63 protein-coding genes and 4 pseudogenes (2 of these 67 only partly in view) are annotated in these 55,382 nt (G+C 51.1%); 22 read left to right on the plus strand and 45 right to left on the minus strand.

The window, feature by feature from the left end; genetic code table 11:
- Positions 1-370: the end of a saccharopine dehydrogenase family protein gene (locus IE054_RS05285; protein WP_189404093.1), read on the plus strand. Its footprint begins 800 nt before the window's first position; only the last 370 of its 1,170 coding nucleotides appear in the window; the start codon falls outside the window, past its left edge; the stop codon is at positions 368-370.
- A gap of 20 nt (positions 371-390) precedes the next feature.
- Here the strand turns inward: IE054_RS05285 and IE054_RS05290 are convergent, their stop codons facing one another.
- The 7 genes from IE054_RS05290 to IE054_RS05320 form a co-directional block, all read right to left on the minus strand.
- Complete coding sequence (locus tag IE054_RS05290; RefSeq protein WP_189404095.1) at positions 391-789, minus strand: DUF3224 domain-containing protein; 399 nt, start codon at positions 787-789, stop codon at positions 391-393.
- A gap of 43 nt (positions 790-832) precedes the next feature.
- Positions 833-1,078: a DUF6868 family protein gene (locus IE054_RS05295; protein ID WP_189404097.1), complete on the minus strand. Its 246-nt coding sequence runs from the start codon at positions 1,076-1,078 to the stop codon at positions 833-835.
- Between the two features lie 10 nt (positions 1,079-1,088).
- A complete protein-coding gene (locus tag IE054_RS05300; protein ID WP_189404098.1) occupies positions 1,089-1,289 on the minus strand; it encodes a hypothetical protein in 201 nt (66 codons plus the stop codon).
- Between the two features lie 30 nt (positions 1,290-1,319).
- Entirely contained in the window at positions 1,320-1,694 is a 375-nt protein-coding gene (locus IE054_RS05305) for a SpoIIAA family protein (RefSeq protein WP_189404099.1), read from the minus strand.
- Between the two features lie 73 nt (positions 1,695-1,767).
- Positions 1,768-2,220, minus strand: a complete 453-nt coding sequence (locus IE054_RS05310) for a YaiI/YqxD family protein (protein WP_189404100.1) — start codon at positions 2,218-2,220, stop codon at positions 1,768-1,770.
- A gap of 205 nt (positions 2,221-2,425) precedes the next feature.
- A complete protein-coding gene (locus IE054_RS05315; protein WP_189404101.1) occupies positions 2,426-3,181 on the minus strand; it encodes a LytR/AlgR family response regulator transcription factor in 756 nt (251 codons plus the stop codon).
- Entirely contained in the window at positions 3,174-4,274 is a 1,101-nt protein-coding gene (locus IE054_RS05320) for a sensor histidine kinase (protein ID WP_229805011.1), read from the minus strand. The genes IE054_RS05315 and IE054_RS05320 overlap by 8 nt, the downstream gene beginning before the upstream one ends.
- 407 nt (positions 4,275-4,681) lie before the next feature.
- Between IE054_RS05320 and IE054_RS05325 the strand changes: the two genes are divergently transcribed.
- Complete coding sequence (locus IE054_RS05325) at positions 4,682-7,657, plus strand: TonB-dependent receptor domain-containing protein (protein WP_189404102.1); 2,976 nt, start codon at positions 4,682-4,684, stop codon at positions 7,655-7,657.
- A gap of 147 nt (positions 7,658-7,804) precedes the next feature.
- Here IE054_RS05325 and IE054_RS05330 read toward each other — a convergent pair whose 3' ends face one another.
- From IE054_RS05330 to IE054_RS05350, 5 genes are all read right to left on the minus strand, one after another.
- Entirely contained in the window at positions 7,805-8,176 is a 372-nt protein-coding gene (locus IE054_RS05330; RefSeq protein ID WP_189404103.1) for a PH domain-containing protein, read from the minus strand.
- 90 nt (positions 8,177-8,266) lie between these two features.
- Positions 8,267-8,464: a hypothetical protein gene (locus IE054_RS05335; protein WP_189404104.1), complete on the minus strand. Its 198-nt coding sequence runs from the start codon at positions 8,462-8,464 to the stop codon at positions 8,267-8,269.
- Positions 8,461-8,712 carry a hypothetical protein gene (locus IE054_RS05340; RefSeq protein WP_189404106.1) on the minus strand — a complete coding sequence of 84 codons (252 nt, stop codon included), beginning with the start codon at positions 8,710-8,712 and terminating at the stop codon, positions 8,461-8,463. Before IE054_RS05340 ends, IE054_RS05335 begins: the two co-directional genes overlap by 4 nt.
- A 116-nt stretch (positions 8,713-8,828) precedes the next feature.
- Complete coding sequence (locus tag IE054_RS05345; protein ID WP_189404108.1) at positions 8,829-9,365, minus strand: DUF924 family protein; 537 nt, start codon at positions 9,363-9,365, stop codon at positions 8,829-8,831.
- A 43-nt stretch (positions 9,366-9,408) separates the two neighbouring features.
- The gene (locus IE054_RS05350) at positions 9,409-9,855 is read right to left on the minus strand and encodes a GNAT family N-acetyltransferase (RefSeq protein ID WP_229805012.1); all 447 of its coding nucleotides are present in this window, start codon (positions 9,853-9,855) and stop codon (positions 9,409-9,411) included.
- A 387-nt stretch (positions 9,856-10,242) separates the two neighbouring features.
- Here IE054_RS05350 and IE054_RS05355 point away from each other — a divergent pair, with 387 nt between their 5' ends.
- Positions 10,243-11,277: a sodium:calcium antiporter gene (locus tag IE054_RS05355; RefSeq protein WP_229805013.1), complete on the plus strand. Its 1,035-nt coding sequence runs from the start codon at positions 10,243-10,245 to the stop codon at positions 11,275-11,277.
- Positions 11,278-11,406: 129 nt separating this feature from the next.
- Here the strand turns inward: IE054_RS05355 and IE054_RS05360 are convergent, their stop codons facing one another.
- The 3 genes from IE054_RS05360 to IE054_RS05370 all read right to left on the minus strand — a co-directional run bounded on the left by IE054_RS05360 (position 11,407) and on the right by IE054_RS05370 (position 13,075).
- A complete protein-coding gene (locus tag IE054_RS05360) occupies positions 11,407-11,610 on the minus strand; it encodes a DUF4177 domain-containing protein (protein WP_189404110.1) in 204 nt (67 codons plus the stop codon).
- Positions 11,611-11,698: 88 nt separating this feature from the next.
- On the minus strand, positions 11,699-12,115 hold the full coding sequence (locus IE054_RS05365) for a hypothetical protein (protein WP_189404112.1): 417 nt from the start codon (positions 12,113-12,115) through the stop codon (positions 11,699-11,701).
- An 81-nt stretch (positions 12,116-12,196) separates the two neighbouring features.
- The gene (locus IE054_RS05370; protein WP_189404114.1) at positions 12,197-13,075 is read right to left on the minus strand and encodes an alpha/beta hydrolase; all 879 of its coding nucleotides are present in this window, start codon (positions 13,073-13,075) and stop codon (positions 12,197-12,199) included.
- A 169-nt stretch (positions 13,076-13,244) separates the two neighbouring features.
- On the opposite strand from IE054_RS05370, the gene IE054_RS17895 reads away from it, so the two are divergent.
- Positions 13,245-13,418, plus strand: a complete 174-nt coding sequence (locus IE054_RS17895) for a type II toxin-antitoxin system RelE/ParE family toxin (RefSeq protein WP_189404116.1) — start codon at positions 13,245-13,247, stop codon at positions 13,416-13,418.
- 96 nt (positions 13,419-13,514) lie between these two features.
- On the opposite strand, the gene IE054_RS05380 is transcribed toward IE054_RS17895, so the two are convergent.
- The 3 genes and pseudogenes from IE054_RS05380 to IE054_RS05385 all read right to left on the minus strand — a co-directional run.
- On the minus strand, positions 13,515-13,916 hold the full coding sequence (locus tag IE054_RS05380; protein ID WP_189404118.1) for a GFA family protein: 402 nt from the start codon (positions 13,914-13,916) through the stop codon (positions 13,515-13,517).
- Positions 13,917-13,995: 79 nt separating this feature from the next.
- A pseudogene (locus tag IE054_RS17830) lies at positions 13,996-14,112 on the minus strand (helix-turn-helix transcriptional regulator); the annotation flags it as partial.
- A pseudogene (locus IE054_RS05385) lies at positions 14,112-14,243 on the minus strand (type II toxin-antitoxin system RelE/ParE family toxin); the annotation flags it as partial. The pseudogenes IE054_RS17830 and IE054_RS05385, both read right to left, overlap by 1 nt.
- A gap of 177 nt (positions 14,244-14,420) precedes the next feature.
- On the opposite strand from IE054_RS05385, the gene IE054_RS05390 reads away from it, so the two are divergent.
- From IE054_RS05390 to IE054_RS05405, 4 genes are all read left to right on the plus strand, one after another.
- Positions 14,421-14,669, plus strand: a complete 249-nt coding sequence (locus IE054_RS05390) for a type II toxin-antitoxin system Phd/YefM family antitoxin (protein WP_189404120.1) — start codon at positions 14,421-14,423, stop codon at positions 14,667-14,669.
- Positions 14,659-14,952, plus strand: a complete 294-nt coding sequence (locus IE054_RS05395) for a type II toxin-antitoxin system RelE family toxin (protein ID WP_189404122.1) — start codon at positions 14,659-14,661, stop codon at positions 14,950-14,952. Before IE054_RS05390 ends, IE054_RS05395 begins: the two co-directional genes overlap by 11 nt.
- A 167-nt stretch (positions 14,953-15,119) precedes the next feature.
- Entirely contained in the window at positions 15,120-15,404 is a 285-nt protein-coding gene (locus IE054_RS05400; RefSeq protein WP_013783738.1) for a type II toxin-antitoxin system TacA family antitoxin, read from the plus strand.
- Entirely contained in the window at positions 15,401-15,682 is a 282-nt protein-coding gene (locus IE054_RS05405; protein ID WP_189404124.1) for a type II toxin-antitoxin system RelE/ParE family toxin, read from the plus strand. The genes IE054_RS05400 and IE054_RS05405 overlap by 4 nt, the downstream gene beginning before the upstream one ends.
- Positions 15,683-15,770: 88 nt before the next feature.
- Here the strand turns inward: IE054_RS05405 and IE054_RS05410 are convergent, their stop codons facing one another.
- The 9 genes from IE054_RS05410 to IE054_RS05450 form a co-directional block, all read right to left on the minus strand.
- On the minus strand, positions 15,771-16,064 hold the full coding sequence (locus IE054_RS05410; RefSeq protein ID WP_032095616.1) for a HigA family addiction module antitoxin: 294 nt from the start codon (positions 16,062-16,064) through the stop codon (positions 15,771-15,773).
- Entirely contained in the window at positions 16,064-16,342 is a 279-nt protein-coding gene (locus tag IE054_RS05415; RefSeq protein WP_189404126.1) for a type II toxin-antitoxin system RelE/ParE family toxin, read from the minus strand. Before IE054_RS05415 ends, IE054_RS05410 begins: the two co-directional genes overlap by 1 nt.
- A gap of 149 nt (positions 16,343-16,491) precedes the next feature.
- Positions 16,492-16,944 (minus strand): DUF2306 domain-containing protein, encoded by a 453-nt coding sequence (locus tag IE054_RS05420; RefSeq protein WP_189404128.1) that lies wholly within the window; start codon positions 16,942-16,944, stop codon positions 16,492-16,494.
- 136 nt (positions 16,945-17,080) lie between these two features.
- Positions 17,081-17,269, minus strand: a complete 189-nt coding sequence (locus IE054_RS05425; RefSeq protein ID WP_189404130.1) for a hypothetical protein — start codon at positions 17,267-17,269, stop codon at positions 17,081-17,083.
- A 131-nt stretch (positions 17,270-17,400) separates the two neighbouring features.
- Positions 17,401-17,892, minus strand: a complete 492-nt coding sequence (locus IE054_RS05430; RefSeq protein ID WP_189404132.1) for a hypothetical protein — start codon at positions 17,890-17,892, stop codon at positions 17,401-17,403.
- 112 nt (positions 17,893-18,004) lie between these two features.
- Positions 18,005-18,349: a VOC family protein gene (locus IE054_RS05435; protein ID WP_189404133.1), complete on the minus strand. Its 345-nt coding sequence runs from the start codon at positions 18,347-18,349 to the stop codon at positions 18,005-18,007.
- Positions 18,350-18,482: 133 nt separating this feature from the next.
- Positions 18,483-19,037 (minus strand): Z-ring associated ZapG family protein, encoded by a 555-nt coding sequence (locus IE054_RS05440; RefSeq protein ID WP_189404135.1) that lies wholly within the window; start codon positions 19,035-19,037, stop codon positions 18,483-18,485.
- Between the two features lie 139 nt (positions 19,038-19,176).
- The gene (locus IE054_RS05445; protein ID WP_189404137.1) at positions 19,177-19,425 is read right to left on the minus strand and encodes a hypothetical protein; all 249 of its coding nucleotides are present in this window, start codon (positions 19,423-19,425) and stop codon (positions 19,177-19,179) included.
- Between the two features lie 125 nt (positions 19,426-19,550).
- Positions 19,551-19,838: a hypothetical protein gene (locus IE054_RS05450; RefSeq protein WP_189404139.1), complete on the minus strand. Its 288-nt coding sequence runs from the start codon at positions 19,836-19,838 to the stop codon at positions 19,551-19,553.
- A 297-nt stretch (positions 19,839-20,135) separates the two neighbouring features.
- On the opposite strand from IE054_RS05450, the gene IE054_RS05455 reads away from it, so the two are divergent.
- Positions 20,136-20,561: a site-specific integrase gene (locus tag IE054_RS05455; protein ID WP_189404141.1), complete on the plus strand. Its 426-nt coding sequence runs from the start codon at positions 20,136-20,138 to the stop codon at positions 20,559-20,561.
- A 49-nt stretch (positions 20,562-20,610) separates the two neighbouring features.
- Here IE054_RS05455 and fadA read toward each other — a convergent pair whose 3' ends face one another.
- Together fadA and fadB are read right to left on the minus strand one after the other, a co-directional pair.
- Complete coding sequence (gene fadA / locus IE054_RS05460; RefSeq protein WP_189404143.1) at positions 20,611-21,774, minus strand: acetyl-CoA C-acyltransferase FadA; 1,164 nt, start codon at positions 21,772-21,774, stop codon at positions 20,611-20,613.
- An 18-nt stretch (positions 21,775-21,792) separates the two neighbouring features.
- A complete protein-coding gene (gene fadB, locus IE054_RS05465) occupies positions 21,793-23,943 on the minus strand; it encodes a fatty acid oxidation complex subunit alpha FadB (protein WP_189404145.1) in 2,151 nt (716 codons plus the stop codon).
- 399 nt (positions 23,944-24,342) lie between these two features.
- On the opposite strand from fadB, the gene IE054_RS05470 reads away from it, so the two are divergent.
- The 5 genes from IE054_RS05470 (at position 24,343) to IE054_RS05490 (ending at position 30,327) form a co-directional block, all read left to right on the plus strand.
- Entirely contained in the window at positions 24,343-26,355 is a 2,013-nt protein-coding gene (locus IE054_RS05470; protein WP_189404147.1) for a transglycosylase SLT domain-containing protein, read from the plus strand.
- A gap of 98 nt (positions 26,356-26,453) precedes the next feature.
- Complete coding sequence (pepQ, locus tag IE054_RS05475) at positions 26,454-27,773, plus strand: Xaa-Pro dipeptidase (protein ID WP_189404149.1); 1,320 nt, start codon at positions 26,454-26,456, stop codon at positions 27,771-27,773.
- A gap of 3 nt (positions 27,774-27,776) precedes the next feature.
- A complete protein-coding gene (locus tag IE054_RS05480) occupies positions 27,777-28,508 on the plus strand; it encodes a ZIP family metal transporter (RefSeq protein WP_373293834.1) in 732 nt (243 codons plus the stop codon).
- 202 nt (positions 28,509-28,710) lie between these two features.
- Positions 28,711-29,304, plus strand: coding sequence for a paraquat-inducible protein A (locus tag IE054_RS05485; RefSeq protein ID WP_189404151.1), 594 nt, complete (start codon positions 28,711-28,713; stop codon positions 29,302-29,304).
- A gap of 48 nt (positions 29,305-29,352) precedes the next feature.
- The gene (locus IE054_RS05490; RefSeq protein ID WP_189404153.1) at positions 29,353-30,327 is read left to right on the plus strand and encodes an MlaD family protein; all 975 of its coding nucleotides are present in this window, start codon (positions 29,353-29,355) and stop codon (positions 30,325-30,327) included.
- Positions 30,328-30,362: 35 nt separating this feature from the next.
- Here IE054_RS05490 and IE054_RS05495 read toward each other — a convergent pair whose 3' ends face one another.
- A complete protein-coding gene (locus IE054_RS05495) occupies positions 30,363-32,408 on the minus strand; it encodes a S9 family peptidase (RefSeq protein ID WP_189404155.1) in 2,046 nt (681 codons plus the stop codon).
- A gap of 245 nt (positions 32,409-32,653) precedes the next feature.
- On the minus strand, positions 32,654-33,628 hold the full coding sequence (gene ispB / locus IE054_RS05500) for an octaprenyl diphosphate synthase (RefSeq protein WP_189404756.1): 975 nt from the start codon (positions 33,626-33,628) through the stop codon (positions 32,654-32,656).
- 471 nt (positions 33,629-34,099) lie between these two features.
- On the opposite strand from ispB, the gene rplU reads away from it, so the two are divergent.
- The 3 genes from rplU to cgtA all read left to right on the plus strand — a co-directional run bounded on the left by rplU (position 34,100) and on the right by cgtA (position 36,237).
- Positions 34,100-34,411 (plus strand): 50S ribosomal protein L21, encoded by a 312-nt coding sequence (gene rplU, locus IE054_RS05505; protein ID WP_189404157.1) that lies wholly within the window; start codon positions 34,100-34,102, stop codon positions 34,409-34,411.
- A gap of 15 nt (positions 34,412-34,426) precedes the next feature.
- A complete protein-coding gene (rpmA, locus tag IE054_RS05510; RefSeq protein ID WP_189404159.1) occupies positions 34,427-34,681 on the plus strand; it encodes a 50S ribosomal protein L27 in 255 nt (84 codons plus the stop codon).
- A 398-nt stretch (positions 34,682-35,079) separates the two neighbouring features.
- Positions 35,080-36,237, plus strand: coding sequence for an Obg family GTPase CgtA (cgtA, locus tag IE054_RS05515; protein ID WP_189404161.1), 1,158 nt, complete (start codon positions 35,080-35,082; stop codon positions 36,235-36,237).
- A gap of 108 nt (positions 36,238-36,345) precedes the next feature.
- Here cgtA and IE054_RS05520 read toward each other — a convergent pair.
- Positions 36,346-37,037, minus strand: a pseudogene (locus tag IE054_RS05520) (haloacid dehalogenase type II).
- Positions 37,038-37,427: 390 nt separating this feature from the next.
- On the opposite strand from IE054_RS05520, the gene folA reads away from it, so the two are divergent.
- The gene (gene folA / locus IE054_RS05525; RefSeq protein ID WP_373293835.1) at positions 37,428-37,928 is read left to right on the plus strand and encodes a type 3 dihydrofolate reductase; all 501 of its coding nucleotides are present in this window, start codon (positions 37,428-37,430) and stop codon (positions 37,926-37,928) included.
- A 27-nt stretch (positions 37,929-37,955) separates the two neighbouring features.
- Here the strand turns inward: folA and rpoS are convergent, their stop codons facing one another.
- From rpoS to IE054_RS05575, 10 genes are all read right to left on the minus strand, one after another.
- Positions 37,956-38,951, minus strand: a complete 996-nt coding sequence (gene rpoS, locus IE054_RS05530; RefSeq protein ID WP_189404163.1) for an RNA polymerase sigma factor RpoS — start codon at positions 38,949-38,951, stop codon at positions 37,956-37,958.
- A gap of 66 nt (positions 38,952-39,017) precedes the next feature.
- Positions 39,018-39,896, minus strand: a complete 879-nt coding sequence (locus IE054_RS05535) for a peptidoglycan DD-metalloendopeptidase family protein (protein WP_229805015.1) — start codon at positions 39,894-39,896, stop codon at positions 39,018-39,020.
- A gap of 6 nt (positions 39,897-39,902) precedes the next feature.
- Positions 39,903-40,481 (minus strand): YqaA family protein, encoded by a 579-nt coding sequence (locus IE054_RS05540; protein WP_189404165.1) that lies wholly within the window; start codon positions 40,479-40,481, stop codon positions 39,903-39,905.
- Positions 40,478-41,113: a protein-L-isoaspartate(D-aspartate) O-methyltransferase gene (locus IE054_RS05545; protein ID WP_189404167.1), complete on the minus strand. Its 636-nt coding sequence runs from the start codon at positions 41,111-41,113 to the stop codon at positions 40,478-40,480. Before IE054_RS05545 ends, IE054_RS05540 begins: the two co-directional genes overlap by 4 nt.
- A gap of 42 nt (positions 41,114-41,155) precedes the next feature.
- Positions 41,156-41,899 carry a 5'/3'-nucleotidase SurE gene (gene surE / locus IE054_RS05550; protein ID WP_189404169.1) on the minus strand — a complete coding sequence of 248 codons (744 nt, stop codon included), beginning with the start codon at positions 41,897-41,899 and terminating at the stop codon, positions 41,156-41,158.
- A 10-nt stretch (positions 41,900-41,909) separates the two neighbouring features.
- Positions 41,910-42,983, minus strand: a complete 1,074-nt coding sequence (truD, locus tag IE054_RS05555; protein ID WP_189404170.1) for a tRNA pseudouridine(13) synthase TruD — start codon at positions 42,981-42,983, stop codon at positions 41,910-41,912.
- The gene (ispF, locus tag IE054_RS05560) at positions 42,980-43,453 is read right to left on the minus strand and encodes a 2-C-methyl-D-erythritol 2,4-cyclodiphosphate synthase (RefSeq protein WP_189404172.1); all 474 of its coding nucleotides are present in this window, start codon (positions 43,451-43,453) and stop codon (positions 42,980-42,982) included. Before ispF ends, truD begins: the two co-directional genes overlap by 4 nt.
- A complete protein-coding gene (ispD, locus tag IE054_RS05565) occupies positions 43,444-44,157 on the minus strand; it encodes a 2-C-methyl-D-erythritol 4-phosphate cytidylyltransferase (RefSeq protein WP_189404174.1) in 714 nt (237 codons plus the stop codon). The genes ispF and ispD overlap by 10 nt, the downstream gene beginning before the upstream one ends.
- A 2-nt stretch (positions 44,158-44,159) precedes the next feature.
- Positions 44,160-44,486, minus strand: a complete 327-nt coding sequence (gene ftsB / locus IE054_RS05570) for a cell division protein FtsB (protein WP_189404176.1) — start codon at positions 44,484-44,486, stop codon at positions 44,160-44,162.
- 160 nt (positions 44,487-44,646) lie between these two features.
- Complete coding sequence (locus tag IE054_RS05575; protein WP_189404178.1) at positions 44,647-46,359, minus strand: TIGR03545 family protein; 1,713 nt, start codon at positions 46,357-46,359, stop codon at positions 44,647-44,649.
- Positions 46,360-46,742: 383 nt separating this feature from the next.
- Here IE054_RS05575 and putA point away from each other — a divergent pair, with 383 nt between their 5' ends.
- Positions 46,743-50,543: a bifunctional proline dehydrogenase/L-glutamate gamma-semialdehyde dehydrogenase PutA gene (gene putA / locus IE054_RS05580; protein ID WP_189404180.1), complete on the plus strand. Its 3,801-nt coding sequence runs from the start codon at positions 46,743-46,745 to the stop codon at positions 50,541-50,543.
- A 92-nt stretch (positions 50,544-50,635) separates the two neighbouring features.
- Here putA and IE054_RS05585 read toward each other — a convergent pair whose 3' ends face one another.
- Positions 50,636-51,232 (minus strand): TIGR04211 family SH3 domain-containing protein, encoded by a 597-nt coding sequence (locus IE054_RS05585; RefSeq protein WP_189404182.1) that lies wholly within the window; start codon positions 51,230-51,232, stop codon positions 50,636-50,638.
- Positions 51,233-51,408: 176 nt separating this feature from the next.
- On the opposite strand from IE054_RS05585, the gene IE054_RS05590 reads away from it, so the two are divergent.
- Positions 51,409-52,914, plus strand: a complete 1,506-nt coding sequence (locus IE054_RS05590; protein WP_189404184.1) for a CYTH domain-containing protein — start codon at positions 51,409-51,411, stop codon at positions 52,912-52,914.
- A gap of 46 nt (positions 52,915-52,960) precedes the next feature.
- On the plus strand, positions 52,961-54,040 hold the full coding sequence (locus IE054_RS05595) for a helix-turn-helix transcriptional regulator (protein ID WP_189404186.1): 1,080 nt from the start codon (positions 52,961-52,963) through the stop codon (positions 54,038-54,040).
- 58 nt (positions 54,041-54,098) lie between these two features.
- Here the strand turns inward: IE054_RS05595 and IE054_RS05600 are convergent.
- A pseudogene (locus IE054_RS05600) lies at positions 54,099-54,398 on the minus strand (YfhL family 4Fe-4S dicluster ferredoxin); the annotation flags it as partial.
- A 310-nt stretch (positions 54,399-54,708) separates the two neighbouring features.
- Between IE054_RS05600 and IE054_RS05605 the strand changes: the two are divergent.
- On the plus strand, positions 54,709-55,149 hold the full coding sequence (locus IE054_RS05605; protein ID WP_189404190.1) for a hypothetical protein: 441 nt from the start codon (positions 54,709-54,711) through the stop codon (positions 55,147-55,149).
- Between the two features lie 22 nt (positions 55,150-55,171).
- Here IE054_RS05605 and mutH read toward each other — a convergent pair whose 3' ends face one another.
- Positions 55,172-55,382: the final stretch of a DNA mismatch repair endonuclease MutH gene (mutH, locus tag IE054_RS05610; RefSeq protein WP_189404191.1), read on the minus strand. It continues 464 nt past the right edge of the window; the window shows 211 of its 675 coding nt (coding positions 465-675); its start codon lies beyond the right edge, outside the window; the stop codon is at positions 55,172-55,174.

Genomic DNA, 55,382 nt, shown 5'->3' on the forward strand with positions numbered 1-55,382 from the left:
AATGATGATGACCGGGCCGGGCGAAAAAGGCGAAGCCATGGCCCGGCATGTGGCTGAAGACAAGTCGATGGAAGGCGACGATGCGCCTAAGCCCGGCGAAGGCCCCAGCCGCGAAGAGCGTGAAAATGGCATGTACGATCTGCTGTTCACCGGCAAGGCCGAAAACGGCAATATGCTGTCGCTGTCAGTCAGAGGCGACAAGGATCCTGGTTATGGGTCTACCAGTAAAATGCTGTCTGAATGCGCATTGTGCCTGTGCCAGGATGTGAGCATTGAAGGCGGGTTCTACACGCCAGCCGCCGCGTTTGGCGAGGCGCTCATCGAACGTCTTAAACACAAGGCTGGCTTAACATTTACTGTCGAGGCATAGTCAGAAGAGCGGTGTAAAACTCAGTGGTCCGCCAGCTCGTAGTCGAAGGTATAATAGTGCTGACCCCCTTTTATTTCGATATTCATGGTACCGGTTAACCCTGTCAGTTCACCGGTACCTGAACCGGGCACCACCTCCAGCTTCAGGTAGTCTTCGCCATCCTGCATAATGCCAAAATGTTGCAGCACAAACGTGCCCTTTTTACCTGCAAGCGACCCGTTTACCTGTTCAATAGCCACATACCCTGCAGCGCCCTGCACGCCGGTCATCACGCTTAACATTTCACCCTGACTGCTCGCATCCAGCGCGCCGTGAAAGGTTTTATCCAGTGTCATACGGCCAAGCTGGTTACCCTCAAGGCCTGTTGCGTATGTATCTGTGGGATTTAGTTTTACATCAAAGCTGTTAGTAATCTGCATGGTACTTTCCCTGTCACTTGTCACTATAGTGTAGAACCTGCTATCAGGTCATCATGAGTAATCCAATATACGGGACCAGAAAGAAAACCACTACCAGCATTTTGTAATACGCAATAAAACGAAAATACATCGGCAGGATCTGGGTCTCTGTCAGGCCGGTCAGTGAGGCATGGATACGCAGAAGTAGCGGCCTTACGGCGACAACCAGAACCGCTGTCACGGTAAGCATTACCAGGTGAATTACCAGGCACCAGCCAAGCAGAGTCTGCAGTTGCGAAAGCGTAAGCACTGGCGAGACCTTACTGGCTGTGCCGAAGTCTGGCCCGCCACATAATAAGGCCAAAAAACACGCCCATAGCAGGGAATATAACCAGCGCCAGGCCAAGACCGTCGGTAAACGCTTCATTCCCGGTCAGTGTTATAATCAGCTTAAACAGTATCGCGGTCGGCAGCCCCCAGCCAAGCACCCCGGTCAATAACACAAAACGCCATTTTTTCATTCGTGGATTTTCCATCATCTGTGATTGCTCCTAATCATTGAGCCAGCTCATTGCGGTTTTAATATCTTCAAAGTAACGGGCTTCACCAGAAATAAACCAGTTGCCTATCCTGGCCACCAATTCCTGCCAGTACCTGGTGCCGTATATGGCAACCTTTTCGAATTCCCGCCCATGTTTGAGGCCCAGCTTAAAGTCGTCCCAGGCGGCCCGTGGCTCCCATCCCTCAAATTCTGTGGCATCAATGAAGATACGCACTTTTGGCCCTTTCACTTCGGCCAGTGCACCGTCAATCAGCGGAGTGATAGCGGCATAGTCCTCATGAGTCAGTTTCCCTGTGGCCTTCATGGTCAAAAAGAACTGCTCGTCTGTGCGCTCAATTCCAATCGTAAGGCCGTGACGTTGCATAATGTGACTCCTTTAAACGGATGACACCGGTAGTGACCCTCTAAAAGTAGCGCAGGATCGCAACGTTTGCCTGCTATGCGTTGCGATTCGCCGCCAGCCAGGAATCCAGTGCATTGCCAAAGGCTTGTTTTTCGCTGCTGCTCAGTGCAGCCGGTCCGCCGGTCTGGATCCCGCTGCTGCGCAGCGTGTCCATAAAGTCGCGCATGTTAAGCCGTGACTTTATATTTTCTTTGGTCAGCACTTCGCCACGTGGATTCAGCGCGGTGCAGCCTTTAGTGATAACCTCGTCTGCCAGCGGAATATCACCGGTGATGACCAGATCGCCTGGTTCGCAGCGGCGGACAATTTCGTTGTCAGCCACATCAAAGCCTTTTGGCACCTGTAGCCGTGAAATATATTTTGAAGGAGGGATTTGCAGGTACTGATTGGCTACCAGAGTCACCCTGGTTGCGGTGCGATCGGCGGCACGAAACAGCGTTTGTTTTATTGCCACCGGACAGGCATCGGCATCAACCCAAATATTCATGGTGTGCAGCTCCCACTGCTAAACAGATAAGCCCGATACTATACAGCAAACAGCCCGGCATGCAGACAGATACCATCAAAAGCGCTGTGGCAACAGCTCCGGGCCCACATCTGCGCAGACCGAACGGTGGTGAACATCCTGTCGTCGCAAATTGATGGGGCCGTCAGCGCATAATGCCAACGCTCACCGACCTGGAACAGGCCGGTTAGTCCAAATAAGCAGACAAACGGTTTCTGTTGCGTCGTGACAGCGTTACCTTATCGCCACCTGACAGCGTGATTTCGTAGTCGCCTTTGCTACCGGGCCTCAGCTCTTTTATGCTGCTTTGGCGGACAATGGTAGAGCGGTGGATGCGCACAAATTCAGAGGGATCAAGCTGGCTTTCAAGACGCGTCAGGGTTTCTCGATGCAGCACCTGTGTGCCATCGAGCAGATGCAGCTCCACATAGTTTCCCGCCCCGGCAATGTAATTGATATCCTCAACATTGAGCAACCGGATGCGCCCCGGCTCTTTGATCACCAGGCGGCTTCTGTGCTGGCTTTGCTGCTCAGTTTGAATATACGCAAAAAACTGCGCCATCTTATCCCGGTCAAAACCAGCACTGTTATCCAGATGATGGCGGGCTTTATCCAGCGCGGCAAAAAAGCGTGCATCATCAAAGGGTTTGAGCAGGTAGTCCACCGCGCACAATTCAAAGGCCTCCACCGCATACTCATCATACGCGGTCACAAAGACCAGCGCACAGTGATAAGGGAGTTTATCTGCCAGTTGTACGCCGGTCTGCCCGGGCATCTGTATATCGAGAAAGACGATATCAGGCTGGTGTTGCTGCGCCAGCGCCAGGGCTTCGTTGCCATCTTTAGCTTCTAAAATGGGGCCGATATCTGACTGCGACGCCAGTAAGTTGGTGACAATTTTGCGGGCAATGCGCTCATCATCTGCAACCAGTACGTTATGCATGGCCGTCTCCCGTAGGAATAGTAAGGTGCGTGACATACAGCCCGTCAGGGGTTTCCTTACAGGTCAGTAAGTCGTCACGATGGTACAAATGGCGCAGACGCTTGCGACTGACGTCCAGACCGATGCCAAAGCCCTTGTGGCCCGCACGCTGACAGGCCTGATTGGTCAGCTCAATCTCCAGCTGCTCAGGGTGAGCAGCAATGCGCAATTTCAGTAAGTTATGATTGCTTTCAAGCTGCGAGCCGTGTTGCACAGCATTCTCCACCAGAGTATGTAACAGCATGAAGGGGACGTCACTATCCAGCGCGGCCTCATCGGTGTGGATGTCGATATCCAGCTTGTCTTCAAAGCGAATTTTCTGGATCGCCAGGTAGCTGTGAATAAAGGCCATTTCCTCGCGCAGACTGGTGAGCTGATTTTTCTGGTTTTCCAGCACCGTACGAAACATTTTTGAAAGCTCGCTAAGCGCGTTTACCGCATCGGCTTTGTGCTCCAGACGCACAAGGCCTGAGATGGTGTTAAGGGTGTTAAACAGAAAGTGCGGGCTTAGCTGTGACTTCAGCGACTGCAGCTCTACCTCCAGCAACTGACTGCTAAGCCTGGCGTTACGCACAGTTTCCTGTTTACTGCGGGTGTAGTAAGTGACGCTAAAGCCAATACTGGCTACTGCCAGGTAAATCAGTAAATCAAGGTGCATGGGGCTGCGCTGCAATTCAGCCACGAACTCCTTGATCGCCGCCAGCGTCACTCCGGTTTCACTGTACAGCAACAGGACCTCGATAACTGTCAGCCCCCAGTACAGTGACATTAGTGCCGCCATCAATAACAGATTCTTACCGGCAAATTGCCAGGGCTGTCTGGGATCAAGATCAATCGCACGAATTGCCGCAATGGTGAGCGGGGTCAGGATGATCCAGTTGCCCCACCAGGGCAGGTAACGCAGCCAGACCTCATGCCAGATCAAATCCCGGCCATACTCGGTACCAACCCGGAAACTGTTATCGGCGGCCAGCGTATTCATCAGTAGCCAGAAGAGTGCAGAAGACAGCACAAATAAGCGGGAAGGAAAATGTCGGCGAAGTGACGTCAGCATGAGTACAGCTACCTTAAAACAAGGCGCAAATTATGGCGGTAAATATAGCCAGAGCGCAAATTATGTCCGGCTCCGAACATCCGTATTGCAGCATTCTGAAGCAGTGTCACCCCTTCAAATACCCCAGTCGTCACGTCATAACCTCCGTTTACCCCACCCATTTCGCCGTTTATGTATTGGCATCTTCCTTAAGCCTATGCAGGTTCTGCAAGCACGGCAAGTGCGCCAGACCTTTTACCCTCACATTCACCCTACTTATCACCCCGTTCTCCCCGTTGATGTAAAACCGCTAGTACAGGACCACACCCGATTCTAGCTTAAGAGAGGCGTGGCAACGCCGCGCCATTACTTACAACCATAATAACATTCGTCCGGTTAAGCAGTCTGTGACGAAAGGGGAGACTACTATGTACACTCGTTCCAGACTGGCCCGGTCAATTCGGTTTGCTATTCTCTGTAGCGCTGCAACAGCTTCTTCCATCATCAGCTCTGCAGTCCTTGCCCAGCAAAACACTGACAATGAAGACAGCGAAGCCTCGGTCGAGATCATTGCCATTACCGGTAGCCGTGTTCGTTCACCCGGTGTTGAATCTACCAGCCCTATTTTCTCCATCGGTGAAGAAGATATCGGCTATTTACAGCAACCTGAGTTTGAACGCGTTATTCGTTCACTGCCATCCACCATCCCGGCTGACGGCGGGAATGTAAATAACGGTACCGCAGGGGCTGCTACTATCGATTTGCGCGGCCTTGGCGCACAGCGCAACCTGGTGCTGCTAAACGGCAGGCGCATGGTGCCGTTTAACTTTAACGGTCAGGTCGATACCTCAACCATTCCAACCTCACTGATTGAGCGTATCGACGTCATCACCGGCGGTGCCTCAGCGGTGTATGGTTCCGATGCCATTTCGGGTGCGGTGAATGTCATTCTGAAAGACGACTTCAACGGGGCACAACTGGATCTGAACCACCAGCAAAGCGGTGAAAGCGACGGTGACCAGAGTAATATTGCTTTTACCGTGGGCGGCAACTTTGAAGATGGTCGCGGCAATGCGGTTGCGTCGGTGTCCTGGATGGAGCGTAAGCCCGTGCTGCTGGGCGACCGGCCGCTGGGACAGTTTGGTATTAACTCGAACACCGGGGCCGGTCTGGCGGAATACCGCGCCGGTGAAGACGCCCAGCTCCCGGAGGCGGGCTGTGGCGGTCCTAATGTTGTCGATATTAATGGTTCCGGTTCAACCACCGCCATGCCCACCCGATTCGAGTTAATCGGTGCTGGCGTGGAAGGGCAGTTCCGCGAAGACGGTACGCTGGGCCCAAACTGTAGCCTGTTTAACTTTAACCCGTTTAACTACTACCAGACTCCGGCCGAGCGGTATACCGCCACTGTTATGGCGCACTACACCATTAACGATCATGCCGAGGCCTACACCAGCTTTAATTTTACCAATACCAGTGTAGAGCAGCAGGTGGCACCGTCGGGCACGTTTGGCACCCAGTTTACATTGCCGCTCTACAATCCGCTGATTGGCGACCAGGCGCTTAATTTTATCTTAGACGGTGCCAACGCTGCCGTCGCCTCCGGTGTGCTGCTAAATGGTGAAAGCTGGAACGATGTCAATGGCAACGGCGTGGTCGATACCGAAGATACCCTTGAGGTGAGATTGCGTCGTCGCACGCTGGAGCTGGGAACCCGGTCGGAACGCTATGATTCGCAAATCTGGCAGATGCTGGCAGGTTTCCGTGGTCAGTTAATCGGCGACTGGAATTACGACATTTCCTACCAGTACGGTGAAGCGAATCGCACCACCGAACGCGCCGGGTACACCAATGTTGAAAATCTGCAAAACGCGCTGGATACCCGCGATGGCATTAACTGTGCGGTGGGTGGGGCGTGTGTGCCCATCGATCTGTTTGGCGGCTTTGGCACCATCACCGATGCTGCCGCGGCTTACTCAAGTGCCGTTGCCTTGCAGCAACAAAAATACAATCAGGAAATCATGCAGGTGATTTTGGACGGACCAATTGAGATGATCAGTTTGCCTACTGCCACCTGGCCTTTATCGTTAAGTGTGGGCTATGAGCACCGTACAGAAAATGGCTCGCTGTCACCGGATGAGTGCCTGAAGCTGGCGCCTACCAGTTGTCTTGGTGGCGCGGGTGGTAACATTCTGCCTATCGACGGTGGCTATAAAGTGGATGAGTTCTTCTTTGAAGGGGTACTGCCCATATTCGACGGTTATGATTTTGCCGAAACCATGGATGTGGAGTTTGGTTTCCGCTCGTCGGACTATGACACTGTAGGGACGACCGATTCCTGGAAGCTGGGTTTTAACTGGCGTCCGGTCGAGCCTGTCCTGATCCGCGTCATGCAGCAGCGCGCCAACCGGGCGCCGAATGTTGGCGAGTTGTTCTCGCCGGTGACCTCGGGACTGGATAATGCCACGGTTGATCCCTGCTCAGTAGCGAATGCCGGTAACATCAGTGACAGTCTGCGCGCGTTGTGTGTGTCCACGGGCATGCGTGCCGAACAGGTCGGCGTGGTGCCTGATATCATTTCCGGACAGATTAATACGTTCGCCGGTAGCTCGCCCACCACACCACCGGGCCCGGAACAGGCCGATACCACCACCGCCGGCATTGTGTGGACACCCACTTTTGACTGGGCCAATAACTTCTTGCTGTCAGTCGATTATTACAACATCGAAATTGAAGACATTATCGGGCAGTTCTCGGCTCAGGAAATTCTGGATGCCTGCTATCAGAACGGGAATACGGCGGAGTGTGCCAAAATCGTCCGGGTCGGGGGCGACCTGACCGGTGACGCAGCGGGAGTAAGGCTCTTTACCACTAACCTTAAGTATCTGCAGGCAGAGGGGATTGAGGTGGGAGTGAACTTTAACTTCGATACGGACGGCCTGGGCAATTTTGAGTTCAATGCCACCATCAACAAATACCTCACGCAGGAGTCGCAGAGCTCGGATATTGTGCCTGTCACTGACTGCCGGGGCTTTTACGGTACAACCTGCGATCCCATTTCCGACCTGCGCTGGATCCAGCGTACCACCTGGACTTATGACGCGTTTACGGTGTCGCTACTGTGGCGCCACATAAACTCAGTGGACGTTGAGCCTGTAGAAGCCAGTCGCCGGTTCGAGGAATTCCGAACCATCGACAGTTACGATTACTTCGACCTGTATGCCGCCTACCAGATGAACGACAACCTGCGTTTCACACTGGGCGTGGACAACCTGTTTGATAAGGAGCCGCCGGTATTGGGTAACGATATAGGTGACACCAGCTCCAATTCAGGTAACACCTTTCCCAGCAACTATGATCCGCTTGGGCGGTTCTATAAAGCGGGCATACAGCTGACCTTTTAACCCGGTCTATACCCTGGACCACCTTTTGGGGCACTGTTGTGCCCCTTTTTTTGCTCTGGCATTGCGATCTTAAACGGCCATACCTGCCGCTTAACAGCCATTGACATCCAGCGCCTTCACATTAAACGCTTCACTCAAAGACGGTAATCAGGCAAGCGAATGTTTCGCAATCATCTGGGCTATCTCTGTCAGCGCGTTCTTACCGGAAAACTCAAAACGCACACGCCCCAGCGATGAAAAGTAAATCTCAAGTTCGGAGTCCAGGTCGAAAGTGCCGGACGTTTCAACCGAGAACACATCCACGTTTTTATATGGCAGCGACGTGAAATCTTTTTTACTGCCGGTCAGGCCCTGCACATTCACCGCAATGATCCGCTTATTGGTAAATACTACGCCATCGCGCATCGACTTAAAGGCATCGATAATTTCTTCACCTTCAATCAGCAGCGCGGTGACTTTTTCAGCGTAGTCAGCATTTTGTTTTAGCTTAAACACACTTTTGTTGTCGAAATCGATCATGGTTGGCTCCCGGTCACCGTGCCGTGACCTTTATGGTTGAGGGTTTTCAGCGACAGCGGTGACATTGTCCTCACCGCCAGACTGACAAAATCAAAATAGCCGCCTGCCGGTAATAGCGATGTACATGGCCACAACGCCGGCGACCGCGTAAAGTACTTCAAACGCGCCTATATCACTGAGTCCGCTTTGCACAACAGTAATGACCAGCATGACACCCAGCAGCAGCGAAGGCAGCCCGGCCAGACCAAGAACAATGCGAATATTAAGCGGTAGCGATTCATCTTTCATAGCGGGCCCGCGGGTCGTTCGCTTTCCGGTGCCGGGCTGGCGTGAATATCGGTAAGCACCCGTCGCAGCAGGTGCGCGCAGGCACCAAGGGCGATAATTGGGCTGCTAAGTGCCAGTACCCACAACATCTGCGTCTCACCCGACCACAATGCAATGATCAGAAAAAAGCTTATGGGGGTCATAGCCAGCAGCACACTGGTTTTCAGGTGTGTGTTTACGCTATGCGTGATGACATCCTTTGAGAGCATAAAACCTCCTTTTAACCTGTTTTGTTCAGGTCAATATACCAACGGCGAATTCTGCCCACAAATAAATAACGACAATGCCCGTGTCAGACTATACAGCACTCCTGTGTCTGACCACCCTAAAACCCAGAACCTGGCTGCTGCAGAAACGTCAGTTCGTCAGGCGTTGATGCCCGGCCAAGAATCGCGTTGCGATGCGGGTAGCGGCCAAACTGGTCAATAATCGCCTTGTGCCTGTATTCAAAGTCGAGGTTATTGCTGTTGCCCAGGGACGTAAACAGCGTTACGGCACGCTGGTGGATGAGACGTGACTCACTGTGCATAAAAGGCATGTAAAGAAAGGCCCGCTGGTTGTCAGGCAGCGCCGTATCAAAATCCTTTTCAATGGCAGCCTGTGCCAGGGCCAGCGCAAGGGAGTCGGCTGCAAAGGCCGCCGGCGTATCACGGAAGATATTGCGGGAGAACTGATCAAGCACAATGATTTCGGCCAGACTCCCTGTGGCGCTGCTACGCCATGTGTCCAGCTCGCACGCCACTGCCTGACGGTGCACATCACCAAACCGCTGTGCGATAGTCGCATCCAGTTTGGTGTCTTTTTGCCACCACTGTTTGGGGCTTAACTCACTGAACCAGAAATCCAGCACTTCGTTGACCACAAGTTCCCCCTTTTATACTGTTAACAAGCCGGATCACGCCGCGCTATGCGCGTAGATCCCGCTGCATATAATAAAACCGGTCATCTTCCTCAACCACACGAAAACCGTGTCGCAGATACAGTGACACGGCCGGGCTGATCTTAAACACTTTCAGGCTCAGTATATGGACGTTCGCTGCCTGCGCGTAGCGTTGTGCTTCCTTCAGCGCCCTTGCGCCTATCCCGTGGTTTTGCCATTTGGCAATGACCTGTAAATCACGGATCCAGCAGGTACCGTCGTCCAGTGATAACCTTAGTACACCGACGGGCCGGTTATCTAACAGGATATCCAGGTTATACAGCGCCGCGGTCATAGCCGCTATCTGCGCTTCATCCCAGCTGACCTGGTAGGCATCATAATACGTTCGCATATTGGTCAGTGTCAGTGCCGCCGCTCCCTTAAGATCCCGGGTCGGACGAAATTCCAGCTTGTCTGCGTCTGGTTTGCTCACGGCTGTGTCTCATCACGACCCGTAGGGCCCAGCATAACAAACAAAACAGACTGCGCAGCGTTTGCCAGGTTCATTTCACAGAGTGTCCTTTTTTCTATCGGAAACACGCCAGGCTGCAGCCTCTGGATCCAGTAATGACAAGGGCAGCGAATGTGCACGCAATTCCAGTGAGTTAAGGTTCAATCCTATAGCAATAAACGATGAAGTGCCATCGTAAGCTGTTACATAACGTGTCAGTCAGTGCCGCATCCAATGCCATGTTTTGAGGTGCGCCTGGCGGGGAAATGCCATGCCGGAACAATCTGTACGGGCATAAAACGCGTACCAGCGGATAACAACCAAAATCATCACGCGCGCGGTTGCGCCCAAAATACAAAGGAAGCCGCCTTGTTCAACCCTGAAAACTGGACACTCATGCATGGGATCCTGGTCTTTGCTGCCTGTGCCATCACCATCGGCGTTGCGGGGACCCGCATTACCGGCATTGTTGACCAACTGGCAGATCGCACCGGGATTGGCGAGGCAACAGCCGGCGCAGTGCTGCTAGGCGGAACCACGTCGATTGGCGGCTCCGTGCTGTCGGTGACGGCAGCCTGGAATGGGAATGCGGAACTGGCGGTCAGTAATGCACTGGGTGGTATTGCCGTGCAAACCTTTTTTCTGGCGCTGGCTGACATGGTGTACCGGCGCGCCAACCTGGAACATGCCGCTGCGTCTGTACCCAATATGATCCAGAACGCGCTACTGATCACTTTACTGGCGCTGATTATGCTGGCGCCAATGGTGCCCAACACCACGCTGTGGCATATCCACCCCATTACGCCTTTGCTGTTGATCGGCTATATATACGGTATCCGATTGTCGCAGGGCGCACACAACTCGCCCATGTGGATCCCCACACGTACCCGCGAGACCCGTGAGGATGAACCGGACGACACCAGTAAAATGCCGTCTATGCTGCGTTTATGGAGCGAGTTTGCGCTGCTGTTTGTATTACTTGGCGCGGCAGGCTGGACACTGGAACCCTCGGCCACCGTGATCGCAGAGCGTTCGGGGCTGACACAGACCGTCGTGGGCATAATGCTCACTGCTATCAGTACCTCCATTCCAGAACTGGTCACCTCCATTGCCGCAGTGCGTCGTGGCGCACTAACCCTCGCGGTGGGCGGCATTATTGGTGGCAATGCGTACGATACCCTGTTTATGGCGGCCTCGGATATGGCCTATAGGGAAGGGTCGATTTATCACACTATGACGGACGATACCCTGTTCTGGGTATCATTAACGCTGCTGATGTCTGGCATACTGATGATGGGCCTGATAAGGCGAGAGCGCACCGGCCCTGGTCGCATAGGTGTAGAAAGCCTGCTGCTAATGCTGCTTTATTTAGGCGGTGCCGCGTTGTTACTTACTCATCTGTGATGGGGCGCCTCTGCCCGTTGCTGTTGCCGCATCTTCCCTAACAGTCAGTATCGAATGATGAAATGACTGGACTCAACCAACAAAGTGAAACTGTTAAACGTTTTAACTGCACAAAAATGAAAAAACGAACTACCTTTTTTGTCTTTTGGCCACCCCATGAAAATGGGCCGGACCACCCGGGATGGTGGGATCCATCTGAAAGTCCAGGTCAATGACTTCCCAGCCATCTGCCCCCAGCCTGTTTAAATAGTCCTCCGCATTTTCAGTAGTAATACCTTTAAAAAATCCACTTTTCTTCGCTTCTGCAGAGTCTATAATTTTATATTCCCACATAGTTTATCCTTTTTATGTAACGCACATTACGCCAGCGTCAGGCACCCATTTCCTCTTCAGTGTGCCCTGACGTACGCCATAGTTTTTATTACGCTTTATTCGCTAAAAATTTAACACATCCCAGCAGGGGCAGCGTTTTCATCATTAATTTTGATGCATCGTAAAAAAAGTAATCGCTGTTTACCGAAACCTGAATTAACCCGTAGAGCATGAGCATAACAAAGGGCGCTGCTAGCAAGTAATAATTTACGTTTTTAATGAGGCGCTTCAGAAGCCATGCAAACATTACAAAACTGACAGCTACTGGAATTCCAACTGTTACAAGGTCTACGCTGGCAAATGCAAAAGCCGGCGACAGCTCAGCCATTGGTAAAAGCATTGATTCTGGCACTGCAACCGCTGCGCCGTGGCTAATGACAAATATCGCCACATAAACAAAGAGTATGCCTGATGATATTGAAAGCAAACTCTCTCTGTTTGGTTTGTAATGTTGAGTAATGTCCATATCAAGTCTCCTTAAAAATGCTCAGCTCTAGCCTTGTTGCGCAGATACAGAGCTGTTACAACAACGCGGCCCTGTCTGATGTTAGATGTCGCCTGACCATTTTTCTATAAACTTCACAAGTTCTGAAAATACCATTTTCGCTTTTTGCGGGGCAGATTTCGTTAAACTATGGGTTCCTCCCTCAACCTCATAATAAACGTAATCATGTTTAATACTGTTTAACTCTTCTACAAATTCACGGCTCATTTGCACAGGTACCAATGGGTCTTTGCTGCCATGTGAGAGGAAAAACGGTGGGTCGTTGGGGTCCAGATATGTCGCCGGCGTCATGTTCACTAATGTCTTTTGAATATCTGTTGTTGCTGGGTCGGCTAATCGTTGAACGGCCAGTGAATTTTGATACGTCGGAAGAGTAAAGTCTGCTATAGGCGGTGACTGAGCAATAACGGCGCGTACCACGGAATTTTGTGAGGAAAAGAGGCCGTGATCTGAAAAAGCATCTGAGTTCCCGGTCACGCCAGCCATTACTGCCAGATAACCGCCGGCGGATGAGCCAGCCACTATTATTTTATCCGGATCTAAATGGTAGCGCACGGCATTGGCCTTTAAAAAGCGAATTGCGAGCTGAATGTCTTCAATTTGCGATGGGAATTTATGTTTTGGGGCCAGTCGGTACATTGCACTAGCCGCAACATAACCGCGCTTAGAAAAATTTCTAAGCTGTTGGTTTTTTGTGTCTTTGCTTCCGGAAACAAATCCGCCACCGTGAATAAAGAGAATAACCGGTGACGCCTTTTTGCTGGTTTTCGTGGGAAATGCAATATTAATTGATAATTGAGTACCCGCAATCTGACCGATTGGAATATCGGTATGAAGTCCAGTGTATTTTTCCTCGTTCGCCATGGCCACGTTCGATATAAAAAGAAGGGCAATGATTATTAATGATTCAAACTTAAACATAATGAAAACCTGCCGGGCGCCGCCATGGTACTTCCTTAGTATACCACGCAGTGACACTCCAATGACCACAGCGATTAATGATCAATGCCTAGTAGAGCATTGGCTTCCCTTGAAAGCCTAATACCCAAATTAGAGGCAGCAATATGCGGATTAAAATACGAGCGATTTAATGTGTTTGTTATACGCATTTTGCCATATTTGTTGGGCATTACTTCGCGTGTATAAGTTCGAGATGGGCAAGCAGTTAACTTTACCTGGTTACAGCTACGAAGATGGTTCTGTAATTCTCGAATTGATAGCGCTTGGCTCTCGTAAGAATTATTATCGCAATGTTAAAAAGTAATTCTGACCAATTGCGTTCAACGCTCGGCTTTGAGACGTGCCGAAGCGCAGCGCAGGTGCGTCCGCCAACAGCCACTGGTTATGATGTGATGGTAGCTCAATCTGGCAGTCCCTCAAATTTTGGAAGGTCCCCTAACCCTTCATCCCACACAGCTTTGCTGGATGAAAAAATGTGCGCTGTTGGCACCATAGAGATTTCACTGTCCAAGCTCCCTGCGGGAACGTTGAGCAAACCCGGGATTTGAGTGCTTGGCAATGCTGAGCCACACAATTTACAAAAGCTTTTGTTATGACGAGTTCCTGGAAGCGTAAAGGACGTCACTGCATCTTCACCCGACAGCCAGGCCAGTTTCGCTGACTGTGAGAAAAGGTTTGCCGCATGAGCCGAGCCTGTATCTTTTTGACAAAACTGACAATGGCATAAGTAAAGACCATCGAAGTCACCTGTTACTTCAAAGCTTACGGTGCCACACAGGCAAGAACCGAAATGTGCAGTCATCAGAATCCCTTACATGGCATGAAGTTGAATGTAGCGAAAAACACATAACTGAAAGGTAACGGGCGCAGGCACGGGGCTATAATCGCGAAGCGGCCACACCAAGATGGGTCGCAAGTGTCCTGCAACTTATGCCATTTGGCTCCATGTAAATGAACTCAATAAATTCACCGGGGTGTGGTGGGTTATGCATATTCATTAGTGATAATCCTCGTAATTTAAGATGTAAGCATTACCATCCGTGAACTCGAAAGTTACTCTCCAGTTACCGTTGACAGATATCGACCAAATATTTGACCTTTCCCCTTTAAGTTGGTGTAGATTCTGACCAATTGCCTATAACGGCCCTCATAACGGGCAAATATACTTAGGCTACAATATACCAAGCGAAGCGCTGCGAGCCAGCGTATTTTTGTCCCAGCGAGCGTAGTGAGCGAGTTTATGCGCTTGGTGAATCAACAATGACAGCCTAAAATGACCTAATTAAAGACCTTTTAGGAGACCGTTATGGCGGCGAGAGTTTTGGCAGAAGTTGCTGCAAGTATTACTGAACTAAAAGCGAACCCTATGAAAGTTGCAAGCAGTGCATATGGCGATCCTGTTGCTATTTTGAATCGGAATGAACCTGCGTTCTATTGTGTCCCAGCTGAGATTTACGAAAAAATGATGGATCGTTTAGAGGATCTGGAACTACTACAGCTTGTTAAAGAAAGGCAAGACGAAGAAAGCGTTTCGGTGAATTTGGATGACCTATAAATTAGAGTTTAAGAGAAGCGCCTTAAAGGAATGGAATAAACTAGGTAGCACTCTGCAGCAGCAACTGAAAAAGAAAATAGCAGAGAGATTAAAAATACCACACGTAGCCCCTGATAAAGTGTTAGGTGCTGATAATGTTTACAGAATAAAATTACGTCAATCGGAATATAGGCTGGTATATCAGGTACTTGATGACGTAGTTGTAGTTACAGTGCTTGCAGTTGGAAAACGCGAGAGAAATGAGGCTTACAAAAAAGCATTAAAGAGACTTGATGCTGAATAAGGGTTTAACTTCTAAATATGGGGCGCGGACGCGCAGGCGATAATGGCGAAGCCGCCTGCGTGTTTGCGTCCCAGTGCGCCTTGGCGCACGATATAATTTGTTTGTTAGTTGCCGTAAATTCAACAGGTGTGCTAACATTTGTGCGTACATTTCATAAGGAGTTTACCGTGGATACCCGTATTCAGTTTAGAGTAGATGAAGAAACTAAACGGCTAGCTCAGATAATGGCCGAAAGCCAAGGACGCACTTTAAGTGACGCTTGTAGAGAGCTTACGGAAGAACTCGCTGAACAGCAACGAAAAATAATTACTCATGATCAGTGGCTTACTGAAGAGGTTAATGCTGCGTTCAGTAAATTAGAGAGTGGACAAAGTAAGTTCGTCAGTCATGAAGAAGCGAACTTGGACATGGAAGCTCGAAAAATGAAAATTAGGAATAAAGCCAAAAAATGATCTTATGGGAAAAAAGTTCGTTGGACGATCGTGAGGCTATTTTTGAGTTTTTATACGAATTTAACCCATTAGCAGCAGAAAAAACTGATGCAATAATTGAGAAGAAAGTTGAAAACTTGAATCAGCAACCTCTTATGGGAGTGGAGAGAGAGGGTATACCGGGAAGACTGTTAATAATTCCAGAGGTTTCAATGATCGTTTCATATTTCATAAATGACGACATTATTCACATTCTTCGAGTTTTACACCAAAAGCAAAAATTTCCTGTAGGCAACTAACACCCCAAAAAGGGGCAATTACACGTGGGCTATGATACGGAACGAAGTGACGGGAGCCCACGTGTAATTGTCCCGCTTACTTGGCTTGTTAGGCGGCATGCAGATCTATTGGCTGCACGTTATCCAAGTTGATGTTTTGCTTTGCCTGCCAAAGTTCATAGTTGTCTTGCATACTAAGCCAACTCTCAGGGCTGCGCCCTAATACCTTTGATAACCTTAATGCCATTTCTGGCGTTACTGCACTTTTTCCCTTAACGACACGATTTAGTGTAGAAGCGGCAACACCAAGATGGGTAGCAAGTGTTCTGCAACTTATGCCGTGTGGCTCCATATAAATGGACTCAATAAATTCACCGGGATGTGGTGGGTTATGCATATTCATTAGTGATAATCCTCGTAATTTAAGATGTAAGCATTACCATCCGTGAACTCGAAGGTTACTCTCCAGTTACCGTTGACAGATATCGACCAAATATTTGACCTTTCTCCTTTCAGTTGGTGTAAAGAGAAGCCGGGTAAATTGATGTCATCAGTATTTTGCGCGGTATGGATAGCAGCTAATTGCATGCGAAGTTTTTTCGCGTGCTTGGTCTGAATGCCTGAAGTTTTCCCTTTTTCGAAAAACAGCTTAAGACCCTTGTGTTTAAATGACTTAATCATGAAAAGAGTGTAGCGCATTGCGCAACGCGGTGCAACTTGACGCCTAACACCCCGCTTAGGGGCAATAACACTTGGGCTAAAATTGGAGCGAAGCGACTGAGCCCACGTGTTGTTGTCCCAGGGAGCTTGCGATCAACTACAGCGGTTTGTTATACACTTTTCTGTTTAATCCTTTTACCATACTTTTCAATAAACGCAGCGGCAATACAGAATACTACACCAATAGATATAAAAGCCGCTTCTGCGGGCGCAAAACCCAATGATGCAGGTATACGCGCGATCGCAGCAGCTAGTACCCCAACATAAGCATATGCAATGAAGTAAAAGTGATTAACTAGCCATTTCTTATTGGGCTTTTTGGCTGCGTAATAATATCCCAGCAATAGCCAAATAAGGTTCCACAGAGCTAGGGGTTGGAAAAAAGAGAAACCATATTTAGGCCACATTGCAAAAGCTGAGACGTTTACAAAAACCATGCTGGCTACAAAGGTTCTTCCTATCCAAGTATGGAAGACATCTCCCTTTCGCTTGGCTATAGCAATTGCGCCTGAAATTAAACCAACTACAGCGAATAAAATGTGTAAAAAAGACAAAACATCCATATTTTTCCTCTTAGGGTATAACTTTAAGCTTTGGGGCGCAGACGCGGGGCTATAATCGCGAAGCGGCCCCATGTTTGCGTCCCAGCAAACGAAGTGAGTGACAACAGCGTTTTGTTAGCTGTACATGTTGCCAAAATTAGCCTCCTGCCATTTTGAACAAGAAAAAAAAGAATCCAGAAAATAATAGAATGCCAGCTATTACCATAATGGTAAGTGCCTTTGATCTTGACATCGATTCAAGTAAACCAACTTCGGTTTGCATCCTAAAAAGGTCTGAGATGGAAGAGGATTCCTTCAGCTGCGGTTTAGAATTTTGTTTTTTCATACAACCTCCTGTTGTGAATTTTCCGGGTACAGCTAACACACACATAAGGGGCAGTAACGCGAGGGCTAAAATCCGAGCGAAGCGACAGAGCCCACGTGTTACTGTCCCAGCGAAGCGCCTTAATGTGTTTGTTATGTTTTTGGCTTTACAGTTTCAAACCACTTAGATACTTCTTCTCCGGTTGTTAATGTAACGACAACCTTTTCGTTTTTTGCCATTTTGGAAGCAATTACATTAAATGAACCGGTCCATCGATTTAGAGAAAAATGCTCTTTTTCACCCTCGTTAATTTGCACGAAGCGTTTAGACTCAGCCCCATCAAATACTCCTATTTTAACCTTTGGAGAAAAGAACCTACGCCACCAATTTTGCCTTACCTCTATATGGACACTCTCGACGAAGGCTACTCTGCGACCAGTATTTACAACATCTAATTTAAAGTCGATTAACTTTTGTCTATCAATTGGATTATCAGTCAATGATGAAACAATCGCCATTGAAGGAATAAGCCTTAGTCTAGAGCGATCTTTAGTGTAAATATAATACTGAAACACCAGCGCTAATGTTCCAGTTATCGCTCCAAACAAAGCTGTTAAATCAGTGACTATCTTATTTTCAAACATCCTTGTTCCTAAAACATAACGCTAAGCTTTGGGGCGCAGGCACGGGGCTATAATCGCGAAGCGGCCCCGTGTATGCGACCCAGCGAACGAAGTGAGTGACAATAGCGTTTTGTTAGCTGCGCAACTGTGTGATATGCAACAGTTCACCCACTGGCCCCCATAAATAAAATACCTTACCCCAAGATTCTTGTTGTATTGGTGTAATCTTGGTTTTGTGTTCCGACTTAGAACATAGCTCATGCGCACCGTAGATCTCTGAAACGCAAATTTGCAACATGAAGTTTTTGGCTAAACCTTCATTGTAGAAGCGCTGCAAAAAGAAAAGACAATCTCCGTTTTCAAAAAGTGTGAGATCGTCGGTTACGTATTCTGATTTGAAGCCAATTTCCGAGTAGAAAGACTTTGATATTTCGTAATCCTTACTTGGAACAAATGTTTTTATATCTATTACATCCATGACGCTTTCCAAAGGCAGCTAACACCCACATAAGGGGCAGTAACACGTGGGCTAAAATCCGAGCGAAGCGACAGAGCCCACGTGTTGCTGTCCCAGCGAGCCTGCGAGCGGCTTAATGTGATTGTTATACGTTTCACACGCAGTGGGTATGAAACTCGTTACTAACTTGTTGTTGAAAAGCATTCTTCCTATTAGAAAACTGATTTGCCCAATTGTCTAGAAATTCACTTGTCGGTAGCTTTTTCTGTTCTTTGATGTTTGGATAAAACTGGCGAATAGAAACTTCTAGCTGGCGAATACTGTAGAGGATAGTTGTTACCTCTGTGAAACCAAGTAATTGGAGGCGACTCTGGGCGATATAGACATTTTCCCTAGCATTCAGGACTTTTTCTTCGATTTCTTTCACCCAATCTTCGGCTTCTTGCCAAAAGTCTGGTTCTGAGTTTGCTTTTGGTAAAGAATCAACCAAACCTGCGAGCCTTGAAAAATACTCTGACAAAAACTGAATATATTCATCAGATTTTTCAACTGCGACTAGAAGCATTTCTCTTTTTATTTGTTTTGACTCTTTTTCAACCGCTTTCGAGTTTTGAAATTTAGTAGTAGAAAATGAAGCTAGTGCAGTGATTATTGCGCCTAGCCCAATTTTAATAGTTGTATCAACTATATCGATCCATTCCGTGGCCATATATGTCTCCAAAACGTATAACTTCCCACTAAGGGGCGATAACACATGGGCTAAAATTAGGAACGAAGTGACGCAGCCTATGTGTTAGCGTCCCAGCGAGCGAAGCGAGAGCCTTGAGTGGTTTGTTATATTTCATTGTTTAAACATCCTTGAAAACATCATAAATAACAACTCCAACGTTAATGACCGTCAAGATCATAATGAAAATTGTCATATTGCGCATTTGAGAAGTCATTGATTTGATTTTTGAGTTGAACTCTTCATTTTCGCGGCGAGCAATTTCTTCCCTATAGAAGCTTAGTCCAAGACTTGTCGATTTAGCGATCTGATCATAGCTTCTTTTTAAAGACTCAATATCTCTATTTTTTAATTCGTCAAATGAACTCATTTCTTTTCTCTGAAATATAACTTCCCGCATAACGGGCAAATATACGTAGGCTATATTACCGAGCAAAGCGAGGGGAGCCTACGTGTATTTGTCCCCCGCGAGCGAAGCGAGTGTTTATGCGTTTGTTAGGTGTCATGTTTCGACAACCTTTGAATCGCTTCTGGGTCTTTTGAGATCTGGCGCTCTATTATGTTTAACAACGTTTGTTCGGATACGCCCGTCACTCCAAACCAAATGTACCCTACTAACAACATGGCAAACATCGGTGCCATGAATGGTAGGTAGTTCGTAATACCTAACTTGTCGTAAAAAGGGAATGCAAAAACGAAGAGCAATAAAAAAGTGGAAGCGACTTTAGCCATAGCCATCCCTTTTTTTGCTTTAAGATAGTCCTTTATATCTGAGCTTTCCATATCAATTGTTCCTTAGGAATAACGATGGCACCTAACAATTTAATAGACCCCAAAACGGTATGTTTTCCCGACCCGATTTGGTGTATTTAGTGTTGATGATGTAGTCAGATTACGCGATAAGCGCCTTAAACTAAAGGGATAGTGCGCTGTGGTGTATTTTGCTCATGAATTCAATACCCCAAAACGCCTGTTTTATCGACGTGGTGTTTTTCGCGAAGAAAAAGTGACAAAACCCGTCTGAATGTCAGTTTTATTCTGCGTCTGTAAACGTACACTGGTTTCATTTTCGAAAAACCAATGAAATCTGCCTTTCTCTTGTCGCTATACGAATTTATGCTGCAAAAGCGCTACGCTAAACGTACTATCCAAACTTATCTGTCGTGGATTGCGGATTTCATCCGCTTTCATCAATATTCTCACCCCGACAAGCTGAATGTCACGCATGTTGAAGCGTATCTTACTCATCTGGCCGTAAAACGTAAAACGGCGGCGTCGACCCAGGCGACGGCGTTAAATGCGTTGGTGTTTCTGTACGGAAAGTACCTGGAAAAACCATTGCCGGAAGATATGAACTTTCTCAACAGCGGGCGCGAACGAAAATTGCCTGTAGTGCTTACCCAACAGGAAGTAAAGGCCCTGCTTGCACGCGTCAGTCAGCAGCATTACCTTCTCCAGCAGGGGGCGCATGGTGTAGTGAGTCCGCTTTCCAGCTTACTAATATAAAAAAGGGCCCGCAGGCCCTTTTCATTGTAGCTGTTTGAAGCGGTGTGCGTTACACACGTTCAAAGATAGTCGCAATACCTTGGCCCAGACCAATACACATGGTGGCAAGGCCCACTGACTTGTCGTTCGACTCCATCAGGTTCAGCAGCGTGGTACTGATACGTGCACCTGAGCAGCCCAGTGGGTGACCCAGTGCAATGGCGCCGCCATTCAGGTTCACCTTCTCGTCGTACTGCTCCAGCCAGCCCAGTTGCTTAATGCACGACAGGGCTTGAGCGGCAAAGGCTTCGTTAAACTCGGCCAGCTCGATGTCGTCCATGCTCATGCCAGCACGTTTCAGGGCTTTTTGTGTAGCCGGTACCGGGCCGTAACCCATGATGGCGGCATCGCAGCCTGACACACCCATGGCGCGAATTTTCGCACGCGGCTTCAGGCCCAGTGCTTTGGCTTTATCGGCGGACATTACCAGCATGGCTGATGCACCGTCGGAGATGGCTGATGATGTGCCTGCGGTAACGGTACCGTTGACCGGATCAAAGACCGGACGCAGCGCCGCCATCGACTCTTTGGTGCTGTCGGGGCGGATCACTTCATCGTCTTTAATCATTTTCAGCACGCCATTGGCGTCGTGACCTTCAATAGGCACGATCTCGTTGTCCCAGCGGCCTTCCTGCATGGCTTTGTGGGCGCGCTGGTGCGAACGGGCACCAAACTCATCCTGCATTTCACGGCTGATGCCATTCTGGCGGCCCAGCAGCTCTGCGGTCATGCCCATATTGCCCGAGGCTTTGGCCGTGTATTTAGCCAGACCTGGGTGGAAGTCCAGGTTAAAGGTCATCGGCACGTGGCCCATGTGCTCAACACCACCAATCATAAATACGTCACCGTTGCCGGTCATAATGCCTTTGGCGGCATCGTGCAGCGCCTGCATCGACGAGCCACACAAGCGGTTCACGGTTACCGCACTGGTTGAGCGCGGAATATCGGTGAGCAGCTGGGCGTTACGGGCAACATTAAAGCCCTGCTCTTTGGTTTGCTGTACGCAGCCCCAGATGATGTCTTCAATTTCAGACGGGTCCAGATTGGGGTTACGTTCCAGTAGTGCGCTCATCAGCTGCGCTGACAGGGTTTCTGCGCGCACGTTGCGAAATACGCCACCCTTGGAGCGGCCCATGGGTGTACGTACACAATCGATTACTACGACTTCTTTCATGATGCGTCTCCTTAAGGGTTATGCGAAGTAAGATTTACCGTCGGCGGCCATCTGGCGAACGCCATCGGTTACCTGGTAAATCGGGCCTAAGTGGGCGTATTTGTCCGCCATTTCGACGAAGTTCGCTAACCCAATGGTTTCAATCCAACGGAAAACGCCGCCACGGAACGGTGGGAAGCCCAGGCCGTATAACAACGCCATGTCGGCTTCTGAAGCACTGCCGACAATGCCTTCTTCCAGGCAACGAATGGCTTCGTTGGCCATAGGCACCATCAGACGCGCGATAATTTCGTCCTTGTCGAAATCCTTGCTGTCGCTGACGTGCTCTTTGAGTAGCGCATAGGTGTCGTCCGAGGCATTCTTGGTAGGACGGCCACGTTTGTCGGTGCCATACTCATAAAAGCCTTTGCCGTTTTTCTGGCCTAAGCGCTCGGCACGATACTGCAGGCTGACCGGATCGTTTCCAATTTTCTGCATGCGCTCGGGAATGCCTTCGGCCATCACACCAGCGGCGTGATCGGCGGTGTCCATTCCTACCACATCCAACAGGTAAGCCGGACCCATCGGCCAGCCAAAGGTTTTTTCCATTACCTTGTCCACGGCCACAAAATCAGCGCCGTCCAGCACTAACTTGCTGAAGCCAGCAAAGTAGGGGAACAGTACGCGGTTAACCAGAAAACCGGGGCAGTCATTTACCACAATCGGCGTTTTACCCATCTTAAGCGCGGCGGCAACCACTGCATTTACGGTGTCGTCAGAGGTTTTTTCACCTCGGATAATTTCGACCAGTGGCATCTTATGCACGGGGTTAAAGAAGTGCATGCCCACAAAGCGCTCTGGCTTATCCAGGTTCTTTGCCAGCTGATTAATTGAAATGGTCGAGGTGTTCGAGCAAATGATGGCGTCATCAGCCACCGTTTTCTCGGTTTCCTGAAGCACACTGGCTTTCACTTTGGCATTTTCTACCACCGCCTCAATCACCAAATCGGCATCTTTCATGGCGTTGTAATCAAGGGTGGGTGTGATGTTATTCAGCGTCGACGCCATTTTCTTCGCATCAACCTTGCCTCGCTCCATGCCTTTGCTTAGGATTTTTGAGGCTTCTTTCAAGCCTAAGTCCAGCGCGTCGGTACTGATGTCTTTCATCACTACCGGCTGGCCTTTCACGGCCGCCTGATAGGCAATGCCACCGCCCATAATACCCGCTCCCAGTACAGCGTTTAGTTTGTTTTCTTTGGTTGCGGCCTTAGCCTGTTTTTTACCTTTGCTTTTCACCAGCTGGTCAGACAGGAAAATACCAATCTGCGCTTTGGCTGCATCGGTTTTAGCCAGCTTCACAAAACCTTCGTTTTCCAGCTTCAGCGCACCGTCGCGATCCATGCCAGAGGCATTTTTCACCGTTTCCACCATCATGTGCGGGGCGGGGTAATGCTTACCGGCTTTGGCTGCTACCATGGCGGCAGCGGTAGAAAAGCTCATGGCGGCTTCATTTTTATTCAGTTGCAGCGGCGCTTTTTTCTGATCGCGGCGCTTTTCCCAGTTAAGTGAACCACTGGCGGCGTCTTTAAGCATCGACAGCGCAGCCTCTTTCAGCGCCTCGGGCGCAACCACGGCATCAACAGCGCCTTCATTTAAGGCCTGCTGACCTTTACGATCTTTACCGGTGGTCATCCACTCAAGCGCGTTGTCAGAACCAATCACACGCGGCAGACGCACAGTCCCGCCAAAGCCTGGCATCAGGCCCAGTTTTACTTCTGGCAAGCCTATGGAAGCGGTGGTGTCGGCCACACGCATGTCGCAGGCCAGGGTCATTTCACAGCCGCCACCTAAGGCAAAGCCATTAATGGCTGCCACAGTAGGGAAAGGCAAATCTTCAAAACGGTCAAATACCTGCGCAGTTTTAGCTACCCACGACAACACTTCTTCGTCGTCTTTGGCGAACAGCTCGGTAAACTCGGTAATGTCCGCGCCAACGATAAAGGTGGATTTGTTACTGCGAACCAGCACACCCTTAATGTCATCACGTGACTTGAGGACCTGGGTTGCTTCGTCCAGTTCGCCAACGGTTTGCCGGTCAAATTTATTGACTGAACCTTCGGCATCAAACACCAGCTCAGCAAAGCCGTCATCAAGCAGGCTGACGGTCAGACTCTTGCCTGTGTATATCATTTTGGTCTCCTTTGGCATTGGCCAGGATGTCAGAAAAACAACGTAACGAATGTTGTTCTTAATTGTGCAAAACACCGCTGTATGATCACCTGTGATCTTACAGAAAGTGTTTCACGTGCGATGTCAGGTGGCTCGATTCTTGTCAAAGTCACCGAAAATTTCAATGAAAAGTTCAAACACCCGTTTCAATTTTAGGGAATGTGGCATCGTAAGCAGCGATTTTCAAGTTCGAATTCCCCTTTTGAACTTGTATAATGGGTGCGAATGGTGTCGAAAGCCAATCCAAAAAAATAATAGTCCGTAAAAACGCCGGAAATAGTTGATTACGAAAATAACGACCAGCAGCAGAGCCTGGAAGTGCGTCGCGCAATGCGACAGATGGTTTTTAAGGATGGCAGAATGAAGCGAGCCGTTTCAGGGTTAAAGACGTTTTCAATAGCATTGCGCGTGGTGGTGCTGGCACTGGTGACTACCGCAGCCAGTGCAGAAAGTGCGCCTGAAAGTGCCCGCGAAAGTCAACGGGAGGCGTTTCGTGACGCCGAGGATGCCCTGCAGCTGGCCGCCCGAAACCGGTTAGGTGCTGCGCTTTCCAGGGCCAGCGGGCTTACCGATTATCCGCTGTACCCCTACCTTGAACGGCTGCGAATAAACCGTCACCTTACTATTCAGAACCGTGACATTGTCGAAACCTTTCTGGCGCGTTACGACGGCCAGCCGGTGACCTACGGCTTGCGCAGTCGCTGGTTGAAATACCTGGCAAAATACGGCCATAAGCAGGCGTTTCTGGCCAGCTATGAGGCCGGGATGGGGGCAGAAATCACCTGTCACTACCTGCGTTATCAACTGGAGGATACGCCGACGCCGGAGACATTGCTTCACCGCGTTGACAGTCTTTGGCTAAGTGGTAAGTCGCAGCCGAAAGCCTGCGACCCACTGTTCAGTACCTGGCAAAAGCAAGGGCTGATGACGCCGCAAAAGGTGTTGATGCGTATTGAGAAAGCCGCCAAAGGTGGCAGCATCAGGCTAATTCCCTATCTGCAGCGCAAACTACCGGACGACTGGCAGTACCTGGCTGAGCGCTGGCACAACGTCAGGCGTAATCCAGCGGTGGTCAACCGTGCTTCCCTGTTCCCGCTTAACCATCCTGACCATGAAGCGGATATTCTGAGCTGGGGCATCGAACGACTGGCCTGGCGCGATCCTGACGCCGCGATTAAAGCCTATTACCGCTGGCAGCGTGAGTCGCTGTTCAGCCAGCCTCAACTGCTAATGATGCATCGGGCGATTGCACTGAGTCTGGCCATTGATGATTCGCCGCAGGCCAGTGAATGGCTAAGACGGGCGGATGTGGACGGTGCCGATGAAGACGTTAAACGCTGGCATCTAGCTTACCTGCTGCGTCAGCAACGCTGGAAAGACGTGCTGACAGTGATAGGCCGGGCAAGCACCGAACGGCGCAATGACGATGCCTTTATTTACTGGCAGGCGCGCGCATTCGACAAACTGGGCATGCCACAACAGGCCGGTATTCTGTACGACCGCTTAGCCAAAGAACGGCACTATTATGGCTTTATGGCCAGTGCCCGGCTGTCCCGGCCGCCAACGCTGGATCATGCGCCGGTACCGGTGGATGACACGGCCGTTGAGCGATTACGCCATCATCCTGCGGCTCAGCGGGCCTATGAATTTTTTAAGATGCAGCGCTATCTGGAAGCACGCCGGGAATGGCGTTTTCTGATGCGTCAGGTCAGTGATGAACAAATTAAATACCTGGCAGTACTGGCCAGTGAATGGGGCTGGCACGATCAGGCCATCGTCAGCTTCGCAAGAAGCGGTTACTGGAACGATGTCGAGCGCCGTTTTCCGCTGGCTTACCAGCCTGAGTTTGCCGACGCCGCGCAGCAGTTTGCTGTTCCCCAGGCGCTGGCCATGGCTATCGCCCGGCGTGAAAGCTCGTTTATGCAGGATGCCGTTTCGCCTGCCGGGGCCACGGGGCTGATGCAGCTTATGCCGAATACCGCCCGTTATGTGGCCAACACAAACGTCAGTCGTGAAACACTGTTTCAGCCAAACCAGAACTTGCTGTACGGGGTGCAGTACCTGCGGTATCTGATGGATAAAATGAAGAATAACCCGGTGCTGGTGATGGCGTCTTATAATGCGGGCTGGCAACGGGTGCTGGAGTGGCTGCCACAGGACGCGGCCATTCCAACGGATATCTGGATCGAGACCATTCCCTACCATGAAACCCGCGATTACGTAAAAGCGGTGCTGGCGTACCGGTACATTTACGAAAGCCAGCTGGGGGAATCGAGCAGAATATTTGAGTCACTCACCGATGCCATGATCCCGGCCGCCGAACAGCTTGAACGTCAGGGCAGTGTGAGCGCGGTGAACCTGACCCCACAGTAGTCTGGCAGAGTGTGCCCCCCCCCTTTTCAGCCGCGAATATGCTAGACTGGCGCCATCGTGAGCTGGCCGCATGGCCCTAACCAATGTGAAGAGGTTTTATGTCACACCATCAGGAAACTTATCAGGCGCATATCGAGGTGCTGCAGAAACGCACTAAAGAAGCGTTGCAACGTGAAGGACTCGACGGACTGGTCATCCATTCCGGTCAGGGAAAGCGGCTTTTTCTGGATGACAATCATTATCCATTTAAGGTAAACCCCCAGTTCAAAGCATGGTTGCCGGTGGTTGATAACCCTAACTGCTGGCTGGTGGTAAACGGCGAAGACAAGCCCAAACTTATTTTCTACCGTCCGGTCGACTTCTGGCACAAGGTGCCGCCAGAGCCAAACGATTTCTGGACCGACAGCTTTGACATCGTGCTGCTGAAGCAGCCGGATGCGGTGGAAAAGCACCTGCCGTACGACAAAAAGGGTTTTGCCTATATTGGTGAATACATTGAAGTGGCCAGGGCCCTGGGGTTTGAGAATGTAAACCCTGATCGCGTGCTGCACTATCTGCATTTTCACCGCGCCTATAAAACCGATTATGAGCTGGACTGTATGCGCGGCGCGAATAAAATCGCGGTTTCCGGGCACAAAGCAGCCCATCAGGCATTTTTAGACGGCAAGAGTGAGTTTGATATTAATCTGGCCTATGCGCAGGCGACCCGCCACGGCGATAACGACGTGCCCTATACCGGCATCGTCGCGCTCAATGAACATGCCTCCATTTTGCACTATATGCACTGCGATACTCAGGCGCCGAAAACGTCACGGTCATTTCTGATTGATGCCGGCGCTACCTACCATGGCTATGCCGCCGATATTACCCGTACCTACAGCCGTGAGGACAATGCGTTTCGTGATTTGATCCAGGCCGTCGACAAGGTCACGCTGACGCTGGTTGATTCACTGAAGCCCAATGTCGCCTATACCGACATTCACCTGCTGGCCCATGACGGGATTGCGCAAATTCTGAGTGATGTTGGTATTGTTAATTTAAGCGCGCCGGAGATTGTTGAACAGGGTATCACCCGCACCTTCTTCCCGCACGGTATCGGTCATTTCCTTGGGCTTCAGGTTCACGATGTTGGTGGGCAGATGAACGACGACCGGGGTACGCCGAAACCGTCACCAGAGGACCATCCGTTTTTGCGCTGTACGCGTGTGGTCGAGCCGAATCAGGTATTCACCATTGAACCCGGCCTGTACTTTATTGACAGCCTGCTGGCTGACTTAAAAGCCACACCGGCGTCGAAATATATTAACTGGGACAAGGTTGATCAGTTCCGTCCGTTTGGTGGCATACGCATTGAAGATGACATCATTGTGCACCGTGAACGCAACGAAAACATGACCCGCGAGCTGGATCTGGACTAACCAATGACGACTGCCGTGGCCGGCAATGAGCTTACCATTCTGCTGATTGTTGCTACGGCAGCCGGTCTGGCGATGCCGGCTGGTGCGTTATTGTCGCGCATCCGGGGCTTTCAGACGCAATGGCGAGAGCAGGAACTGCGACACGGCATTATGGCGCTGGGTGCGGGCGCACTTATCTCTGCGGTGGCTCTGGTGCTGGTGCCCGAAGGGGTAAAAGAAGTCTCAGTGCTGGCCGCGTGTCTGTGTTTCGTAGGCGGTGCGCTGGCGTTTATGGGCCTAGACATTTATCTGGCACGTAAAAAGACCTCCGGCAGCCAGCTGGCGGCCATGCTTACTGACTTTGTGCCTGAATCGCTGGCGCTGGGCACCACCGCAGCGCTGGGCGGTGGCACGCTGCTACTGGGCGTATTGATCAGCATTCAGAATCTGCCCGAAGGCTTTAACGCTTACCGCGAAATGACCCGCACCAACAAGCAGCGCCGTAACCGTATTTTGTTGCTGTTTATTCTAATGGCGCTGCTGGGTCCGCTGGCCAGTCTGGTGGGCTACTTTTACCTGTCGGATTATCCCCACTTGATAGGGGGGATCATGCTGTTTGCCGCCGGCGGCATTCTGTATTCAGTATTGCAGGATGTGGCACCGCAAATTCGCATGGAAAATCACTGGTTACCGCCGCTCGGCGGTATTCTTGGCTTTTTGGTCGGCTTACTGGGGTACATGCTGGAACGCGGCTGACGCTGCGCCTGTCCCGGCCTGCCATTCGCGGCAACAATCAACACCACTGCTCCATTTTCCAAACTGATGCGTAGCAAGAACTATGAATTAATTCAGCTTGTTAGGGATAGGTCTGCCAAGCGGGCAGAGCGGCCGCATCTTCCCTGGTAACAGACTGGCGAAACGTATCCTTGTGTGCGCAAACAGCAAAAGGAAAAGGCGTATGGACGTTATTTGCACGCGCTGTGGCGCTCAGCAAACGTACGAGGCTCCGCAAGAGGGGCAGTCTTTGCTGTGTGCTCGCTGCGAGCACCCTATTGTCAAAGCCACACAGCGCAACAACCGGCCCGCACTAATGCTTACTCTGGCTGCGATGATCCTGTATTTCCCGGCCAACTTCTATCCTATTCTGACCATGACTTATTTAGGCCGCAGTACTGAGAACACCATACTCAGCGGTGTGATGACCTTGTACAGCGACGGAATGTGGGGGCTGGCACTGCTGGTGTTTTTTGTCAGTATTGTGGTGCCGCTGGTAAAAATTGTTGCGCTACTGTACCTGCTGCTGATCGCACAACATGTGAAGTTATTGAGCAAAAAGCATCAGGTTGCCCTGTTGCACTATGTCGATAAACTTGGCCCCTGGTCGATGCTTGATGTCTTTCTTGTGGCCATCCTGGTCGCTCTGGTCAAGCTGCAGGACCTGGCACGGGTAGAGCCGGGGCCCGGCATTGTTGCCTTCGCCGGCGTGGTGATCACCACCTTAATTGCATCGCAAATCTTCGACAGCCGCTTGCTGTGGAAGCAAAACAAGTAATGCCCAGCCGAATGGCCCAGCAGAATGTAGTAATACGGGGAACTGACTATGAATGAGTACGGCCACGATTCAGATAACAGCGGGACGCAGAAACGCCGGCGTTACAAACGCAAGGCGAAGGTCTCTGAGGGTGCCGGACGTCACTGGGTCTGGCTCATTCCGGTTTTTGCCATCGCGCTGACCAGCTTTATTGTGTGGCGTAACCTGCCGCCGGAAGGTGAGCAAATTATTATCTCCATCACTGATGCCGACGGTATTAAGAAAGGCCAGACCCGGCTGCGGTACAAAGGTATGGACGTGGGGGATGTCGAGTCGATGACGTTTAACAGTGAGCTCAGTCAGGTTGATGTGACCCTGCACGTAAACAAAGAAATGATGCCGCTGATGCGAGACAATACGCAGTTCTGGGTGGTACGGCCGGAATTCAGCACCAGCGGTGTCAGTGGTATCGCCACCATTGTTTCCGGCCCCTATATCACCTTTAAACCCGGTGAGGGCGATGCGCAGCGAAAGTTTCAGGCACTCGACAGACCGCCCATTCTCAAACGCGACGGTACACGGGTTGAGATCGTCAGTGGCCAGCTCCACAATATTGCGCCCGGTGACAGTATTTACTACAAAGAAGTGCCGGTGGGCAAAGTGTATGCCTATCAGTTACAAAGCGAAAAGGTCATCCTGTATGGACAAATCCATGCGCCATACGACAAGCTGCTGCGCACCAACAGCGTGTTCTGGGAGCAAAGCGGTGTAGAGATGGACGTAGGCCTGACGGGCGTTTCGGTGTCTTCAAACCCAATTGTGAGTCTGTTGAACGGCGGCCTTAGTTTTGCCACCCCCGCAGAATTTGGTAAGCGCGCATCACCTGGAGCGCGCTTTAGCCTTGCGCAGGATCCCGACGAAGAGTGGAAGAACTGGACACCGGCAATTGACCTGCCTGAGCGCATTATCGATCAGGAAGGAGAGAGCCATGGGAGTAAAGATCTGGTGTCTTCTACCGCGAAAAGTGCGGTATCAGGAAAGTAAAGCAAGGAGGCGGGCAGTCGCCCACCTCCTCTGTACTACATCGAGGCCTGTATTTTTTCGCTGATTTCAGGCAGGTAATCCAGCCCGTGCACAATGTCGATGCTCGACCCTTCAAAGTCATCACCGACCGGCTGCACCCGTCCGCCCAGACAGTTGCCCAGGAACGATTCGGCAACGGCAAAAAATGACAGGTTATTTTCCGGTTTCTGAAAGCCATGGCCTTCATCCGGATACAGCACATACGACACCGGGATGTCCCGCGCTTTCATGGCCTCAACAATCTGATCAGACTCGGCCTGCTTGACCCTGGGGTCATTGGCGCCCTGAGCGATAAGCAGCGGCCTTTGTATTTTATCGACGTGGGTAATGGGTGAGCGCTCCTTCATCAGCGCCAGACCTTCCTCGGTTTCCGGATTGCCGATGGCGTTATAAAATACCTGACGGAAGCTCTCCCAGTACGGCGGAATCGACTCCAGCAGCGTAACCAGGTTGGATGGCCCGACAATATCCACCCCGCAACTGAATGCTTTCGGCGTAAACGTCAGCCCGACCAGCGTTGCGTAGCCGCCATAACTGCCACCCATAATGGCGACCTCATCGGCCGTGGTAATGCCTTGCTCCACCGCCCAGTTTTTGGCATCGATAATGTCGTTATGTATCGCCCGTGCCCATTCTTTGTTACCGGCATTGACGAAATCTTTACCAAAGCCAGTGGAAGAGCGGTAATTCACCTGCAATACCGAATACCCACGGTTCGTCAGCCACTGGGCAGTAGAGTTAAAGCCATAGCTGTCGCGCGCCCACGGCCCGCCATGTACCAGCATTACCAGTGGTGACGTGGTACTTGGGTCGCCGTCCTGATCCGGATCAGCCTCCAGCGGGATAGACAAATAGCTGACCAGTTCCAGTCCATCCCTGGAAGGGATCACAACGCCCTGCATTTTGGTCATTTTAAGGTTATTGATTTCTGGCTGGGTGACGAACAGTTTATCCAGTTCGCCGGTGTCAGTATTAAACACTTTGTACACCGGTGAACTGTCGCTGTCATCGGTGTAGACCGTCCAGAACTGATTGTCCAGCGATTGTGCCAGCACCTGCGAGCCACCCGATAACTGCGCGTTAAATTCTTTTATCACTGGTGCGTAGTCATCATCAGTGGCGTACCAGACCGGCCGGATATGATCGAGCGCGTACGCAAACGGTTCGTGGGTCAGAGGGTTGACCAGTACATTTGAAATGTCGACCTTTTCGCTGCTGGCAATGACCGTTGGCGTGTCTTCACCCAGCATCAGATGCACCAGCGCAGCTTTGTCACGGTTGCGGCTGTCCAGCATGTACACGCCTTCGTTAGCTTCATCGAAACCGACAATATTGGTGGTCAGCATGTCCTGTGCGGGAATATTGAACCACGTTTGCCAGCCATCGGCTGTTTTTTGCAGAATGTCACCAGAGCCGTCAGGCTGTGTTTTCATGGCCAGGCGTACGTTTAAGTCGTTATCGATAAAGAACTGACCATAGCCAGGGTTTTCTGCCAGCAGGGTGCGTTCACCGTCTGACAGGCTTACTTTGTACACGTCGTGCCAGCGCGGATCACGGTCATTCATGCCCACCACCACCACACCGGGATGCTGCTCACTCTGGCCAATCATGTTGGCTTGCACGCCTTCGAAAGGTGACAGGTCAAGGGTCTCACCGCTTTGCAGATCGACACTGTAAAGGTGCCAGTTTTCATCACCGTTTTGATCCTGCGTATACAGGACATGCTGGCTGTCCAGTGCCCAGAAGTGGCTTGGAATACCGCGGCCGGTATCATTGGTGATAGGGCTGGCGCTGTTAAAGTCGCCACGCTCACCGACCCACAGGTTCATGACGCCGTCCACCGGCGCCCGAAAACTCATTTTTGTGGCATCCGGGCTCAGCCGGCCCTGGTAGCGCCGCGGATTGCCAAACAGCACATCTCTGGGGATCAGCGGTGGGGGAGAAACCGTTTCAGCGGTGGGGCCGGGGGCGGTATTTGTAGTACAACCGGCGAGTGCACCGGCCATAGCTAATGCGACAATCGCAGTACGTAGGTAATTCATATTGTTCCCTTTATATATTCCGGTCAGGCAGGGTCCAATACGACATGAGCAGAACTCTTTGTCCCTGAATTTGCTGCAAAATAAATATAGCACATGCACAGTCTTTGCAATTTTATTTTCACTGCGCCCACAATGGCGTATGCGCAGGTCTGCGCGCCCGGTTGATGGCGCAGGTTAGCGGTGTGAATAGCGTCGCTGCCCTGAGAGTGACGGGACAGGGCAGGGGCTAACGCAGTGTGTGTGCGCTAGCTGGTGCGCTCAACTGAGAGGTGTGCCAGCGCAATAAGTGCCTGTTTGAAAGGCGAATCCGGGATAGGATCAAGGCTGTTAATGGCCATGGTCACTTCTTCTTCAGCCCGTGCGCGGGTGTAATCCAGTGCCCCGGTGTCATGCATGATAGTCTGAATTCTGGTCAGGTGTTGCAGGCCGTTTGCATTTTCTATGGCATCGCGTATCAATACAGTGTCTTCACGTTGCTGTGCGTTCCACATGGCGTACAGCAGTGGCAGCGTGGGCTTGCCTTCGGCCAGATCATCACCGGCATTCTTGCCCATTTCATCGCTGTCCGACACATAGTCGATAATGTCATCGGCCAGTTGGAACGCCGTCCCTAAGTGCTTGCCATAGTCCTGCATCGCACGTTCTATGGGTTCGGGTTGATCGGTGAGTACTGCAGAGAGTTGCGTGGCCGCTTCAAAGAGACGCGCGGTCTTGCCATAAATCACATCGAAATAGCGCTGTTCGTTGGTATCCGGGTCGTTACAGTTCATCAGCTGTAACACTTCCCCTTCTGCAATCTGATTAGTGGCTTCAGACAGAATTTCCATCACACGCATGCGTTTCAGGCTTACCATCATCTGAAAAGAGCGGGTATACAGAAAGTCGCCGACCAGTACGGAGGCCTGGTTGCCAAAAATAGCATTGGCCGTTTCACGGCCTCGACGCAACGTGGACTCATCCACTACATCATCATGTAACAGTGTGGCTGTGTGAATAAATTCGATAATGGCGGCCAGAGTATGGTGGTCATCATTGTCAATGTCCATGGCGCGGGCGGCCAGAACCGTCAGAAGCGGGCGTAAACGCTTGCCGCCACTGTTAACGATATAAAAGCCAAGCTGATTGATCAGGGCTACGTCTGAATCGACCTGATCCTGGATCAGTGTATTAACAGCTTGCATATCATCGCGGGTAAGGGCCCGGATTTCGTCAAGATCCATTGGCATGTGTGACTCTTTACTCTCTGTGTCCGACACGGTACTGGGGCCGATTGTACCTGAATGCGCGGTACTATCCACCTGCTTGTCGGCAAAAAGCTTCACCTCACCGTGTTTGACCGTTTTCCTGCAGCAAAGGGCACAGATAGTGCGTGATACGGATGCGATATATGGCTCCGGTTCCCGTGGGATCGTGCGGCGATCGCAGCCGTGATCGCGGGCCTGAAGAGGCAGCAATTGTCAGCATCCGCCAAAAGATGCGCCGAGTAAAAAAACGTTTTTCAACAGCAAGTTGGCAGGCCGCCCGCAAACAGATTAGCCATCGGAAATAACGATCTGAACGCAAAATTGGTCCGTGTTGGAAAAATAGTCAATTTTTATCGGAATCGCTCTTGTGATTTTCAAACGGTTCACGTACAATTCGCGCCCTGTTTTTTGAATTAAAGCGTAATGACACGCAGAGCGGAGTTAACTATGTACGCGGTTTTCCAAAGTGGCGGTAAACAACACCGTGTGGCCGAAGGCCAAACCGTTCGTCTTGAAAAAATCGAAGTCGCACCAGGCGAGTCGGTTGAATTTGACAAAGTTTTAATGGTAAGCAACGGCGATGATGTAAAAATCGGTACGCCAGTTGTTGCTGGTGGTAAAGTGACTGCTGAAGTTGTTACACACGGTCGTGGCGATAAAGTAAATATCGTTAAGTTCCGTCGTCGTAAGCATTCACGTAAACAAATGGGTCATCGTCAGTGGTTCACTGAAGTGAAGATCACTGGTATCAGCGCATAAGAGGAGCGATTACACATGGCACACAAAAAGGCTGGTGGTAGTACTAAGAACGGTCGCGATTCAGAGAGTAAACGCCTAGGTGTTAAGCGCTTTGGCGGTGAATCTGTTCTGGCCGGTAACATCATTGTCAGACAACGTGGTACACGTTTCCACGCTGGTGACAACATTGGTATTGGTAAAGACCACACACTGTTTGCTTTGAAAGACGGTAAGGTTCAGTTCGACGTGAAAGGACCTAAAAACCGTAAGTTCGTAAGCATCGTAGAATAAGCGCGTTTTGGCGCAGGCCGTACGGCTTGAAAAAACCCCGCGCAAGCGGGGTTTTTTGTATGTACCAGAAAATTTGAGGCGTTATGCCAATGCCTGGGCGGCCACAGTAGTCGACGCTGCTGCCAGGAACCCGCGAAAGAGAGAGGCTGGTTGGTTTGCTATTCGGCAAAAACCCCGCTTATGGTCGACGCGCGGTATGGACAGGGGGAGTGAATGCTGAACCCTCTGCGGCATGGATGCCGCAGCGGAGCCCCCATGGATGGGTTTACGGCGTGTTCAGCATTTGCTTCCCCTGTCCGTACCGACAGCGGCGCCATTGGCCATTGGCATAACGCTTTATAAGCTGTGAGTTGTTATACTGGTAGCTTGCAGACAGGTCACAAAGACCGGAGAGAGTAATGAAATTTGTAGATGAAGCTGAGATTCGGGTTGAAGCTGGTGACGGCGGCAACGGCGTGGTTAGCTTTAGACGTGAAAAATATATCCCAAAAGGCGGACCGGACGGCGGTGACGGTGGCGATGGAGGCTGCGTATATCTGGTCGCAGATGAAAACCTTAATACGCTGATCGACTATCGCTTTGAACGCTTTCACCGGGCCGAGCGCGGTAAAAACGGGCAGGGTAAGAACTGTGCCGGGCGTGGCGGCAATGATTTAACGCTACACGTACCGGTGGGGACGCGCGCAACCGATACCGAGACACTGGAAGTGCTGGGCGATCTGACTAAACATGGTCAGAAACTAAAGGTAGCGCAGGGTGGCTTTCATGGCCTGGGCAATGCCCGATTTAAAAGCTCCACCAACCGCACACCCCGCCAGAAATCTAATGGTACACCGGGTGAAATTCGCAACCTGCAGCTTGAGTTGATGCTGCTGGCCGACGTAGGTCTGCTGGGTATGCCGAATGCCGGAAAATCGACCTTTATCCGGTCCGTGTCAGCGGCGAAGCCGAAAGTGGCGGACTACCCGTTCACTACACTGGTACCGAATCTGGGCGTAGTACGTCAGGATTCACAGCGCAGTTTTGTGGTGGCCGACATTCCAGGCCTGATCGAAGGTGCCGCTGAAGGCGCCGGTCTTGGGATCCAGTTCTTAAAACACCTTGAGCGCTGTCGTGTGCTGCTGCATGTGATCGATCTGATGCCAATGGATCAGAGCGATCCGGCGAGCAATGCCAAAACCATTGTCGAGGAACTGGAAAAATACAGTCCGGTGCTGGCACAGAAACCACGCTGGCTGATTTTCAACAAAGTTGATTTGATGCTGGAAGAAGAGGTTGAGGAAGCCTGTCAGCGCGTCATCGACGCACTTGAGTGGCAAGGGCCAATCTATAAGATCTCTGCTTTCCAGAAAACCAATCTGGATCCACTGTGCCATGACATCATGGACTTTATTGAAACGTTGCCTGCGCCTAGTGAGCAGGAAATCGAAGAGACAGAAGTGGAATTTAAGTGGGACACCCACCATCAGAATGTCGTGAATGAAATGGACGATGATGACGACGATGACTGGGATGACGAAGATGATCACCCCAATGTGGTGTACACCAAAGAGTAATGACTAACAGGTGAAGCAGTGCTTGCTGCACAACATAAAAAGGCCGCATTGCGGCCTTTTTTATATGTGATTATGAATGTGTGCGTTAGCCGGGCTACTACCGACCGATCATGGCAACTGTTTCGCCAACGCCGGCAGATCACTGATGTTATAGTCAGGCTTAAGCGCCAGCGGATACAGCACTTTGCCCGGTCGTGATATAAAGGCAGCTTGCCATCCGGCCTGCTTGGCGCCGGCGATGTCCCAGCCGTGTGCCGCGACTAACAGCGCCTCCTGCGGCTCAACCCCCATTTTTTCTGCCGCCCAGGCATAGTGCGCAAATCGGGTTTGTACAGATTGATATCCTCAACACTTAGTCGCTCATCAAAAAACGACAGCAGCCCGGCATTCTCGAATTGCGTATAGACACCTTTATTGGACGAGTTTGTCAGACTGACTAAGGTATAGCCTTTGTCTTTCAATAGTTTCAAACCTTCACGGACATCAGGGTGCGGAGGAAGGCTGCGAAGCGGGGTGACGATTGCCTGTTTTGCCTGCTCCCGAGTTAACGGAATACCTTCTACTTCGGCGACCATCATAAGTGATGCGACCCCAATTTCCCCAAACGTATGGAAACGCTGCGTCGTTGAGTCGACAAGGGAGTGATGCAGCATTTTAGAAAACCACAAAGGCAGAAGCTCGGTTCGTCCGTCCAGTGCCTCACCGACGGAATCACGCATGGTAGTCAGATCGAGCAAGGTCTCATTAACATCAAAAAAAATGACCTTGGGTTTATCGGCCTCCTGGTCGGTTTGAGCCATAGTCGAGAGTGAAACAAAAAAGAGGGTAAAGAAAAGCAATAGTAGTTTCATGGGTATCCTGTACGCAGTATTGGGATAGACGTCATCGCATATCGATGCTGAATAAAACGCAGCTATTACAACAGACAGCGGTATCGAAAGACAATAAAGGTCTGGCTGCTTTGTCGCAAAATCTGTACGTATGCCGCTGCCAGATGATCAGGTAACTCCGGCATAAAGTGTTTTCTTACTGACCTGTAAAACAGACGACTTTTTACATATAATTTTGGGCCGGAGCAGCACAGTCACCGGGTGCCGGGCGATGACAAACGGGATCTCGTCAGTAGTGAATCCCTGATGTCTGTTGGCGTGATGTTGGAAAGAACAAATAACAGGTATAAGGATAGCGCGATGCGAATTGCGATGATTGCCGCCATGGCAGACAACCGGGTGATTGGTAAAGATAATCAGATGCCCTGGCATCTGCCCGCAGATTTGCGGCATTTCAAGAGCGTAACACTGGGTAAGCCGGTGATCATGGGTCGCAAGACTTACGAGTCCATTGGTAAGGCCCTGCCTGGTCGTACAAACATCGTTATTTCAGGTCGTGAGAATTATACATTGGGTGACGCCTTGGTGGTTGCCTCGCCTGACGCCGCGCTTGAAGTGGCAAAAGAACATAGCGAAGAAGACAGCGAAATCATGGTAATTGGCGGCGGTGCCATTTACGAGGCATTTCTGCCGCATGCAGCAACGTTATACCTGACCTTTATCGACGCGGATATACAGGGCGATACCCGCTTTCCTGACTACACCCGCGTAGCAGACTGGGTTGAATCCAGCAGTGAGACCCACCCACCTGATGAAAGCAATACTTACAGTTACCGCTTTGTTACCTTGGCCCGAACCTGAACCAGACTGACATCCTGTCAGCCGTGTTTATTCAGCAATCTGGTTAAACAGGTTTTCCAGTGTGAGTCCCTGATGACCCAGCATATCCCGCAGACGGCGTAGCGCTTCTACCTGGATCTGACGCACCCGCTCGCGGGTCAGGCCAATCTCTGCGCCCACATCTTCCAGTGTCGATGGCTCATAGCCCATCAGACCGAAACGTCTTGCCAGTACTTCCCGCTGCTTTGCATTAAGCTCCTGCAGCCACTTTATAATATTGGTTTTTATGTCGGAGTCCTGCAGGTTCTCTTCCGGGCCGAACTCTTTTTCGTCGGCAAGAATATCAAGCAGGGCTTTGTCATTGTCACCACCAATAGGTGTATCAACAGAGCTAATCCGTTCGTTTAAACGCAGCATTTTTGTGACTTCTTCCACCGGCCGGTCCAGTGCTGATGCGATTTCTTCCGCGGTGGGTTCATGATCGAGCTTTTGCGAAAGCTCTCTGGCTGCGCGCAAATAAACATTCAGCTCTTTCACTACATGAATCGGGAGGCGGATGGTGCGGGTCTGATTCATGATTGCCCGCTCAATTGTCTGACGGATCCACCAGGTGGCATAGGTTGAAAAACGGAAGCCACGCTCGGGGTCAAATTTCTCTACCGCCCGAATAAGACCAAGATTACCTTCTTCAATCAGATCCAACAGGGCCAGTCCACGGTTGTTATACCGCCGGGCAATTTTCACTACCAGTCTGAGGTTACTGACAATCATACGTTTGCGGGATGCGTCGCAGCCTTTTAATGCGCGTCGTGCAAAGTATACTTCTTCTTCTGCGGTTAACAGGGGGGAATAGCCAATTTCGCCTAGGTACAGCTGAGTGGCGTCGAGATTTTTGGGGAGCTCTTCCTGACTGAGTACGATATCATCACTATCGTGTTCCAGATCGTTTATTGCGCCTTCCTTTACATCTTCAGAAATTTCAACAGCGACATCGCCGCTATTCTGAGCTTTTGGTTCGATCACAGCGTTTTTAGTTTGACCCACAACGGTATCTCCTAATTAATGGTTACCTGATTCGAAGTCTCCTTTGTTTTTTCTTATTGTTTATTGTTATGGTTTTGAGCCTGGCAGATACCGAAGCGGGTCTAATGACTTACCACGGTATCTCACTTCAAAATGAAGCTTTACCGAATCTGTACCGCTATTCCCCATGGTGGCAATCCGTTCGCCTGCTGACACCCATTGTTGTTCTTTGACATTAATCGTGTCGTTGTGGGCGTAAGCACTTAAAAAGGTGTCGGTATGTTTGATTATAATTAAGTTACCGTACCCTCTGAGCGCATCACCAGCGTAGACGACCTTGCCGTCTGCAGCCGCCGACACGTCACTGCCTCTGGCGGCGCGGATATCAATGCCTTTATTGCCTGAATCCGCCTGGCTAAATGTTCCAACCAGTTTCCCTTTTGCTGGCCATACCCACTGTGTAACACGTGCAGGAAAACCTTTATTATTGTTGTTCGACGTTCCGGCTGATGCCCTGGACGAACGTTTAACCGACTGGTTGTTAACATCTTTTTCACTTTCACCATACGCCTGGTCTGATGAAGGGTCAACGGAATTCTTTTGCTTTGTTTTCGTGGTCGTACCACTTCTTTTTGGTGAAGGTTTGGCCTGACTTATGCTCGAATTTTGTACAGCCCTGGGTGCCGACACTCTTAATGTCTGCCCAGGATAGATGTTGTAAGGGGGAGAAAGCTGATTGTAACGGGCCAGATCCCGGTAGTCATTGCCGGTGTACCAGGCGATGCCAAACAATGTGTCGCCTTTTTGTACCTGATACGTATCTTTGGTGTATCCCGTATCTTCATCTGGCTGACTGTCCAGCAGAACCAGCGGCGCAGGGGTTGAGCGCGAACTGCAACCGTTCACTGACAAGAGTATGGTGACAAAAACCAGACAACAGGTAAGGTCGCTCAGCGAATATCGCAAGGCCTGTTACCTGAGCAATACATAAGCGATTATGGCAAGCAGTACCACTGCCCAGCCAAGCCATTCAACATACTGACGGAGCCTGGCTTCCATAGCACTGCCACCCAAACGCATGAGGCCGGCCACCAGAAAAAAGCGCGCGCCGCGTCCGACCGCAGATGCCAGCAGGAAGGGCAGAAATGCCATCTGTAAGAAACCCGCACTGATGGTAAATACCTTATACGGAATAGGGGAAAAGCCAGCTAAAAACACCACCCACACACCATATTCGTTAAACCAGTACATGGCCTGATCGAGTTTTCCGCTGTAACCGGCAGACTCAATGACAGGGGCCAGCCACGCATCAAAGGCGAAATAGCCCAGCAGATAGCCTGCAACGCCGCCTATGACCGACGCCAGCGTGGTCAGTAACGCGAAATACCAGGCCCGCTCCGGACGCGATAACGACATGGGGGCCAGCATCACATCCGGCGGAATAGGAAAAAACACTGACTCGGCAAAACTCAGCCCGCCCAGATAGCGGCTGGCATGCGGATGCCGCGACCAGCGCAAAGCCATGTCGTAGCACGGACCAAATATTTTCACTGCAACTCTCCGGCGACCAGTGGCACAAAGCGTACCGACTCAACAGTCTGAGTTTTCAGTTCACCGTCTTCGTGATCAACGCACAACAGCGACTGCTGCTCATTCCCAACCGGGATAATCAGTCGCCCGCCGTCTTTTAACTGTGCGCACAGATCCTCGGGCAGTGAACTGGCTGCTGCCGTCACAATAATTGCGTCATACGGCCCTTTCGACGGCCAGCCCTTCCAGCCATCACCATGCTTCATGGCAATATTGTGCAGATCCAGGCGGTTCATGCGGCGTTTGGCCTGAAATTGCAAAGACTTGATCCGCTCCACAGAAAAAACCTGATCAAACAACTGCGCCAGAATGGCGGTTTGGTAGCCCGAGCCGGTGCCGATTTCCAACACGGTTTTGGGGGCATTACCTGCGCCCAGCAACAGCTCGGTCATCTTTGCCACAATGTACGGCTGGGAAATGGTCTGGCCCTGTCCGATAGGCAGGGCCGTATTCTGGTACGCTTTGTGTTTTAGCGTATCGGGAAGAAATGTTTCACGAGGCGTTGCCGCAATGGCGTTAAGTACCCGTTGATCGCGGATCCCTTCCTGATACAACAACTCCGCCAGCGCGTCCCCTCTTCTTATTGTTCTCATTGTTTTTGTTATAGTTCCTTGTTGGCAACAATAATGGGTTAATTATTTGCTCAGCCAGTCTTTCATGTCGTCCAGACTTTGATAGGCGGTCATGTCCACACTCAGAGGTGTCACTGAACAGTAGCCCTGAGCAATGGCGTGAAAGTCAGTGCCCTCACCGGCATCCTGTTCTGCACCGGCCGGTCCGTACCAGTAAATGGTCCGGCCAAAGGCATCTTCAGCGCGCACCATGCCTTCCGCCCGGTGACGGCGCCCCTGCCGGGTAATTTTAATGCCTTTTAACGCCGCATAGGGCACATCCGGCACATTAACGTTCAGGATTTGGTTCGGCGGTAACGGATGGGTTTCCAGTTTTCGAACAATTTCATCCACCACTTTGGCCGCGGTCTCAAAATGCTGACCATCCCGGCTTACCAGCGATACCGCAATGGCGGGAAGCCCCATATACCGGCCCTCAGTAGCGGCCGCCACCGTACCGGAGTAAATCACGTCATCACCCAGATTGGCGCCATGATTGATGCCCGATACGACCAGCTGTGGGTCGTCCTCTAAAAACTTGTTCACCCCCAGGTGCACGCAGTCTGAAGGGGTGCCGTTAACCGAATAAAAGCCATTGTCCATGGCCTGAATACGCAGTGGCTGATGCAATGACAGCGCATTACTGGCACCGCTGCAGTTTCTGTCCGGAGCGATAACCGTGACATCATTATTCTGCGCCACTGTCTGATGGAGAATACCCAGACCTTTGGCAAACACGCCATCGTCATTACTCATAAGTATTTTCATGCCATCTCCGTTAAATGCTGTTGGTGGGTGCGATAGTTTCTATGCACTCGCGTAATACCGACGTTGCGAAGCAGCCACTGGGCAGAAAAAACGATACGGTTAATGTATCACCCTTCAAAAGCCATTCAAGTTGCTGAGGCCAGATTTTTATCGGCCGCCGTTCATGCTCAAAGCCACTTTGCTCGAGAAACGTCGTGACGGCCTCACTCTGGCCAAGTACCGTCTGCTCAAGCATCTGTGCTTCTGCTTCAACAATGTTACCACCCTTACCCCACAGTGGTGCACTTGGGCATACATCTTTTTCTTTGTAACGCGCCTGCACCTCTGTGGTGTCGCCCTGATGCACAAAGTAAGATTTTGACCCGGACAGGGTAAGCGCATCGCCATTCATAACCTGATGGTAAGCGCCGGCTTCGAGCCGGTGTGAAATGACCTCGTTGAACAGCCAGCTGCGCAGTGCTGACAGTGCCATCGAACGCTTATTGCGATGGCGAATGGTTTCCCCGTCAATCATTCGCTGAGCAAGCGCCAGATTACCGCCGCGCTTTACTTCGCCCTGTTCATTAATCCGCATTACGCCAAAGCGTTGCTCGCCGTAGTAGTTGGGCACGCCCTCACTGGCAATGGTGGCAAGGCGGGCTTCAATCGCTTCCGGATTGCTGACCTGACGCAAGGTGATAGTGAAATGATTACCTTGTAACTGGCCGGTACGCAGCTTTTTATTGTGGCGGGTTTGTGACAGCACCTTTACGCCCTCAAGCGCAAAGTCTGAAAAGTCGATATCAGGCGCCCCCGGGGTATGAATTCCAAACCACTGCCGGGTTACGGCATATTTGTCTTTACGTCCGGCGTAACTGATCTGTCGCAGTGGCAGCTTGCAGAATTTAGCCAGCTGCTCGGCCACAAACGCAGTGTTGATGTTGGTTTTTTCAATGTAGATGAACTGGTGCTCACCGTCGCCGGTTGGGCTGTAGCCAAGTTCTTCAGTAACCTGGAAATCATCGGCCTGGAATTTAAACAGGCCAGTGGAGACCGGGCGGCCGTACTGATACGCCCAGTGTTCGGTTTCAAGCGCTACACTCATAAATTATCCATTAGCACCACGGCCTGTGCAGCAATGCCTTCTTTGCGCCCGGTAAAGCCCAGTTTTTCACTGGTGGTGGCTTTTACATTAATGGCATCGGCGGCGCACTGGCAATCCTGGGCAATGCGTTCACGCATGGTTTTTATGTGCGGTGCCATTTTTGGGGCCTGAGCGATAACGGTCATATCGGCATTCACTACCCGGTAACCGTGATCCGTCGCCAGAGCCATGACATGGCGCAGTAGCTCGCGACTGTTTTTTCCGGCATAGGTATTGTCCGTATCGGGAAAATGCTGGCCGATATCACCTAGTGCAAGTGCGCCCAAAATGGCATCGCACAGGGCATGTAAAAGTACGTCGCCGTCTGAGTGGGCAACCAGGCCCTGCTCGTAGTCTATCTTTACACCGCCAACGGTAATGGGGCCATTACCACCAAACGCGTGTACGTCAAAACCCTGTCCTATTCGCATACTGTGTCCTGTTGATTAAGATAAAACGCGGCCAGCGGCATGTCGGCCGGACGTGTAATTTTTATGTTGGCCGGATTACTGTCGATGAGGGCGACCCGATACCCTGCCCATTCTATGGCAGAAGCCTCGTCAGTAATTCGGATGTTGGCATTCAGCGCTTCTCTGAGGCTGTTTTTTAGCAGTGAGGCCGGAAAAAGCTGCGGGGTTAAGGCATGCCATAAGTCTTCCCGACATTCTGTGTGGGCAACGTGCAATGGCAGCGAGCCTGCCTGCGCCCGTTTCATAGTATCGCGTACCGGGGTTGCCAGTATTCCGCCTTTCACATCTGGCCACTGGACAACCTCAAGCAGGCTGTCAATATCCATATGGGTGACACAGGGGCGGGCTGCATCGTGCACCAGTGCCCATTCATCATCGTCTACGTACTGAAGAGCGTTGAACACACTGTCGGCACGTTCTGTGCCGCCCTCCACCCGGATAAGCCAGTCACTGTGTGCCAGCGGCAAGGTATCAAAGTAAGGATCATTACGACTTACTGCAACGATCACCCGGGCAATACGCGGGTGCGTTGCCAGTGCGCTAAGCGTGTGTTCAAGCACAGTTTTGTTGCCAAGTTTCAGATATTGCTTAGGGCGATCAGCCTGCATTCTGCTGCCAATACCAGCAGCCGGCACCACGGCCACAATCGTTGGTGAGTCACTCATGATTAATTCGATTCTGCGGGGAGGATGCGATAAAACGTCTCGCCTTCTTTGATTAAACCTAATTCATTACGGGCACGCTCTTCGATAGCGTCCAGGCCAATGGTTAGATCACTGATATCGGCTTTTATAAGTGCATTGCGTTGCTGAAGGTTGGCATTCTGCATCGACTGTTTGTGCACTTCCTGTACCCGGCTGAAGTAATCGGGAATGCTGTTCTTACCAAGCCACAAACGATACTGAAGCAGCGCCAGTAACAGCACAAGTAGCAGGGGCAGCCATTTATCCTGCCATAGCGAGCGCCAATTGGATTGCTGTACTGTCTGCCACACGGCGTCACCTGATCCTGTTTTACCGGTAAAAGCAAATGCCCGGCGTACCGTTAATGGTCACCGGACATTACACATGTGTCCTCATTATGCCGTGATAGTGGGCGCTTGCAAAGGTTGGCGATAACGAATACGTCTGCCACCGCCTGGCGATGGCAACATTTCATTCCTCCTGACCAAACTTTCCTTTCAGTTTGTCCAGCAATTCCTCTTTCTTGTCATCAACGAGACTGGATAATTTCGTTTCCAGCAGGCTGCTTAACGTGTCACTGTCGCCCTGCGCTGCAGATAACATGGTATTTACAGACACCAGTTGTTCCTGTGATGCAGACTGTTGTTCGTCCACCATGGCATTCAGACGCTGATTTATCGCATCCAGCTTATCCTGCTGCGAGGCGGTCAGTTGAGAAACCGCAGCGCGGGCCAGCTGATTATCGAGATCCGACTTAACTGAAAAATCAGGGTCGTCCAGGGTGCCGTCAAATAACATCGACATAGACAGGCTGTCGAGAGACTTAAGTGCCTGTGCGATTGACGCAGCCACGCCGCCGTCACCGGACGCCTGCATCACCAGCGAACGCAAATCGATATTACCCGTCCCACTTAACTTGTTTTTATCCACCGCCAGCTCGCCGGTGGTATTCATCAGCGCCTGTTCCAGCATGGCATTAAGTTTGTCAGAGTTGCTCAGCGCGATGTTGGCCAGGTTGACGCCCGCTAATTGCCAGGTCTGGCTGGCGTCGACACCCTGCTCACCAATAAAAAACTGGCCGCTGGAGGTGAAGTCTTTAAGAACATTGCCGGCCGCGCTGATAGAAAATGTTGTGGGCTTACCGATCAGCGGATGGGTGTTGGTGATGTTTTCAAACGCGCTGGTAATGGTTTCTTGCTGCCAGCGAACCGAAATATCCGCTTTTTTCACTAAAATCGACGGCAGCTCTGTGGCAGGCTCCTGTGGTTTTTCCTCGCCTTGTACCAGAGGCAATACAACCTGCAGTGCAGAGGTCAGGTATTGCGTATATTCTGCGGCTTTGTCGCCAAACACAAACTGTGTCACCTGCGCCATTGCGGCCTCATCGCCGGCAATAATACCTTTAAACAGCGCATAGTCCTCTTGCGGCGCCTTTTTAAGGGCGTCTACGCTGTCAGCCAGTGCTTTTTTTGCCGACGTTGCCTTTTCCGTAAATTGCGAAATTTTTTCGCGGTCACGACTTATCTCCTGTTTAAGCGCACTCAGAGATTCCTTCGCTTTCAGCAGTGCCTGCGGATTTTTGTAGTCGGTCGCTTTTAGCTGCTCAATCTCAGCCTTGTAGTAGTCAAGACGCTCCTCATCCGGCAACTGCTGGTAGTCTTCTTTCAGTGCACCGGCATAGTTGTCGTAGGTTTGACGGGCATTTTCAACCGCGGCCGTGGTTTTCAGCGGATTGCGCTCAAGCAGTTCATCTACGCTGGGAATATCGTCTTTTGCCTTTTGCTTAAGTTCGTCAAAGGTCAGCGATTTCGTAGGCGTGCGGTATACCTCGCCAGGGCTTGCGCGCTGAGTATCAAACTGCACGTCAAGCAGCGATAGTTGGTCAACCACAACCCGGTCTGAGAGCAGTGGCATCAGTGCAACGTCGGCAGAGGCCCTACCAACGAATACCTGGTTATGAGTAGGCCGGGTCGGGTTGGTCAGGCCAATACCCTGCATCGTCACCGATGTCGGATACAGGCTGTGATCCAGACTGTCTATACTGACCTCGGCGCCGTAGGCCTCGCCAAGTTTTGCTTCAGCAATCTGTTTGATGATCATATTGGCAAACAGGAAGTAACCAATGATTAAAAGGGCAAGTATGCCCAGTACATAATAACGACGACGAATTCCCGAACGACTCATAACTGACTCCTTGTGAGGCGATGCACCCAGCGGTAATAGTACTACTTACTACTATCTGACAAGCGGCCTTTGCGATCAATGCAATTTGGTATTGGTTTGCTGCCATACTGAAGTGGACGATGGCAAGTGCCACAAATGGCCGTGAAATACTGATTTTAGACGAAAAAAAGCCCCGCAGTGGAATTGGCCTGCGATGAAGCTGTGCTAGTATCCGGTGAATTGTGGTGAATTCGTGATCTGTACGCCACCCTGACCGGGTACTAGTAGCAGAAGTTGTGGTTAGCAGCGCGTGAAGTAAGGCTAAAGACGAACCCACCACGTAAGACGCTGTTGTCGACAACGGTTCGACATTTTTCTCGGTTTTCTAAATAGTAAGGGTTGCAATGCTCACTAACGAAGATTTGTATACAACGACGCCCCTGCGACAACGTATTCGGGATCATTACCGCATTGATGAATCGGTAGCGGTGGATCAGATTCTGCCGATAGCGGAAGTTAATCCTCGGGCACGCAGTCGTGCATGGGAGCGGGCACGGAAGATGGTGCTTAAAATTCGGCGCGACCAGGAAGGTCATGGTGGTGTCGACGCGCTGCTTCATGAATATTCATTGTCGACCGCCGAAGGGGTGGTACTGATGTGTCTGGCCGAAGCCCTGCTCAGGGTGCCGGATGAAGAAACGCAGGATGAGCTGATCCGCGATAAACTGTCCAAAGGTCAGTGGACGCCTCACCTGGGTAACTCAGAGTCATTGTTTGTGAACGCATCAGCCTGGGGGCTTCTGCTAACCGGGAATATGGTTAATTATGCGGATAAACGAAAATCAGAACAGTTCGGCCTGTTGAAGAAAACTTTAGGACGGCTGGGTGAACCGGTTATTCGCCGCTCCATGAACATCGCCATGCGGGTTATGGGTCGCCAGTTTGTGATGGGCGAGACCATCGAAGCGGCCGTTGACCGGGCCAAAGACAAAGAAAAGAAAGGGTATGTCTATTCTTACGATATGCTTGGTGAAGCCGCACGTACGATGGACGATGCCGACCGTTACTACGATTCCTATGTAAAAGCACTGAAGGTCATCGGTAAAAAAGCGGCCGGACGCGGACCTAAAAAGTCGCCGGGTATTTCGGTGAAACTGTCTGCGATTCACCCGCGTTTTGAATTCCTTAAGCGTGAACGCGCAATGGAAGAGATCCCGCCACGGCTCAAAGAGCTGTGCATGATGGCCAAAGAATACAACATCAAACTGACCGTGGATGCTGAAGAGGCAGACCGTCTGGAACTGTCACTGGACATTATTGAACAGGTCTTCAGTGATGACGATCTGGGTGACTGGGAAGGCTTTGGTGTGGCCGTACAGGCGTACCAGAAACGTGCCATCCATGTAATTGAATACCTGCGTGAATTAACCGTACGGGTCGGGCGTACCATGATGGTGCGGCTGGTTAAAGGCGCTTACTGGGATACAGAAATTAAGGCTACACAACAACTGGGTGTTGAAGAATTCCCGGTGTTCACACGCAAGTCGTCAACAGATGTGTCGTTCCATGCCTGCGCTAACCGTCTGCTGGATTACCGCGATACCATCTACCCACAGTTTGCCACGCACAATGCCTATACCGCGTCAGTCATTATTGAACTGGCTGGCGATGATAAAGACGGCTTCGAATTCCAGTGTCTGCATGGCATGGGGGATACCCTCTACGATCAGGTGGTTAGCGAAGATAAAATTCAGTGCCGGGTGTATGCACCGGTAGGCGAGCACGAAGATTTGCTGGCCTATCTGGTTCGCCGTCTGCTGGAGAACGGGGCGAACTCGTCGTTCGTTAACGCCATTGTTGACGACAGTAAGCCGGTTGAATCTCTGCTGGAAGATCCGGTAGAGAAGACGCAACGCTTAAGTACCCGCTATAACAAACTGATCAAGCGCCCCAGAGAGCTTTATGCGCCAGAGCGTGATAACTCCAAGGGCCTGGATTTGACCGATGTCAACGCCGTGAATGCGCTTCAGCACGAGCTGGCACGCTGGAAAACGCATTACCGGGTAGATAAGGAAGACCTGCCGGAAGGGGCGACGCCGGTGCTCAGCCCTGAAAATCATGACGATATTGTGGGCTACCACATGTACGCCGACCAGGACGATATGAGAAAGGCGCTGGATAAAGCCGACAGTGGCTTTGACGCCTGGTCGAAGAAACCGGTAGAAGATCGTGCTCTGATCCTGGAACGCACGGCAGATGCCCTTGAGCGCCATATGTCTGAACTGATTGCCATCTGCGTCCGCGAGGCGGGCAAAGTGGCGCAGGACAGTATTGATGAGGTGCGAGAAGCGGTTGATTTTTGTCGCTACTACGCCGCACGGGGTAAAGAACTGGCCGAGGACGAGCGTCTGTTACCGCGTGGGGTGGTACTGTGTATCAGTCCCTGGAACTTCCCGCTGGCAATTTTCACCGGCCAGGTGGCGGCCGCGCTGGTCACCGGTAACACAGTGATTGCCAAGCCTGCAGAGCAAACCAGCATCATTGCTAAACGTTGCATTGAAATTATGCATTCGGTTGGCCTGCCAGAAGATGCGCTGCAACTGCTGATTTGCCCGGGCAAAGGGGTTGGAGAAACCCTGCTGCCGGACGAGCGCGTCAAGGCGGTCATGTTTACCGGCTCTACGCAGACTGGCACGCTGATTTCACAAACACTTGCCAACCGTGGTGGCGAACAGGTACCGCTGATTGCTGAAACCGGCGGGCAGAACTGTATGATCGTCGACTCTACCGCGCTGCCTGAGCAGGTGGTGGATGATATTGTGCATTCAGGCTTCCAGAGTACCGGTCAGCGTTGCTCGGCGTTGCGGGTACTGTTCGTACAGGACAACATTGCCGATAAGCTGACGAAGATGCTGATTGGGGCAATGAAAGAGCTGAAAGTGGGCGATCCTGCGTTTCTGAATACTGATATTGGCCCGGTCATTGATGAAAAAGCGCTGAAGAGCCTCAAAGATCACGAAAAGTACATGGAAGACCATGGCAAATTGCTGTATCAGAACGAGCTCCCCGATGGTGCTGACAACGGGACGTTCTATCCACCGACACTGTACGAGATTGAAAATATCGACGTACTGGAGCAGGAAACCTTCGGCCCGGTCATTCACGTGGTGAGATACAAAGGCGGTGAGCTGGACAACGTGATTGAGCAAATCAATGGCACGGGCTACGGCCTGACCATGGGTGTGCACTCGCGCATTGAAGAGCGCACCCATGAGCTGGCAGCGAAGAGCCGGTCAGGGAACGTGTATATCAACCGCAATATGATTGGCGCGATCGTCGGTGTGCAGCCCTTCGGCGGACGTGGTCTGTCAGGAACGGGACCAAAAGCCGGTGGGCCAAACTATCTGCCGCGGCTGATGGTGGAGCGTGCTACGCCCAAGCCCACCATCATTGATGACGTGGATGCTACCGATAAGGCGTTGGTGGGTGATGATAAAGCCACCGAAGAAGCGACCACAATGATGGAAACGGCCACCAGTGTTGAAGCCAAGTGGCGCCATACAGCACTGAACGACCGGTTATCAGCGGTACGTCAGTTGCTGGCAAAACTGGCTAAGGTGGATATTGTTGAAGAGCTGGCGGACGATTTGAACCGCACTCTGGCTACTGCCAGACAACAGCTGACTAACATTGAAACCAGGCTGGCCAAGCCGAAGCAACTACCCGGACCGACCGGTGAGTCAAATACGCTGTATCTTGAGCCGCGTGGCGTTCTGGTGTGTTTCGCCGATAAACACGTGAGCTTCGAATACTGGACCATGTCGATTGTCACTGCACTGGCAACCGGTAACGTTGTCGTGTCGGTGGTCTCTGAAGAGTTTTACGAAGAGGCGAAGGAGTTTAAGTCACAGTTTGACGCGACAGCACCGGAAGGTGTGTTCCAGGTTGCGAAACTGAAGCACTTCGATACCCTGCTGATGGATGAGCGTCTGGCGGGTGTGGTTGTTGACTCCAGCACCACGCGGACCGCACGTATTGCCGCGATGCTGTCAGAACGTGAAGCAGGGGGTATTCTGCCGGTTATTACCACAGAATACACCGATAAACTCATTCAGCGAATGATCACGGAGAAGACCATTAGTATCGATACAACGGCGACAGGCGGGAATACCTCGCTAATGACGCTGGTAGAAGACGACGACTAACGGCGTCGGGTTTGATACAAAAAAGGCGTGACCGGTGTCACGCCTTTTTTTTGTTTATGAGTTAGTGGTGCCTGCGAGTGTACGCCTGCGGATTACATCCACTGATTATCGCGTTTACGTTTTTTGGGCAGATAGGCAATGATAATACCGAGCAAAATGCCGGCACCCGCGACCATGCCACCACGTGTAAACCAGGTGACCAGTTCATCCTGATCGGCCCGTTCCACTTGTGTCGTAAGTTTGCTGACCTTGCGATCTTTTTCTTCTACGGCTGTTGAAAGCTCTGCAATTTGCTGACGGCTGTCATTCAGTTGCTGTCGCAACCGGGCACTTTCGCTTTCGGCCTCAGCCAGCGCTGACTGACTGTCAGCCAGTTGCTGACTCAGTCGCGGCAATTGCTTTGCGACGGGCAGGGTGTCACTAACATAGCGTGATTCGACCCAGCCAGTACGCTCGTCTTCGTCAGTAATTTGCGTAAACTCACCGTCACGCTCTAACACTTCAATGGCAGTACCCGCGTTAATAGAGCCCAGGATCCGGTACTCCCTGCTTGGGCCGGTATGCATAAACACAAACAAATCGTCGCGAATGTAGTGATCGGCTGTTACTGCGTCGTCACCGCTGTCCAGCTGAGCGAAAAGAGGAAGGCTGAAAGCAAAGAGTGTCAGGGCGAGCCAGGATCGAATCATAAGAAACCCACTTCATTGAAAAAATCATTCCGATGGTAGGGCTTGCGCCCTTTAATGGCAAGCCTCTGATGCGCTTTAAAAATCAAATCAGGTATAAACAGCGCTACGGATCGCGTTGCTAAAAGTCAGCGGGAATTATAAGGTAACGCCCATGTGAAACGGGCCTCAATGAGATCATGGCAGAAATAGAATTAAAGTTCGTCACCGGCCAGAATGTTCGCCAGGCGTTTAATGACAAGGTATTACCTGCACTGCGTGAGCAGGGGATTGAAGTGGATGCCGGGCGGGAAATGCAATTGCGCAATGATTACTACGATACGCCCGACCATGATTTTCAGAAGCATAAAATTGGTTTTCGTGTGCGCGGCAATAACGGTCAGTTTGAGCAGACACTGAAAACCAACGGCAAAGTCAGTGGTGGTCTGCATCACCGCGCTGAATTTAATGTGCCGCTGACGGAGCCTAGTCCTGACTTGTCGCTGTTTGACAGTGACGTGTGGCCGGAGGAGCTGAATCCGTCACAGCTTAGTGGTCAGCTCGAGCAGCAGTTCAGTACGCACTTTACGCGTACTGCCTTCGATGCATCCTTAAATGGCAGCCGTGTCGAAATTGTTCTGGATGAGGGAATTGCATCTACGGATAAAGCCTCATCGCCGATTCATGAGATTGAGCTGGAACTGCTGGAGGGAGAGGTCAGTGCCCTGTATACACTGGCAGATATTATCAATGCAAAGCTTGATGTGCGGCTCAGTGATACCTCAAAAGCTGCGCAGGGTTATGAATTGCTGCACGGACTGCCGTCGCGCATTGAGCCCTTACCCGAATTTTTGCCGTTAAAGCGTGACTGCACCACGGAAGATGCGTTCGCCGCCGCTGTGAGTATGGCGATGCGGCACTGGCAATACCATGAACATCTCTATCTGCAGGGGGGATCGGTGAAGGCACTGGGCGAAGTGGTGACGGCAATCCGCCTGTTAATGCAAAGCGTTTCGCTCTATTTACCGGTGCTACAGTGCCCGGACATGCTGACCCTGCACAAACAGCTTATTACCCATGCTCAGGCCTGGCTGTGGCAGGATGAACTGCAAAGTTTGCGCTACCTGTTATCCAAAAAAAGCCTGTTCGCAAAAATGCTGGGCCGTCATGGCGATATGCTGAGCTATCTGCAGGGCAGACGGGCTGGCCTGCTGAAAACGCATGAGCCGGATACCCTTTTTTACCAGAGTGATGCCACAGCGATAAAACTGAAGGCCTCCTATTTACTGCAAATGCGGCCGTGGCGCTCTCAGGCGCAGGGGGAGGGCATGCCGGTGATGGAACACGCCAAAGGGTGGCTGTCGCAGGGCTGGCAAACTGTACAGCAAAGTATGCCGGCCAATCGCGCGATGGGCGCGGCCAATTACTCTGCGGTGGAGGTTCTGTTGCGTCAGTCGTTATGGAATGGTTTTCTGGTTGGTGACTTGTTTCGTGAAGAACGGGGAGATTTTCGTGCGCCCTGGCTGGATTTGCTGACCGGTATCGACGAACTGAATGCATTGCTGACCCTGAAAAAAGCGCTTACCGATGCCGAGCTGGACGGCTATGCTGAACTGAAACAATGGTCGGATGAAAAAGCCGCCACACTGCTGAAAGTAATGGAACGAACACGACAGGTCGCGATGCAGCGCGAAATTTACTGGTAGCAATCATCCAGCGACACAACAGGAAAATCGTAATGCATAGATTACCATGACAGTTTCAGGGCTTTTTTATCAGTACACCCTGTACGCCACAAGCCTGGTTTATCTGGTCGTGCTGTGGCGTTACATTCAGTGTTATCAACGGCTGCCCGGGCGCCACTGGCTAACGGTAGCGGTGGGCTGCTGGCCGCTACTGGTTATTGATGAGTGGCTTAAACTGTTTGAACTCTCAGCCTTGTCTCCGTTTACCTGGCTGTTTGAGTTTGTCCCCGTGCTGTTACTCGCGGCCTGCTACAAAGCGGCAAGGCCGCTGATGCTCGACCGGGTAAAAAAATATTCACGCATGTGGGTTGTGGTCGCTGCGGTGATGCTTGCACAGATACCGCTCTGGCTGACATCACCGGACATCAAAATGCAGTGGTTTATGGCTGCGCCTGTCGGTGAGCCTCTGATCTACTGGCCATTTTACCTCGTGCCGTTGCTTACTGGTTTTGGTGTGCTGCTGTTTGGCATTCTGATTGCCGAGGATGTGCAGCATTATCATCAGCTGTTACCGGCGCAGGTGGTCGATGTGAATCAGTATAAAATCAGACGTATGGCGGGCGTCATGGGGGCTACCGTCGGCATTGCGTTTAGCTGTATTTTGCTGGTAAGCGCCGCCGCGTTTGGCTTTTTCACTATTCCGTTCTGGCTGAGTTTGTTTCATCTGGTGATGGCCGTGACCTGCTTATTTGTGATTGGTGCGCTGGTCTCACCCCGCACCACCTCACCCTGCCCACTTGATATGCAACGGCTGGATGCCTGTGATGAGTCACAGGCCGTGATGCGTGATACGTTGGCGCGCGCCGAGCAAACGATTATCCATACCAAAGGCTACAAACAACTGGGGCTGACGATTAAGGCATTCAGTCAGGATGCGGATATCGACCCCACACTGCTGGCCATTGCCCTGCGCATGAGCCCGCGAAAAAACTTTCGTGGTTTTGTGTACCACTATCGTCTGGAGTACGCCAAAAAAGTGCTGTTAAGAAGTGATGCCAAAATTAACCGTGTCGCCAGGCGTCTGGGCATAAACTCCGAAAAATTCTTAAGTGGTGCGCTGGTGAGCTATTTACGCAAAATGGACTGAGCCGTGAGCCTCGGCTGAGAAGGCATGTGGCGATAAAAAATCGCTGATACCGCGCCACTTATCCCTGCAGGGCAACGTACTTATCGGCCAGTTGCGCCAGTGATTCACGGTGCGAGGGATCCGGGATAATGCAGTCAACCGGGCATACTGCTACGCAGCTCGGGTTATCATAATGCCCCACACACTCGGTACAGCGCGCAGCATTAATCTGGTAATACGCCTCGCCCATTTGTATGGCCTGATTCGGGCATTCGTCTTCGCACAAATCGCAGTTGATGCAGTCGTCGGTTATGGTAAGTGCCATGTGCGTCGTTCCTGATTCTACCTGTTTGGTCTGTTCCCAAACTGTAGCCGTTTGTCGGTAACTATGGCTTGACGTAAATCAAGCAAATGCGAGATGAGGGGACAAGATGGAATTTACGATCAGCAATTCTCCAGCCCTCTCATGTTTACAAAGAAGCAGAGCAGGCGGAGAGTCTGTTAGACACATCGTCATGTGCCTATTAAACGCTTGCGAGAGTATTAAAAATGCGGCAGTGTATAAAAAGTAACCATGCCTGAGTGAGCTATTTGTCTGCTACTTGCAGTAGGTCGGTGTTTAGCAGTGTATGTGGTCTGCCTAACAATAATAAATTGACTTAACTACTTTAATGTAAAAAGGAATAAACGTGAACGCGTGTGAAGTCTTTACTTTCCGAAGCCGCTCAGCCTGCCAAAGTGTTTTTATTCTTTTTCTTGTCACGTTGGTTTTGACAGGATGTGGCAATCGCGCACCGCAGCATATTGTGAATAAATCCGTTGCTATTGAGCAGGGAGACTATTTTAGTCACAGCTTTAGACTCAATAGAGAGGCGACACTTGAATTAACAGTCGAGTCTCAGAACATGCCAGTCAAAATGTTTATATCGTCGAAAAAAGATGCGCCAGCTGCTGCGGCTGGGCTGCCAGTGAATGTGTGGTTCCTGTCCACCGATATATATCGTGATTCTAAATCCGGGAGATTTCCTCAGGGTGATTACACACTTTTTGTTAAACACGGCAAAGAAAAGGGTTTCTTTGATGACGCCAGCCCAGCTGCCAGGGTGAATATACTGCTATCCGGGCGCTAACGGTCTCAACACAAGCAGATGTTCAGACAAACGCGCGGTTAAGCAGTGCCTGTGTAAAGGTTTTACGCAGATAAAAGCCGCGTGGACGGGTTTTAATACGCTCACCTTCCTCATTGAGCGCGTCAGTCAGCACGCTACCATTCGCCGCCTTGGGGCGCAGGTGTAACGCATTGCCCTGGCGTGCGGTGATGGATGCCACTTCTCCCAGCAGGATACGTTCACTAAGCTCTTCC

The sequence above is a fragment of the Alteromonas halophila genome (assembly GCF_014651815.1).
Lineage (GTDB): Bacteria > Pseudomonadota > Gammaproteobacteria > Enterobacterales > Alteromonadaceae > Alteromonas > Alteromonas halophila.

Bases quoted from the DNA above. Each gene is read 5' to 3' on its own strand.
- IE054_RS05595 (WP_189404186.1), top strand. From the start codon at position 52,961: ATGACAGTTTCAGGGCTTTTTTATCAGTACACCCTGTACGCCACAAGC.
- IE054_RS05370 (WP_189404114.1), bottom strand. From the start codon at position 13,075: ATGTTTAAGTTTGAATCATTAATAATCATTGCCCTTCTTTTTATATCG.
- IE054_RS05585 (WP_189404182.1), bottom strand. From the start codon at position 51,232: ATGATTCGATCCTGGCTCGCCCTGACACTCTTTGCTTTCAGCCTTCCT.
- IE054_RS05360 (WP_189404110.1), bottom strand. From the start codon at position 11,610: ATGTGGGAATATAAAATTATAGACTCTGCAGAAGCGAAGAAAAGTGGA.
- IE054_RS05485 (WP_189404151.1), top strand. From the start codon at position 28,711: ATGGACGTTATTTGCACGCGCTGTGGCGCTCAGCAAACGTACGAGGCT.
- surE (WP_189404169.1), bottom strand. From the start codon at position 41,899: ATGAAAATACTTATGAGTAATGACGATGGCGTGTTTGCCAAAGGTCTG.
- truD (WP_189404170.1), bottom strand. From the start codon at position 42,983: ATGAGTGTAGCGCTTGAAACCGAACACTGGGCGTATCAGTACGGCCGC.
- fadB (WP_189404145.1), bottom strand. From the start codon at position 23,943: ATGATATACACAGGCAAGAGTCTGACCGTCAGCCTGCTTGATGACGGC.
- IE054_RS05415 (WP_189404126.1), bottom strand. From the start codon at position 16,342: ATGATTAAGTCATTTAAACACAAGGGTCTTAAGCTGTTTTTCGAAAAA.
- IE054_RS05340 (WP_189404106.1), bottom strand. From the start codon at position 8,712: ATGCTCTCAAAGGATGTCATCACGCATAGCGTAAACACACACCTGAAA.
- cgtA (WP_189404161.1), top strand. From the start codon at position 35,080: ATGAAATTTGTAGATGAAGCTGAGATTCGGGTTGAAGCTGGTGACGGC.
- IE054_RS05435 (WP_189404133.1), bottom strand. From the start codon at position 18,349: ATGGATGTAATAGATATAAAAACATTTGTTCCAAGTAAGGATTACGAA.
- IE054_RS05430 (WP_189404132.1), bottom strand. From the start codon at position 17,892: ATGTTTGAAAATAAGATAGTCACTGATTTAACAGCTTTGTTTGGAGCG.
- IE054_RS05480 (WP_373293834.1), top strand. From the start codon at position 27,777: ATGACGACTGCCGTGGCCGGCAATGAGCTTACCATTCTGCTGATTGTT.
- IE054_RS05545 (WP_189404167.1), bottom strand. From the start codon at position 41,113: ATGAGAACAATAAGAAGAGGGGACGCGCTGGCGGAGTTGTTGTATCAG.
- IE054_RS05470 (WP_189404147.1), top strand. From the start codon at position 24,343: ATGAAGCGAGCCGTTTCAGGGTTAAAGACGTTTTCAATAGCATTGCGC.
- IE054_RS05590 (WP_189404184.1), top strand. From the start codon at position 51,409: ATGGCAGAAATAGAATTAAAGTTCGTCACCGGCCAGAATGTTCGCCAG.
- ispD (WP_189404174.1), bottom strand. From the start codon at position 44,157: ATGAGTGACTCACCAACGATTGTGGCCGTGGTGCCGGCTGCTGGTATT.
- IE054_RS05420 (WP_189404128.1), bottom strand. From the start codon at position 16,944: ATGGATGTTTTGTCTTTTTTACACATTTTATTCGCTGTAGTTGGTTTA.
- IE054_RS17895 (WP_189404116.1), top strand. From the start codon at position 13,245: ATGTGTTTGTTATACGCATTTTGCCATATTTGTTGGGCATTACTTCGC.
- IE054_RS05310 (WP_189404100.1), bottom strand. From the start codon at position 2,220: ATGAATATTTGGGTTGATGCCGATGCCTGTCCGGTGGCAATAAAACAA.
- IE054_RS05455 (WP_189404141.1), top strand. From the start codon at position 20,136: ATGAAATCTGCCTTTCTCTTGTCGCTATACGAATTTATGCTGCAAAAG.
- fadA (WP_189404143.1), bottom strand. From the start codon at position 21,774: ATGAAAGAAGTCGTAGTAATCGATTGTGTACGTACACCCATGGGCCGC.
- IE054_RS05410 (WP_032095616.1), bottom strand. From the start codon at position 16,064: ATGAATATGCATAACCCACCACATCCCGGTGAATTTATTGAGTCCATT.
- IE054_RS05325 (WP_189404102.1), top strand. From the start codon at position 4,682: ATGTACACTCGTTCCAGACTGGCCCGGTCAATTCGGTTTGCTATTCTC.
- IE054_RS05440 (WP_189404135.1), bottom strand. From the start codon at position 19,037: ATGGCCACGGAATGGATCGATATAGTTGATACAACTATTAAAATTGGG.
- IE054_RS05380 (WP_189404118.1), bottom strand. From the start codon at position 13,916: ATGACTGCACATTTCGGTTCTTGCCTGTGTGGCACCGTAAGCTTTGAA.
- rplU (WP_189404157.1), top strand. From the start codon at position 34,100: ATGTACGCGGTTTTCCAAAGTGGCGGTAAACAACACCGTGTGGCCGAA.
- IE054_RS05390 (WP_189404120.1), top strand. From the start codon at position 14,421: ATGGCGGCGAGAGTTTTGGCAGAAGTTGCTGCAAGTATTACTGAACTA.
- IE054_RS05450 (WP_189404139.1), bottom strand. From the start codon at position 19,838: ATGGAAAGCTCAGATATAAAGGACTATCTTAAAGCAAAAAAAGGGATG.
- folA (WP_373293835.1), top strand. From the start codon at position 37,428: ATGCGAATTGCGATGATTGCCGCCATGGCAGACAACCGGGTGATTGGT.
- IE054_RS05445 (WP_189404137.1), bottom strand. From the start codon at position 19,425: ATGAGTTCATTTGACGAATTAAAAAATAGAGATATTGAGTCTTTAAAA.
- IE054_RS05335 (WP_189404104.1), bottom strand. From the start codon at position 8,464: ATGAAAGATGAATCGCTACCGCTTAATATTCGCATTGTTCTTGGTCTG.
- rpmA (WP_189404159.1), top strand. From the start codon at position 34,427: ATGGCACACAAAAAGGCTGGTGGTAGTACTAAGAACGGTCGCGATTCA.
- IE054_RS05490 (WP_189404153.1), top strand. From the start codon at position 29,353: ATGAATGAGTACGGCCACGATTCAGATAACAGCGGGACGCAGAAACGC.
- IE054_RS05320 (WP_229805011.1), bottom strand. From the start codon at position 4,274: ATGCTGACGTCACTTCGCCGACATTTTCCTTCCCGCTTATTTGTGCTG.
- IE054_RS05305 (WP_189404099.1), bottom strand. From the start codon at position 1,694: ATGCAACGTCACGGCCTTACGATTGGAATTGAGCGCACAGACGAGCAG.
- IE054_RS05405 (WP_189404124.1), top strand. From the start codon at position 15,401: ATGATCTTATGGGAAAAAAGTTCGTTGGACGATCGTGAGGCTATTTTT.
- IE054_RS05365 (WP_189404112.1), bottom strand. From the start codon at position 12,115: ATGGACATTACTCAACATTACAAACCAAACAGAGAGAGTTTGCTTTCA.
- ispF (WP_189404172.1), bottom strand. From the start codon at position 43,453: ATGCGAATAGGACAGGGTTTTGACGTACACGCGTTTGGTGGTAATGGC.
- IE054_RS05315 (WP_189404101.1), bottom strand. From the start codon at position 3,181: ATGCATAACGTACTGGTTGCAGATGATGAGCGCATTGCCCGCAAAATT.
- putA (WP_189404180.1), top strand. From the start codon at position 46,743: ATGCTCACTAACGAAGATTTGTATACAACGACGCCCCTGCGACAACGT.
- IE054_RS05575 (WP_189404178.1), bottom strand. From the start codon at position 46,359: ATGAGTCGTTCGGGAATTCGTCGTCGTTATTATGTACTGGGCATACTT.
- IE054_RS05425 (WP_189404130.1), bottom strand. From the start codon at position 17,269: ATGAAAAAACAAAATTCTAAACCGCAGCTGAAGGAATCCTCTTCCATC.
- ispB (WP_189404756.1), bottom strand. From the start codon at position 33,628: ATGGATCTTGACGAAATCCGGGCCCTTACCCGCGATGATATGCAAGCT.
- IE054_RS05395 (WP_189404122.1), top strand. From the start codon at position 14,659: ATGACCTATAAATTAGAGTTTAAGAGAAGCGCCTTAAAGGAATGGAAT.
- IE054_RS05300 (WP_189404098.1), bottom strand. From the start codon at position 1,289: ATGAAAAAATGGCGTTTTGTGTTATTGACCGGGGTGCTTGGCTGGGGG.
- pepQ (WP_189404149.1), top strand. From the start codon at position 26,454: ATGTCACACCATCAGGAAACTTATCAGGCGCATATCGAGGTGCTGCAG.
- IE054_RS05330 (WP_189404103.1), bottom strand. From the start codon at position 8,176: ATGATCGATTTCGACAACAAAAGTGTGTTTAAGCTAAAACAAAATGCT.
- IE054_RS05290 (WP_189404095.1), bottom strand. From the start codon at position 789: ATGCAGATTACTAACAGCTTTGATGTAAAACTAAATCCCACAGATACA.
- IE054_RS05495 (WP_189404155.1), bottom strand. From the start codon at position 32,408: ATGAATTACCTACGTACTGCGATTGTCGCATTAGCTATGGCCGGTGCA.